This window comes from Rubellimicrobium arenae (genome assembly GCF_017916275.1).
Lineage (GTDB): Bacteria > Pseudomonadota > Alphaproteobacteria > Rhodobacterales > Rhodobacteraceae > Rubellimicrobium > Rubellimicrobium arenae.
The window spans coordinates 169174-224326 of record NZ_JAFMST010000007.1 but is presented as its reverse complement, the minus strand read 5'-3'; the positions used below and the strand labels follow the sequence as shown (position 1 = coordinate 224326).

Annotated in this window: 51 protein-coding genes (2 of these 51 running past the window's edge); 29 read left to right on the top strand and 22 right to left on the bottom strand. The window is 70.7% G+C overall.

The window, feature by feature from the left end:
- Together J3P31_RS12925 and J3P31_RS12920 are read right to left on the bottom strand one after the other, a co-directional pair.
- On the bottom strand, positions 1–561 hold the 5' portion of the coding sequence (locus J3P31_RS12925; protein ID WP_210528886.1) for an ABC transporter permease. 465 nt of this gene lie to the left of the window's left edge; only the first 561 of its 1026 coding nucleotides appear in the window; it begins with the start codon at positions 559–561; the stop codon falls past the left edge of the window.
- Positions 562–625: 64 nt separating this feature from the next.
- On the bottom strand, positions 626–1573 hold the full coding sequence (locus J3P31_RS12920; protein ID WP_210528885.1) for a substrate-binding domain-containing protein: 948 nt from the start codon (positions 1571–1573) through the stop codon (positions 626–628).
- A gap of 415 nt (positions 1574–1988) precedes the next feature.
- On the opposite strand from J3P31_RS12920, the gene J3P31_RS12915 reads away from it, so the two are divergent.
- Together J3P31_RS12915 and J3P31_RS12910 are read left to right on the top strand one after the other, a co-directional pair.
- A complete protein-coding gene (locus J3P31_RS12915; RefSeq protein WP_210528884.1) occupies positions 1989–2363 on the top strand; it encodes a rhodanese-like domain-containing protein in 375 nt (124 codons plus the stop codon).
- A 91-nt stretch (positions 2364–2454) separates the two neighbouring features.
- Positions 2455–2619 carry a hypothetical protein gene (locus tag J3P31_RS12910; protein ID WP_210528883.1) on the top strand — a complete coding sequence of 55 codons (165 nt, stop codon included), beginning with the start codon at positions 2455–2457 and terminating at the stop codon, positions 2617–2619.
- Here the strand turns inward: J3P31_RS12910 and J3P31_RS12905 are convergent.
- Entirely contained in the window at positions 2616–4043 is a 1428-nt protein-coding gene (locus J3P31_RS12905) for a helix-turn-helix domain-containing protein (RefSeq protein ID WP_210528882.1), read from the bottom strand. The genes J3P31_RS12910 and J3P31_RS12905 overlap by 4 nt on opposite strands.
- Positions 4044–4191: 148 nt before the next feature.
- Here J3P31_RS12905 and aceA point away from each other — a divergent pair, with 148 nt between their 5' ends.
- From aceA to J3P31_RS12890, 3 genes are all read left to right on the top strand, one after another.
- Positions 4192–5478, top strand: a complete 1287-nt coding sequence (gene aceA / locus J3P31_RS12900; protein ID WP_210528881.1) for an isocitrate lyase — start codon at positions 4192–4194, stop codon at positions 5476–5478.
- Between the two features lie 17 nt (positions 5479–5495).
- Positions 5496–5720 carry a hypothetical protein gene (locus tag J3P31_RS12895; RefSeq protein ID WP_210528880.1) on the top strand — a complete coding sequence of 75 codons (225 nt, stop codon included), beginning with the start codon at positions 5496–5498 and terminating at the stop codon, positions 5718–5720.
- Positions 5721–5798: 78 nt separating this feature from the next.
- On the top strand, positions 5799–6365 hold the full coding sequence (locus tag J3P31_RS12890; protein WP_210528879.1) for a DUF2585 family protein: 567 nt from the start codon (positions 5799–5801) through the stop codon (positions 6363–6365).
- On the opposite strand, the gene J3P31_RS12885 is transcribed toward J3P31_RS12890, so the two are convergent.
- The gene (locus J3P31_RS12885) at positions 6362–7117 is read right to left on the bottom strand and encodes an SDR family oxidoreductase (RefSeq protein ID WP_210528878.1); all 756 of its coding nucleotides are present in this window, start codon (positions 7115–7117) and stop codon (positions 6362–6364) included. The genes J3P31_RS12890 and J3P31_RS12885 overlap by 4 nt on opposite strands.
- A 101-nt stretch (positions 7118–7218) precedes the next feature.
- Between J3P31_RS12885 and J3P31_RS12880 the strand changes: the two genes are divergently transcribed.
- From J3P31_RS12880 to J3P31_RS12820, 13 genes are all read left to right on the top strand, one after another.
- A complete protein-coding gene (locus J3P31_RS12880; RefSeq protein WP_210528877.1) occupies positions 7219–8346 on the top strand; it encodes a mandelate racemase/muconate lactonizing enzyme family protein in 1128 nt (375 codons plus the stop codon).
- A 31-nt stretch (positions 8347–8377) separates the two neighbouring features.
- Positions 8378–9154: an acetoacetate decarboxylase family protein gene (locus tag J3P31_RS12875; protein ID WP_210528876.1), complete on the top strand. Its 777-nt coding sequence runs from the start codon at positions 8378–8380 to the stop codon at positions 9152–9154.
- Positions 9151–10104, top strand: a complete 954-nt coding sequence (locus tag J3P31_RS12870) for a C-terminal binding protein (RefSeq protein ID WP_210528875.1) — start codon at positions 9151–9153, stop codon at positions 10102–10104. The genes J3P31_RS12875 and J3P31_RS12870 overlap by 4 nt, the downstream gene beginning before the upstream one ends.
- A 77-nt stretch (positions 10105–10181) precedes the next feature.
- Entirely contained in the window at positions 10182–11219 is a 1038-nt protein-coding gene (locus tag J3P31_RS12865; protein ID WP_210528874.1) for a rhamnose ABC transporter substrate-binding protein, read from the top strand.
- A 55-nt stretch (positions 11220–11274) separates the two neighbouring features.
- Positions 11275–12777: a sugar ABC transporter ATP-binding protein gene (locus J3P31_RS12860; protein WP_210528873.1), complete on the top strand. Its 1503-nt coding sequence runs from the start codon at positions 11275–11277 to the stop codon at positions 12775–12777.
- The gene (locus J3P31_RS12855) at positions 12774–13805 is read left to right on the top strand and encodes an ABC transporter permease (protein ID WP_210528872.1); all 1032 of its coding nucleotides are present in this window, start codon (positions 12774–12776) and stop codon (positions 13803–13805) included. The genes J3P31_RS12860 and J3P31_RS12855 overlap by 4 nt, the downstream gene beginning before the upstream one ends.
- Positions 13802–14755: an ABC transporter permease gene (locus J3P31_RS12850; protein ID WP_210528871.1), complete on the top strand. Its 954-nt coding sequence runs from the start codon at positions 13802–13804 to the stop codon at positions 14753–14755. The genes J3P31_RS12855 and J3P31_RS12850 overlap by 4 nt, the downstream gene beginning before the upstream one ends.
- On the top strand, positions 14752–15465 hold the full coding sequence (locus J3P31_RS12845) for a FadR/GntR family transcriptional regulator (RefSeq protein ID WP_210528870.1): 714 nt from the start codon (positions 14752–14754) through the stop codon (positions 15463–15465). The genes J3P31_RS12850 and J3P31_RS12845 overlap by 4 nt, the downstream gene beginning before the upstream one ends.
- A complete protein-coding gene (locus J3P31_RS12840) occupies positions 15462–16508 on the top strand; it encodes a Gfo/Idh/MocA family protein (protein WP_210528869.1) in 1047 nt (348 codons plus the stop codon). The genes J3P31_RS12845 and J3P31_RS12840 overlap by 4 nt, the downstream gene beginning before the upstream one ends.
- On the top strand, positions 16508–17320 hold the full coding sequence (locus tag J3P31_RS12835; RefSeq protein ID WP_210528868.1) for a sugar phosphate isomerase/epimerase family protein: 813 nt from the start codon (positions 16508–16510) through the stop codon (positions 17318–17320). Before J3P31_RS12840 ends, J3P31_RS12835 begins: the two co-directional genes overlap by 1 nt.
- Positions 17320–17634 carry an L-rhamnose mutarotase gene (locus J3P31_RS12830; RefSeq protein ID WP_210528867.1) on the top strand — a complete coding sequence of 105 codons (315 nt, stop codon included), beginning with the start codon at positions 17320–17322 and terminating at the stop codon, positions 17632–17634. The genes J3P31_RS12835 and J3P31_RS12830 overlap by 1 nt, the downstream gene beginning before the upstream one ends.
- Positions 17635–18168: 534 nt before the next feature.
- Positions 18169–18969, top strand: a complete 801-nt coding sequence (locus J3P31_RS12825) for a glycoside hydrolase family 25 protein (protein WP_210528995.1) — start codon at positions 18169–18171, stop codon at positions 18967–18969.
- Between the two features lie 88 nt (positions 18970–19057).
- The gene (locus tag J3P31_RS12820; RefSeq protein ID WP_210528866.1) at positions 19058–19669 is read left to right on the top strand and encodes a phosphatase PAP2 family protein; all 612 of its coding nucleotides are present in this window, start codon (positions 19058–19060) and stop codon (positions 19667–19669) included.
- On the opposite strand, the gene J3P31_RS12815 is transcribed toward J3P31_RS12820, so the two are convergent.
- The 8 genes from J3P31_RS12815 to J3P31_RS12780 form a co-directional block, all read right to left on the bottom strand.
- Positions 19666–19857, bottom strand: a complete 192-nt coding sequence (locus tag J3P31_RS12815; protein WP_210528994.1) for a formate dehydrogenase subunit delta — start codon at positions 19855–19857, stop codon at positions 19666–19668. The two genes, J3P31_RS12820 and J3P31_RS12815, sit on opposite strands and share 4 nt — an antisense overlap.
- A gap of 19 nt (positions 19858–19876) precedes the next feature.
- Positions 19877–20716, bottom strand: a complete 840-nt coding sequence (gene fdhD, locus J3P31_RS12810) for a formate dehydrogenase accessory sulfurtransferase FdhD (protein WP_210528993.1) — start codon at positions 20714–20716, stop codon at positions 19877–19879.
- A gap of 19 nt (positions 20717–20735) precedes the next feature.
- Positions 20736–23657: a formate dehydrogenase subunit alpha gene (fdhF, locus tag J3P31_RS12805; protein ID WP_210528865.1), complete on the bottom strand. Its 2922-nt coding sequence runs from the start codon at positions 23655–23657 to the stop codon at positions 20736–20738.
- Positions 23654–23872 (bottom strand): DUF4287 domain-containing protein, encoded by a 219-nt coding sequence (locus J3P31_RS12800; protein ID WP_210528864.1) that lies wholly within the window; start codon positions 23870–23872, stop codon positions 23654–23656. Before J3P31_RS12800 ends, fdhF begins: the two co-directional genes overlap by 4 nt.
- Entirely contained in the window at positions 23869–25395 is a 1527-nt protein-coding gene (locus J3P31_RS12795) for a formate dehydrogenase beta subunit (protein ID WP_210528863.1), read from the bottom strand. Before J3P31_RS12795 ends, J3P31_RS12800 begins: the two co-directional genes overlap by 4 nt.
- The gene (locus J3P31_RS12790) at positions 25392–25850 is read right to left on the bottom strand and encodes an NAD(P)H-dependent oxidoreductase subunit E (RefSeq protein ID WP_210528862.1); all 459 of its coding nucleotides are present in this window, start codon (positions 25848–25850) and stop codon (positions 25392–25394) included. Before J3P31_RS12790 ends, J3P31_RS12795 begins: the two co-directional genes overlap by 4 nt.
- 87 nt (positions 25851–25937) lie before the next feature.
- On the bottom strand, positions 25938–26816 hold the full coding sequence (locus J3P31_RS12785; RefSeq protein ID WP_210528861.1) for a LysR family transcriptional regulator: 879 nt from the start codon (positions 26814–26816) through the stop codon (positions 25938–25940).
- Between the two features lie 31 nt (positions 26817–26847).
- The gene (locus tag J3P31_RS12780) at positions 26848–27414 is read right to left on the bottom strand and encodes a hemerythrin domain-containing protein (protein ID WP_210528860.1); all 567 of its coding nucleotides are present in this window, start codon (positions 27412–27414) and stop codon (positions 26848–26850) included.
- Positions 27415–27638: 224 nt separating this feature from the next.
- On the opposite strand from J3P31_RS12780, the gene J3P31_RS12775 reads away from it, so the two are divergent.
- From J3P31_RS12775 to J3P31_RS12755, 5 genes are all read left to right on the top strand, one after another.
- A complete protein-coding gene (locus J3P31_RS12775) occupies positions 27639–29267 on the top strand; it encodes a peptide ABC transporter substrate-binding protein (protein WP_210528859.1) in 1629 nt (542 codons plus the stop codon).
- A gap of 95 nt (positions 29268–29362) precedes the next feature.
- Positions 29363–30286 (top strand): oligopeptide ABC transporter permease OppB, encoded by a 924-nt coding sequence (gene oppB / locus J3P31_RS12770; RefSeq protein ID WP_210528858.1) that lies wholly within the window; start codon positions 29363–29365, stop codon positions 30284–30286.
- A 13-nt stretch (positions 30287–30299) separates the two neighbouring features.
- Positions 30300–31220: an ABC transporter permease subunit gene (locus tag J3P31_RS12765; RefSeq protein WP_210528857.1), complete on the top strand. Its 921-nt coding sequence runs from the start codon at positions 30300–30302 to the stop codon at positions 31218–31220.
- 1 nt (position 31221) lies between these two features.
- Positions 31222–32214: an oligopeptide/dipeptide ABC transporter ATP-binding protein gene (locus J3P31_RS12760; protein ID WP_210528856.1), complete on the top strand. Its 993-nt coding sequence runs from the start codon at positions 31222–31224 to the stop codon at positions 32212–32214.
- On the top strand, positions 32211–33221 hold the full coding sequence (locus J3P31_RS12755) for an ABC transporter ATP-binding protein (protein WP_210528855.1): 1011 nt from the start codon (positions 32211–32213) through the stop codon (positions 33219–33221). The genes J3P31_RS12760 and J3P31_RS12755 overlap by 4 nt, the downstream gene beginning before the upstream one ends.
- 33 nt (positions 33222–33254) lie before the next feature.
- Here J3P31_RS12755 and J3P31_RS12750 read toward each other — a convergent pair whose 3' ends face one another.
- The 3 genes from J3P31_RS12750 to truA all read right to left on the bottom strand — a co-directional run bounded on the left by J3P31_RS12750 (position 33255) and on the right by truA (position 40780).
- A complete protein-coding gene (locus tag J3P31_RS12750; RefSeq protein ID WP_210528854.1) occupies positions 33255–38084 on the bottom strand; it encodes a translocation/assembly module TamB domain-containing protein in 4830 nt (1609 codons plus the stop codon).
- Complete coding sequence (locus J3P31_RS12745) at positions 38081–39895, bottom strand: autotransporter assembly complex protein TamA (RefSeq protein ID WP_210528853.1); 1815 nt, start codon at positions 39893–39895, stop codon at positions 38081–38083. Before J3P31_RS12745 ends, J3P31_RS12750 begins: the two co-directional genes overlap by 4 nt.
- 99 nt (positions 39896–39994) lie before the next feature.
- Positions 39995–40780, bottom strand: coding sequence for a tRNA pseudouridine(38-40) synthase TruA (truA, locus tag J3P31_RS12740; protein ID WP_210528852.1), 786 nt, complete (start codon positions 40778–40780; stop codon positions 39995–39997).
- A 220-nt stretch (positions 40781–41000) separates the two neighbouring features.
- Here truA and J3P31_RS12735 point away from each other — a divergent pair, with 220 nt between their 5' ends.
- Positions 41001–41696, top strand: coding sequence for a CDP-alcohol phosphatidyltransferase family protein (locus J3P31_RS12735; protein WP_210528851.1), 696 nt, complete (start codon positions 41001–41003; stop codon positions 41694–41696).
- Here J3P31_RS12735 and J3P31_RS12730 read toward each other — a convergent pair.
- Positions 41693–42529 carry an EamA family transporter gene (locus J3P31_RS12730; protein ID WP_210528850.1) on the bottom strand — a complete coding sequence of 279 codons (837 nt, stop codon included), beginning with the start codon at positions 42527–42529 and terminating at the stop codon, positions 41693–41695. The genes J3P31_RS12735 and J3P31_RS12730 overlap by 4 nt on opposite strands.
- A gap of 7 nt (positions 42530–42536) precedes the next feature.
- Positions 42537–45497: an isoleucine--tRNA ligase gene (ileS, locus tag J3P31_RS12725; RefSeq protein WP_210528849.1), complete on the bottom strand. Its 2961-nt coding sequence runs from the start codon at positions 45495–45497 to the stop codon at positions 42537–42539.
- Between the two features lie 614 nt (positions 45498–46111).
- Here ileS and J3P31_RS12720 point away from each other — a divergent pair.
- Positions 46112–46714, top strand: coding sequence for a VPLPA-CTERM sorting domain-containing protein (locus tag J3P31_RS12720; RefSeq protein ID WP_210528848.1), 603 nt, complete (start codon positions 46112–46114; stop codon positions 46712–46714).
- 110 nt (positions 46715–46824) lie between these two features.
- Here J3P31_RS12720 and epmA read toward each other — a convergent pair whose 3' ends face one another.
- A complete protein-coding gene (gene epmA / locus J3P31_RS12715; protein ID WP_210528847.1) occupies positions 46825–47859 on the bottom strand; it encodes an EF-P lysine aminoacylase EpmA in 1035 nt (344 codons plus the stop codon).
- 140 nt (positions 47860–47999) lie between these two features.
- Here epmA and efp point away from each other — a divergent pair, with 140 nt between their 5' ends.
- The gene (gene efp / locus J3P31_RS12710) at positions 48000–48566 is read left to right on the top strand and encodes an elongation factor P (RefSeq protein WP_210528846.1); all 567 of its coding nucleotides are present in this window, start codon (positions 48000–48002) and stop codon (positions 48564–48566) included.
- 349 nt (positions 48567–48915) lie between these two features.
- On the opposite strand, the gene J3P31_RS12705 is transcribed toward efp, so the two are convergent.
- Complete coding sequence (locus J3P31_RS12705) at positions 48916–50436, bottom strand: KpsE/RkpR family capsule polysaccharide export protein (RefSeq protein ID WP_210528845.1); 1521 nt, start codon at positions 50434–50436, stop codon at positions 48916–48918.
- A 232-nt stretch (positions 50437–50668) separates the two neighbouring features.
- Here J3P31_RS12705 and J3P31_RS12700 point away from each other — a divergent pair, with 232 nt between their 5' ends.
- Both J3P31_RS12700 and denD read left to right on the top strand, forming a co-directional pair.
- On the top strand, positions 50669–51409 hold the full coding sequence (locus J3P31_RS12700) for an SDR family oxidoreductase (RefSeq protein ID WP_210528844.1): 741 nt from the start codon (positions 50669–50671) through the stop codon (positions 51407–51409).
- Positions 51410–51412: 3 nt separating this feature from the next.
- Positions 51413–52393, top strand: coding sequence for a D-erythronate dehydrogenase (denD, locus tag J3P31_RS12695; protein WP_210528843.1), 981 nt, complete (start codon positions 51413–51415; stop codon positions 52391–52393).
- Between the two features lie 12 nt (positions 52394–52405).
- Here denD and J3P31_RS12690 read toward each other — a convergent pair whose 3' ends face one another.
- From J3P31_RS12690 to mnmC2, 3 genes are read right to left on the bottom strand one after another with little or no spacing between them, the layout of a single operon-like run.
- A complete protein-coding gene (locus J3P31_RS12690) occupies positions 52406–53344 on the bottom strand; it encodes a 2-hydroxyacid dehydrogenase (protein WP_210528842.1) in 939 nt (312 codons plus the stop codon).
- Positions 53341–54249, bottom strand: coding sequence for a DMT family transporter (locus tag J3P31_RS12685; protein ID WP_210528841.1), 909 nt, complete (start codon positions 54247–54249; stop codon positions 53341–53343). Before J3P31_RS12685 ends, J3P31_RS12690 begins: the two co-directional genes overlap by 4 nt.
- Positions 54246–54914 carry a tRNA (5-methylaminomethyl-2-thiouridine)(34)-methyltransferase MnmC2 gene (mnmC2, locus tag J3P31_RS12680; protein WP_246849485.1) on the bottom strand — a complete coding sequence of 223 codons (669 nt, stop codon included), beginning with the start codon at positions 54912–54914 and terminating at the stop codon, positions 54246–54248. The genes J3P31_RS12685 and mnmC2 overlap by 4 nt, the downstream gene beginning before the upstream one ends.
- Positions 54915–54963: 49 nt before the next feature.
- Between mnmC2 and J3P31_RS12675 the strand changes: the two genes are divergently transcribed.
- A protein-coding gene (locus tag J3P31_RS12675; protein ID WP_210528839.1) for an NAD(P)/FAD-dependent oxidoreductase crosses the window boundary here: on the top strand, positions 54964–55153 show its 5' portion. Its footprint extends 806 nt past the window's final position; only the first 190 of its 996 coding nucleotides appear in the window; the start codon lies at positions 54964–54966; its stop codon lies beyond the right edge, outside the window.

Below are 55153 nucleotides of genomic sequence, written 5' to 3'. Positions count from 1 at the left end.
CATGTAGATCCGGAGGCCGCCGATGTAGAAGTCGCCGACGAGCACGGTGGCGAGCCACTGCTCGCCCGCGTTCCAGGTCCGCTGCGGAAAGCCGTCGGTCAGCCACAGCGCCGAGCCCCGCACGACAAGGAGCATCCCCAGGGTCACCAGGAAGCTCGGGATCCCGAGCCGCGTGACGAAGAGGCCGTTGGCGAGCCCGATGACCAGCGCCACGAGGAGCGCCGCCAGGAAGGCCAGCGGCAACGGCAGGATTTCGGTGTTGAACAGGGTCCACATGACCACCGGCGCGAAGCCGAAGACCGATCCCACGGACAGGTCGAACTCGCCCGCTGTCATCAGCATCGTCATCGCCAGCGCGATGAAGCCCAGTTCCACCGTGAAGGTCAGCGCGTTCCCGATGTTGGTGAGCGACAGGAACGCCGGGTTGATCGCCGTGAACACCACGAGCATGACCACGAGGAGCACGAGCGGGCCGAACTCGGGCTGGGCGATGAAGGCGCGGAGCAGGCCCGGCCCGCGGGCGGGGGCTCCCGGCGGGAGGGCGGTGGTTCGGTCGGACATGGAGGTCCCCTGGTGGGAAGGGTCGGGGCCGCCCGTTCGGCAGGGACGGGCGGCAGGGGGGAGGTCAGTTGCCGCCGCCCGACATGATGTCGTGGTACACCTGCGCGGTGTCCTTTTCGTAGAGCGCGCCAGTGATGATGTCGAAGCCGATCGGCACGCCGCCCGACTCCATCAGGAGGGAGGACAGGCAGAGATAGGAGGTCGCCTGCGGGTCCTGCCACATGGCGGCGTTGACGTAGCCGTCCAGCACCTCCTGCGTGGTGTCGAGGCTGTTGCCCCAGCCCACGACCGGGATCGAGCCGGGCGCGATCCCCGCCTGGTCGAAGACCCGCTTGATCGAGCCCGTGACCAGGTCGCCCAGCCCGATGATGGCCGTCACCTTGCCCTGGTTGGCGGTCATGTAGTCCGTCATCCGGGTGATGATCTCGGCCTGGTCGAGCGTCGCGTCCGTCACCTCCCAGGTGATGCCCAAGGGCTCGAAGACCTCGGCGATGGCCTTCTCCTCCTCGACGCCGTAGGAGGCGCCGGGCACCTCGACGGGCATCCAGACGAAATCGCCCTCCTTCACGAGCTGGTTGTCCACCAGGTACTGCGCCCACTGGCGGCCGACCTCGTGGAGATCGCCGCCCACATAGGCGTTCCAGTCGGGCGCGTCGTCCGAGGTGTTGAAGTTGATGATCGGGATGCCGGCCGCACGGGCCTCGGCCACCACGTCGACCATGCTGCCCGGGTCGGGGCTCGTGGAGCAGATCCCGTCGGCTCCGGCGGCGATCGCGGCGCGCACCGCCTCCTGCTGCGAGGGCACGTCCCCCGAATGGAACGAGGTGTTCACCGTCTGGCCGGTGTCGGCGGCCCATTGCTCGGCCCCTTGCAGGAAGTAGGTCCAGACGGGGTCGGCCGGCGACCCGTGGGACACCCAGTAGAAGGTCTTGGCCTCCTGCTCCTGCGCCAGGGCCAGGGTCGGCCCGATGGCCAGGGCGGCTGCCGTGGCCAGGAACGTGCGTCTCAGCATGGTCGTCGTCCTCCGGTTGGTCGCGCGGGGCTCTGGCGGCCCCTGCGCGGAAAACGGGCGCCTGGTCTCCGGGCGGCGTGGCCGCCTGGATCGTCGCCGGCGCGGGCTGGGCGCCCCGGGGGGCCCGCGCGGTCCGCAGCGCGACGCCGGTTGGGCGCCGCGGAGAAGGTCGGGGGCCGCGTCCGTCGGACGGCGAGGTCCCGGGAACCGGCCGGGCGGCGTGAGCCACGGATCCGGCCTCATTGGTGTCGAACGCGGCTGACGTTCTGTCAACCCGACGTGAGGGCCGCCAAGGCGGTTCCGTGCGCCCGGGCAGGGCCGGCTGTGCCGATTGACGCTTGGTGTCCGGCGCTAGCTCCTGTCATAACGGAGCGGACATCAATGGTCCGCCGCGATCAACAGGAGGAGCTGCGTCATGAAGACGGCCAAGGATTATCTCGACGAGGCCAACAATCAGGTGCCCCGCGTGCCGGTCGAGGACGCCATGAAGAAGCACGCCGAGGGCAACGCGCTGTTCATCGACGTGCGCGATTCGGGCGCCATCGCCAAGACCGGGACCATCGCCGGCGCCGCCCGCGTGCCCCGTGGCTTCATGGAGTTCGCCGCCGACGATTCATCGCAGTACCACAACCCGGTCCTGAAGAAGGATGCGGAGATCTACCTGGTCTGCGGCGCGGGCGGGCAGGCGGCTCTGGCGGGCAAGACCCTGAAGGAGATGGGATTCACCAACGTCAGCAACATCGGCGGCATCGGCGACTGGAAGAACGCCGGCGGCCCGATGGAGGAGTGACGGAAGGCCGCTGACGCCCGGGCCCATGGCCCCTTGGCGCAACGGCGCCGCGGGGCTAACAGGCGCCCGGACAGCGATCGGGAACGCGCGCATGGATCTTATGACCTACGACCCGGCCTTGCCCGAGCTGCCGCTCCTGCGCGGGCTGCGGCTCCCCGGCAACGGAACGCCGCCGCCGCGCTTCGACTGGGCGGACTATGTGATCCGCCTGGCCAAGGCCGTCGCCGAGCGGAGCGGGGGAACCCCGAACGGCTAGCGCCCGAAGGGCGACAGCCCCCGCGTGGCCTCGCTGAGGTCGAGCCCGCCCAGGAGCGGCGGCGCCGCCCGGCTGGGGCAGTTGGGGCGCTCGCAAAGGCGGCAGTTCACTCCGATCCCCGTCGCCGCCATCTCCCGCAGGCCTCGCGCATAGACCAGCTGCGGCGCGAACCGCTCCTCGCAGCCCAGGCCCACGGCGAAGGCGGGCTCGGGCTCGCCCCAGGGCACCGCCAGCCGGCGCACCATCCGCGCGACCGAGAACCAGCGCTTTCCATCCGGCATCTCGACCAGTTGCGTCAGCGTCCGCCCCGGATGGCGGAACACGTCGTGCAGGTTCCAGCGGGGGCAGGTCCCTCCGAAGCGCGAAAAGGGGAACGCGCCGGACGAGAACCGCTTGGACACGTTCCCGGCGTTGTCCACCCGCACCATGAAGAACGGCACGCCCCGCGCCGAGGGGCGGGACAGGGTCGTGAGCCGGTGCGCCACCTGTTCGAAGCTCGCGCCGAAGCGTGCCCCCAGCATGTCCACGTCGTAGCCCAGGTCCTGCGCCGCCGCGAGGAAGCGCCCGTAGGGCATCATGAGCGCCGCGGCGAAGTAGTTCGACAGGGTGATCCGCCCGAGCTTGCGCGCCTGGGCGTCGCGAAGGTCAGAGGACGCCAGGAGCGCGTCCACGACGTCGCCCGCCTCGAGCAGGCCGACCTGGTAGGCCGCCTGGAAGGCCCGCCCGGCGGGCTCCATGAGTTCGGAGATCATCAGCTTGCGCCGATGGCGGTCATAGTGGCGCAGGGTGACACCCATCTCCTTGTGGGACATGACCTGCACCCGGATGCCGTGCCGCGCCCGCAACCGGAGGGTGAGCGCATGGAGGAGGTCGCCGTCCACCTGGACCAGCTCCGCGCTGAGGCTCTCGGCCGCGTCCTCCAGGGCCGGAAAATGGTTGTTGCCCTGCTGCAGGAGGGCGCGGACCTGCTCGACCGCGTCGCTGCCCTGGGAGGCCGACGCTCCGCGCTCCGCCTCCGAGCGTTCGCCCGCGAGGCCCGATCCCAGCTCCGCCGCCCCGGCATAGGCGGCGTGGAGCCGCTTGAAGGCCGCAAGAAGGGTGGGGGCCTGCTCCAGGGCGGCCCGCACCTCGGCCCGCGGCACCTGGAGCGGCGCCAGCAGAGGGTCGGCCAGCACTTCCTCGATCTCGGAGGCCCCCTGCGAGTCCTCCGCCCCGGCAAAGTCGCGGGCGTCGATGGCATAGGTTTCCGAGAGCCGGATGAGGAGCTGCGCGGTCAGCGGCCTTTGGTTGCGCTCGACGAGGTTGAGATAGCTGACCGAGATGCCCAGTTCCGCCGCCATCGCGCTTTGCGACAGGCCCAGGGTGGCGCGCAGGCGACGCAGCTGCGCCCCGGCCATGATCTTGCGCCGTCCGCTCCCATCCATGCCGGACTCCTGTCAAATCAGATACAGATTTACAAATGACAAGCTGTACAGGTTTGACAAGTCATCCTTTCGGCTGAGCTGTCCGTCTTGTTCCGACGCTGCGCTGCCGCAAGATCAGGACCATACCGATCGCAAGGAATGACCCCCGATGACGCAACTCACCTTCCAGGACCTCGTCCCCCATGCGCCCGAGGGCCGCTTTGACGGGATCAACCGCCCCTACACGCCGGAAGACGTCGCCAAACTGCGCGGCTCGCTGACCATCCAGCACACGCTGGCCGAGCGGGGCGCGAACCGCCTGTGGAAGCAGCTCCACGAGGAGCCCTTCATCAACGCCCTCGGCGCCGTCACCGGCAACCAGGCGATGCAGCAGGTCCGCGCGGGGCTGAAGGCCATCTACCTGTCGGGCTGGCAGGTCGCGGCCGACGCCAACACGGCGGGCGCGATGTATCCGGACCAGTCGCTCTATCCGGCCAACGCCGCCCCCGAGCTCTGCCGCCGCATCAACCGCACCCTGCGCCGCGCCGACGAGATCGAGGCCTCCGAAGGCAACGTCACCCGCGACTGGTACGTCCCCATCGTCGCCGACGCCGAGGCGGGCTTCGGCGGGCCGCTCAACTCCTTCGAGATCATGAAGGCCTTCATCGAGGCCGGCGCGGCGGGCGTCCACTTCGAGGACCAGCTCGCGAGCGAGAAGAAGTGCGGCCACCTGGGCGGCAAGGTCCTGATCCCCACGGCGGCGCACGAGCGGAACCTCGTGGCGGCCCGTCTCGCCGCCGACGTGATGGGCGTGCCCACGATCACGGTCGCCCGGACGGACGCCGAATCCGCGCAGCTCATCACCTCGGACGTGGACGAGCGCGACCACCCCTTCATCGACCGCGAGAACCGCACGACCGAGGGCTTCTTCCGCCTCAAGCCCGGCACCGGCCTCGACCACTGCATCGCCCGTGGGCTGGCCTATGCCGAGATCGCGGACCTCCTGTGGTGGGAGACCTCGCACCCCGACCTCGACGACGCCCGCAAGTTCGCAGAAGCCGTGCACGCGAAGTATCCGGGCAAGCTCCTCGCCTACAACTGCTCGCCGAGCTTCAACTGGAAGGCCAAGCTCGACGACGAGACCATCAAGAAGTTCCAGCGCGAGCTGGGCGCCATGGGCTACAAGTTCCAGTTCGTGACGCTGGCGGGCTTCCACTCCTTGAACCTGTCGATGTTCGAGCTGGCCGACGGCTACCGCGACCGCGGCATGGACGCCTATTCGGAGCTGCAGCAGCGCGAGTTCGCCGCGACCAAGCAGGGCTTCACCGCCGTGCGGCACCAGCGCGAGGTCGGGACCGGCTACTTCGACCTCGTCTCGACCACCATCACCCAGGGCAAGTCGTCCACGACCGCCATGGGCGAATCCACCGAAACCGCCCAGTTCACCCACGCCTGACTTAAGGAGGGCACGAGATGTACGACATGACCCCCGAAGCGATGGAAGGCACGATGTCCCTGACCGAGCGCCAGATGGCCGGGATCGAGGCCGTGGCCGAGCAGCTGGGCCGCCTGAACGCGGCCATCCGCGAGGCGGTGGACGCCGGCCTTTCGGTCGAATTGCACCGCTCCGAGCGTTACCACTGCGGCGGCGGCTGCTGGGGCGACATGATGAAGCCCGTGATCGTGAAGTGCATCTGACACGCCCGGGGGGCACCGCCATCCCAGCCCCGAGCTGTCCGTTGCGCTGAGGCCCAGGGGTGTGCATCGCTGGTCGTCATGACCCGCGACGCACGCCCCTGGTTCGTTTCCCTTCTGATCGTGGCGGCCTCGGCTGCCTGGCTCCTGGCGGACGGGCGCGCGCCGATCGCGCCCTCGGGCCGGATCCTCCTGTGGTACGACGACCCTTGGGGACCGGAAGGGTCGCAGCACCTGTTCGACTGGTACTCGCCCAGCCACCTGATCCACGGGCTCATCTTCTACGCCGTGCTCGCCCTCGGGGCGCGGCGGCTTGGGGTCGGGTGGCGGTTCGCCCTCGCCACCCTGGTCGAATGCGCCTGGGAACTGGCCGAGAACTCCGACGCGGTGATCGAACGCTACCGGACGGCGACCGTGTCCAGGGACTATCTCGGGGACACGGTCCTCAACTCGGTCATGGACGTGGCCTGCATGGGATTCGGCTTCTGGCTCGCGCGGAGGCTTCCTGTCTGGGCGTCCGTCCTCCTCGCGTTGGGCCTCGAGGCCTTCACCGTCTGGATGATCCGCGACGGGCTCGCGCTCAATGTGCTGATGCTGCTCTGGCCCCTGGGGGCCGTGCGCGACTGGCAGGCGGCGGTCGCCGGCTAGGCGGCCCGCATCATGCCCTTGAACAGGTCGTCCCGCACGTCGAGCAGCACCTCCTCGCGCCCGCGGTTCCCGGCGGCGCACAGCCAGGCCAGGACCGAGGCGGGCACCTCGGGATGCACGAGGTCGGCCTGCGGGATCCTGGAGATGGGGTTCAGGCCCGCCTCCCGGATCTCGGCCTGCATGGCGGTGTCGGTGGGCGGGATGCCGACGAAACGGGCGTGGACGCCGCGCGGCGACAGCTCCAGGTCCTGCATCAGGGTCAGCATCCGCGCCGCGGCCTTGGAGGTGCAGTAGGCGGTCCAGCCCTCCATGGCCTTGGTCGCCGCGCCGGTCCCGGCGTTTAGGATGAGGCCCTTTGATTCTTCAAGGAAGGGCAGGCAGGCCATCGTCACGCGGTGGAGCCCGATGGCGTTGACCTCGAAGGCGGGGCGCAGCTCGTCCGCGGTGAGTTCCGACAGCGGCCGGATCGTCGAGATCAGGCCGGCGTTGTTCACCAGCACGTCGAGCCCGCCCAGCGCCTCGCGCACCCGGGCCGCCGCCTCCCCCACCGAGGCGTCGTCGGTCACGTCCAGGGGCACGGCCTGCGCCCCTTGGGGCAGCGGTTCGCTCCCGTCATGCACGCCGGCCACGACGCGGGCGCCGCGTTCCACCAGCACGCGGACCAGGGCGGCGCCGATGCCGCGCCCGGCGCCGGTCACGAACACGCGCCGTCCGGACAGGTCGGGAACGGGAATGGGATGCAGATCGAACATTTCTCTTGACCCCGGCTGGCTAGGGAACGCTAATTGGCCTGACCAATTCGATACGACGCGGGAGGAGCCCTGTCAAAGGGATCGCGTCAGGGGAGGATCATATGACCCGCATCGCGCGGATCGAGCCCATTCACATCGCCTATCCGGATCCGAACGACTTCAACACGACGCGGCGCACCGTGCTCGTCAGGGTCGAGACCTCGGACGGCGTGGTCGGCTGGGGCGAGTGCATCGCCATGTGGCCCGAGGCCTGCAACGCCGTCTGCACCGTCATCACCGAAGGATTCCTGCCGCTGCTGCGGGACCACGAGGCCGAGGACATCGACGGCGCCTGGACCATGATGCGGCGCCACGTCTTCTGGTATGGCGAAGGGGGCATCGCCTCGCTCGCCATCTCGGGCATCGACATGGCGCTCTGGGACATCCGCGGCAAGGTCGCGGGCAAGCCGCTCTACGAACTCTTCGGCGGCCTCCGGCAGGACCGGCTGCTCGCCAATGCGTCCGCCCACGTCAACAAGAAGGGCATGGACGCCTGCGTGGAGGAGGTGGCGGGCTTCTTCGCCGCCGGGTTCCGATCGACCAAGCTGGGCTTTGCCAAGAAGGGCGAATCCAACATCGGCGGCGATCCGGACACGGACGTGGAATTCGTGCGGCGCCTGCGCGAACGGCTCGGCCCAGACGCGGGCATCCTGATCGACATCGGCAACGGCGTGCGCTGGGACGCGGACACCGCCATCAGCGTGGCGAACCGCATGGCCGAATCCGGCATCGGCTGGTACGAGGAGCCGCTCTATCCGACGGACGACGCGGGCTACCGCAAGCTGCGCGCCTCGACCTCGCTCCGGCTCGCCTCCGGGGAGCGGGAGTTCACCGAGGCCGGCTACCGGCGTCAGATGGAGTTCATCCAGGCCATCGACGTCTATGGCGTGGACCCGGCGCGGGTGGAGGGGATCACCGGCTTCCGCAAGGTGGACGCGCTCTGCACGCAGTACGGCAAGACCATCAACGCCCATGCCTGGTCGACGGCCATCACGACGGCGGCGTCCCTGCACCTGTCGCTCGCCTCGCCCAACGCCGAGATCTTCGAGTTCAAGCCCTTCCCGGTCGTCGTGCAGGACGAGATCGTGACCGAGAAGATCTGGCACCGCGACGGCTGGGCCTATCCGCTGACCGGCCCCGGCCTCGGCATCGAGGTGCGCGAGGACGTGGTGAGGAGGATCGCGGCGTGAGGCCCGCCACCCCCATCGCGAGGAGAGCGGCGTGAGCACGCGCTGGGGCCTGACGCGGCCGACCGAGGCGGACATCCGCCAAGGCGGCTTCTCGACCCCTTGGGACGCGCCGACAATCCCGCCGTTCCCCTTCCGCTTCCGCAACGCCGAGATCCTGACGCTCTACTGGCGCACCGACCCCGAGGCGCTGGCCTTCCTGTTGCCGCCGCCCCTCGAGCCCATGGGCGACGTGGCCTGCGTCCACATCTACCGCATGACCGACACCGACTGGCTGGGCCCCTATGGCGAGGCCAACGTGATGTTCGGCGCCCGGCTCGGCGACCGCGAGGGGGCCTACTCGCCCTATCTCGCGCTCTCCTCTGAGGTGGGTGTCGCGCATGGGCGCGAGATCCATGGTCAGCCCAAGAAGCTGGCGAACCCGACGCTGGACATGCGCGGCGACCTCCTGGTCGGCCGGATCGAGCGGAACGGCATCGACGTGCTGACCGGGACGCTGCCCTACAAGCAGCGGGCCGTGGGGGCCGAGGCGCTGAAGCCCTTCTTCGATTTCGCCACGAACCTGAACCTCAAGGCGGTGGACCACATCGACGGACGGCCCGCCATCCGCCAGATCACCTCGCGCCGTCTGTCCGAGGTCACGGTCCATGAAGCCTGGACTGGCCCCTGCACCGTGGAGCTTCGGCCCAACGCGCAGCTGCCCGTGTTCCGCCTGCCGGTCGTGGAGCCGCTCCTGGGGTTCTTCTGGCGCGCGGACTTCACCCTCGTCCCGGGCGAGATCATCCACGATTATCTTGCGGAGGCCGCATGAAGGTCGTCGTCACCGACCGCACCTTTCCCACTCTCGACCAGGAGGAACGGGCCGCCCGCGAGGGCGGGGCGGAGTTCGCCGCCCATCAGGCCAAGACCGCCGAGGAGGTGGCGGAGGTCGTCGCGGGCGCGCACGTCGCGCTCGTCCAGTTCGCGCCCTTCACCGAGGCGGCGGCGCGGGCGATGGCCCCCGGCGGCACGGTCATTCGCTATGGCGTGGGCTACGACAACATCGACCTTGGGGCGACCAGGGCGGCGGGGCTGCGCGTGGGCTACGTCCCCGACTACTGCGCCGACGAGGTGGCCGAGCATACGACAGCCATGGCTCTGGCGATGCTGCGCAAGCTGCCGCAGCTCGATGCGTCGGTGCGCACCGGGGAATGGGCGGCGGTCAAGGTGTCCCGGCCGCTCAAGCCCTTTGCTGAGACGGTGTTCGGCTTCTTTGGCTTGGGCCAGATTGGGCGGGCGGTGCTGGGACGGCTGCGGGGCTTCGGCTTCCGCTTTGCCGCGTCGGACCCCGGCCTGTCGGCGGCGGACGCCGGATCGCTGGGCGTGGAGCTGATGAGCGCCGAGGACCTGCTGCGGCGGGCCGACGTCATCTCGCTCCATGCGCCCGCGACGGCGCAGACGCGCGGCTACTTCAACACGGAGCGGCTGCGGACCATGCAGCCGCATGCCATCCTCATCAACTCGGCCCGCGGGCAACTGATCGACGAGAACGACCTCGCCGCGGCGCTGCGGGACGGAACGGTCGGGGGCGCTGCGCTCGATGTCTTCGGGACCGAGCCGCTGCCCCCCGACTCCCCCCTGCGGAGCGCGCCGAACTGCCTGCTGACCCCGCACGCCGCCTGGTACTCGGACGCCGCGATCGGGCGGCTGCAGGGCCTCGTGGCCGAGGACGTCACCCGCGCGCTGAACGGAGAGGGGCCGCGCAAGCCGGTCCCCGGCTGAGTGGGTTTCCGGGCGCGGGGCAGGGAGGGAGACCCCGCCGCCCGGTTCAGATCAAGAACCCCTCCGGGAGGAATGACATGTTCAAGACGCTGGGCCTCGCGGCCCTCCTGGCAAGCTGCGCGACGCTGGCGCTGGCCCAGGCCAAGACCATCGAGCCCGGCCAGGACTCCGGCGGCATGGTGCTCCTGCCCAAGTTCCTGGGCATCCTGGTGTTCGAACAGGCGCACGAAGGCGCGCAGGAGGCCCATGACGAGCTTCAGGACAAGGGCGAGCTGCAGTTCCTGGGCCCGACGCCCGAGAATTCCGTCGCGGGCCAGATCGAGATCATGACCACCGCCGGCACGCAGGGGGTCGGCGCCGTGATGCTGTCCAACAACGCGGGCGACCAGATCGTCCCGGCCGCGCAGGCCGCCGCGCAGGCGGGCACCAAGGTCGTGACCTGGGACAGCCCGATCCCGAACGGCGAGGGCGAGAGCGTCTTCGTGGCCCAGGTGGACTTCGAGCAGACCGGCCGCGTCATGGCCGACATGGCCTACGACATCATGGGCGGCGAAGGGCAGTTCGCGATCCTGTCCGCCTCGCCGGACGCGGCCAACCAGAACGCCTGGATCGCCTCACTGGAGAAGGTGCTGGGCGAGGACGAGAAATACGCGAACCTAGAGATGGTCGAGACCGTCTACGGCAACGACCAGTCCGAGGAGAGCTACAACCGCGCCCTCGCCCTGGTGGACAGCCATCCCGACCTGAAGCTCATCATGGCGCCGACCACCGTCGGCATCCAGGCGGCGGCCAAGGCCATGCAGGACGAAGGGCTTTGCGAGCAGGTCAAGGTCTCGGGCCTGGGGCTGCCGGCCGAGATGGTCAGCTACACCCTGAACGGCTGCGCGCCGCAGTTCGCGCTCTGGGACTTCCGGGACCTTGGGTATCTGACGACCTACGTGGCCTACGGGCTCGCCACCGGGCAGCTGACCGGCGAGGTCGGCGAGCAGTTCACCGCCGGGCGCATGGGCGACTACACCATCGAGGCCGATCCGGGCCGCGAGGGGGCCAGGCGCGTCCTGATGGGACCATTCACCGTCTACAACAAGGACAACGTCGAGGCCGCCGCGAAGTGACGCGGCCCCGGGCGGCCCACCCCTGGGCCGTCCCTTTCCTTGCCGGAGCCATCCCATGGCCGTTCCCGTTCTCGCCTTGCGCGACGTGTCCAAGTCCTTCGGCGCGACCCAGGCCCTGTCCGGCATGACGCTGGAGCTGTTCCCGGGCGAGGTGCACGCCGTGGTGGGCGAGAACGGCGCGGGCAAGTCCACCATGATCAAGATCATGACCGGCGTGCACGAGCCCACCTCCGGCACCGTGGAGGTGGACGGCCAGCCCGTGACTCTCTCCGGCCCGCGCGGGGCGAGGACCCGGGGCATCAGCGCCATCTACCAGGAGCCGATGGTCTTTCCCGACCTCGACGTCGCCGAGAACATCTTCATCTCCGCGACCGACCTGGGCCTCGTGCAGCGCAAGGGGCTCCTGCGCGAAAAGGCGTCGCAGCTGATCGCCCGGATCGGCATGGGGCTCGACCCCGACCGGGTGGCAAGCGGCCTGACGCTGGCCGAGCAGCAGGCCGTGGAGATCGCCCGCGCGCTGAGCCAGGATGTCCGCGTCCTCATCATGGACGAGCCGACGGCCTCGCTGTCGGCGCACGAGGCGGGGGAGCTGCGCCGGATCGCGAAGGGCCTGGCCGCCGAAGGCGTGGCGGTCGTCTACATCTCGCACCGGCTGGAGGAGATCTTCGATATCGCGCACCGGGTGACGGTGATCCGCGACGGCCGGCACATCTCCACCCGGCCCATCGCCGAGGTCACGCCCGACGGCATGATCGCCGAGATGGTGGGCCGCGAGGTCGGCAATTACTTCCGCAAGGACGAAAGCCACGCCACGCCCGAGGTGCTGCTGTCGGTGCGCGGCCTGTCCCAGGAGGACGTCTACGAGGGCGTCTCCTTCGACATCCACCGGGGCGAGGTCCTGTGCATGGCGGGCCTGATCGGCGCGCGGCGCACCGACGTCGCGCTGTCGCTGTTCGGCATCCACCCGGCGACCGGCGGCACGATCCACTGGAAGGGGCAGGAGGTGCGGATCGCCTCCCCGCGCGAGGCGATGGCGCTGGGCCTCGCCTACGTGTCCGAGGACCGGCGCAAGCTCGGCCTCGCCATGCCGCTGTCGATCCGGTCGAACGTCACGCTCGCCACGCTGGGCAAGGTGCTGACGCGCTGGGGCCTCCTGCGCGAGGGGCGGGAACGGGCGGTGACACAGGGCTACCGCGAGCGGCTCAACATCCGCATGGCCGACGCCGACACGCCGGTAGGCAAGCTGTCGGGCGGCAACCAGCAGAAGGTCATGCTGGCCAAGTGGCTGGAAACGAACCCTGCGCTCCTCATCTTCGACGAGCCGACGCGCGGCATCGACGTGGGCGCCAAGGCCGAGGTCCACGACCTCATCCGTCAGTTCGTGCGGGCGGGGGGCGCGGCGCTCGTGATCTCATCGGACCTGCCCGAGGTGCTGGCGCTGGGCGACCGCATCCTTGTCATGCGCGAAGGGCGGCAGATGGGCATCGTCCCGCACGAGGACGCCTCGCAGGAGGCGATCATGCGCCTCGCCACCGGGCAGGAAAGGGCCGCCGCATGACCAGGCTCTCTCCCGGCGCGCTGCGCATCCTGGCGCTGCTTCTGGTGCTGGTGCTGGTGGCCGCGTTCTTCGCCACGCAGATCGACAACTACCTGAACGCACGGCTGTTCAACCGCATCTCCTCCTCGGTGGCCATCGTGGCGCTGATCGCGACGGGGCAGACGCTGGTGATCCTGACGCGGAACATCGACCTGTCGCTGGGCTCGGTCGTGGGCTTCGTGGCCTACGCGACCGGCGCCATCGTCAGCGCCGCGCCCGAGATCCATCCCGTCCTCCTCGCCCTGGCGGCGCTGGCGATCGGGGCCGGGTTCGGGCTGCTGAACGGGCTGCTCGTGGCCTATGCGGGCATCCCCTCGATCATCACGACGCTGGCGGCGATGGCGATCTATCGCAGCGCCCTCGTGGAGTTCTCGGGCGCGCAGAGCATCACGACCGAGGACCTGCCGCAGTGGCTCGTGGACTTCCCGAACACGCAGCTGTTCACGCTGGCCGGGGTGCAGTTCCGCGCGGCCTTCGTCGCGGCCGTGGTCATCGTGATCCTCGTCCACCTCGCTCTCCTGCGGCTGCGGCCCGCCCGCGCGCTCTATGCGGTGGGCTCCAACCCCGAGGCGGCCGAGATGGCGGGCATCGACGCGCGGCGCACGGTGCTGGCGGCCTTTGTGGCGGCGGGGGCGCTGGCGGGGCTGGCCGGGCTCTTCTTCCTCGCGCGGTTCGGCAACATCACCGTGGTCGCGGGCCTGGGCTTCGAACTGAAGTCCATCGCCGCCGCCGTGCTGGGCGGCGTCAGCATCAACGGCGGCTCGGGCTCCGTCATCGGGGCGCTGATCGGCGCGGTCCTCGTGGACCTGATCGAGAACTCGCTTGTCCGCTGGGAGCTGGTCTCCGAGTTCTGGCGCGAGGCCGTTCTGGGCTTCCTCATCCTGTCCGCCGTGTCCGCCGACGCGCTGCTGATGCGGCGGCTCACCCGGCTCCGCATCCGGCGGGAAAAGGCCGCGCCCGCCCCCACGCCCAAGGAGGCCACGTCATGACCCGCGCCCTGGGACCCTGGGAAACCTTCCTGCTGGCGGTCCTTGTCCTGGTCTATGCCGCGAACGCCTGGCTCAGCCCGGAATTCCTGACGCTGCAGAACCAGGTCAACCTGTTCCAGCTCTCCATCGAGAAGATCATCATCGCCCTCGTGATGGCCTTCGTCATCATCAACGCCGAGATCGACCTGAGCGTCGGCTCCATGATGGGCCTGTCCGCCTGCGCCTTTGCGGCGATGGTGGGCGAGGCCGGGCTGCCCGCGGCGCTGGCCTGCCTCCTGTGCCTGGGGATCGGGCTGGCCGGGGGGGTGCTCAACGGCTGGTTCGTGGCGCGGATGGGCCTGCCGTCGCTGGTGGTGACGCTGTCCACGCTGATCGGCTTCCGCGGCGTGGCCCGCATCCTTCTGGAGGACCGCAGCATCGGCCGGTTTCCCGACTGGTTCAACGCGCTGGGGCAGCGCGGCCTGATCGGGCCGGTTCCCCTGGGCCTCCTGTCCTTCGTCCTGCTGTTCGTGCTGCTCTATGTCGTGCTGGAGCGCGGGGGCTTCGGGCGCAAGACCTACGTCATCGGCGTGAGCCGCGAGGTGGCCGAGTTCGCGGGGCTGAACACCGCGCGGCACAAGATCCTGATCTTCATGGCCTCGGGGCTGGTCGCGGCCTATGCGGGCCTGCTGTTCGCCGCGCGGGTGGGGGCGGTGCGGGGCGACGTGGGGCAGGGGTTCGAGCTCGACATCATCACCATGGTGCTCCTGGGCGGGGTCAGCATCTTCGGCGGATCGGGCACGCTGACCGGCGTGGGGCTTGCCATCCTGATCGTGCTGTCCCTACGCAATGGCATGTCACTGATGAACGTCACCGGCCATATCCAGACCGGGGTGGTGGGCCTCCTGCTGATCGCCTCGGTCCTTGTCCCGCGCCTGGGCGCGCGCCTGGCGGGGCGGGTGCCGGCATGAGCCTCCCGTCGCTCGACACCCCCATCCAGCGCGAATCCGTGGCCGAGCAGGTCGCGCGGCGGATCCTCGACCTCGTGGTGGCCCGGCAGCTTCGCCCCGGCGACCAGCTTCCGCCCGAGCGCGACCTCGCCGAGTCGCTGGGGGTATCGCGTCCGTCGGTGCGCGAGGCGATCCGCGGCCTGTCGATCCTGGGGGTCGTGCGGTCGCGGCAGGGCGGCGGCTCCACCATCTCGGCGCTCGACGCGCAGGCGCTCCTGTCGCCCATCCAGTTCTTCCTGGCCCTGGAGGAAGGGAACATCCGGGCGCTTTATGACGCGCGGAGCCTGATCGAGAGCGACGTGGCGCGGCGCGCGGCGGTGACCATGGACGACGCGGCTCTGGACGCGCTGGAGGCGATCCTCCGTCGCCAGGAAGGGACGCTGACCGACGCGACCGCCTTCCGCGCCTCGGACTTCGCCTTCCACGAGGCGATCTGGCAGGGCTCGGGCAACCCGTTCCTCCGCCGCATCGGCGAGAGCCTGAACGTCCTGGGCCTGGAGTTCCGAAAGCGGGCCTCGGAGACGGCCGGGGTCCTCCAGCAAAGCTACCGCGACCATCGCCGCCTTCTGGACGCGCTGAGGGCGCGCGACCCCGAGGCCGCGGCGCGGGCGGCGGAGGCGCATATGCAGAACGTCTATCAGTCCACCATCGGGCAGGAGAGGCAGCAATGACCGCGCGGATCGGCGTCGTCGGGATCGGCTGGTGGGCCGTGACCACCCATATCCCCACGCTCCTGGAGGAAGGGGCGGAGGTCGCCGCGATCTGCGACCTCGACCAAGAGCGTTTGCGGGTCGCGGGCGACCGGTTCGGCATCCGGGGGCGCTATGCGGACCTGGACCGGATGCTCGCGGAGGAGCGGCTGACGGGGCTGGTCGTGGCCACGCCCCATGTCGCCCATGCCGGGCCGGCGGTGGCCGGGCTGGAGGCCGGCTGCCATGTGCTCGTGGAGAAGCCGATGGCGACCGCCACGCAGGACGCCCGGGCCATCGCCGCCGCCGCCGAGCGGGCAGGGCGCGAGGTCATGGTGCCCACGGGGCTGAACTTCACCCGCTTTTCCGCCAAGGCGGCCGAGTGGGTGCGCGGCGGGCGCATCGGCCAGTTGCGGCACGTCGTCTGCCAGATGGGCTCGCCGCTGGACGACCTGTTCGCGGGCAAGCCCATGGCCGAGACCGCCGACCACATCTTCCGCCCGCCGCCCTCCACCTGGGCCGACCCCAAGCGGGCAGGGGGCTATGGCTGGGGGCAGCTGTCCCATGCGCTGGCCTGGGTCGGCTATGTCACGGACCTGGGGCTCGAGTCCCTGGCCTGCCTGGACGTGAAGTCGCCCACGGGCGTGGACTACTATGACGCCGCCATGGGCCGGTTCGCGGGCGGGGCGACGCTGTCGCTGTCCGGCGCCTCCACGGTGCCCAAGCATGTGGGGATGCACACCGACGTGCGGATCTACGGGTCCGAGGGGATGGTGACCTTCTCGAACCTTCCCGCCCGGCTGGAGCTGCGCCGCCACGATGGCCACGACGAGGCGCTGCCGATGACGGACATCGAAGGCGTCTACGACGGGGCGCTGCCGGTCCGGGCCTTTGCGCGGCTCTGCGCGGGCGAGGCCGTGGTGAACGCCTCGGACGCGCGGAACGGGCTGCGGGTCACGGCGGCGCTCGACGCGCTCTATCGGTCGGCGGCCTCGGGCCGGATCGAGGCGACGGGGCTGGCCTGATGCACCTGTCGGTCGCCTCCTGGTCCTTTCCGGCGCTGACCCTGCCGGAGGTGGCGGGCGTGGCGCGGGCGCTGGGGGTGCCGGCGCTCGATGTCGGGCTGTTCTACCGCTCCGCCCTCGACAGGGGAGAGATCCTGGCCGACCCCCGCGCGGCGGCGGAGCGGCTGCGGGACCTGGGCGTCGGGATCGCCAACTACTACCACCTGTTCGGCGACGGGCTGGCCGACCGGAACCTGGCGCGGCCCGGGACCGTGGAGGCCAACGCGCGGGACCTGGAGCGGGTGCTGGAGTTTGCGGCGGCGGCGGGCATCCCGACGGTGTTCCTCCTGCCCGGCGTGGTCAATCCGGGCCAGTCGCGCGAGGCGGCGGCGCGCGTCGCGGCCGAAAGCCTGCGGGCGCTGCTGGAGGTCCCCGGCGCGCGGGAGCGGGTCTGCATCGAGCCCCATGTCCATTCCTGGGCCGAAAGCCCGGCCCTGGTGCGGGGGCTGATCGACGCGACCGGGGTGCGGCTCGCGCTCGATTACGCGCATTTCGCTTGCCTGGGCTACCGGCAGGAGGAGGTGGACCCGCTGGCTCCCCATGCCGCGCACGTGCATCTGCGGCAGGCCCGGCCCGGGGTGCTGCAGGCCAAGTTCGCGCAAGGGACGCTGAATTTTCCGGCGATGTTCGGGACCCTGCGGGCGGCGGGCTATGCGGGCGCGCTCGCTCTCGAGGTGGTGCACCAGGACTACATGGGCACGCTTCAGGACGACGTGCTGACCGAGACGGTCGCGCTGCGCGACTGCTTCAACGACTGGAAGGGAGGGGCGTGATGGCCAGCTATGCCTGGGTGCTCGAGGTCCGGCCGGGCTACGAGGAGGAGTACAAGAAGCGTCATGACGAGATCTGGCCCGAGATGACCGAGGCGCTGCGGACGGCGGGGTTCCGGAACTACAACATCTTCCGCCATGGGCTGACGCTGTTCGGCTATTTCGAATGCGACGACCTGCCCGCGCTGCAGAAGGCGATCGCGGCGGACCCGGTCAACGCCCGCTGGGGCGAATGGATGGCGCCGATCATGAAGGTCGAGACCGACCCGGCCACCTCCTTTCCCTATCTGCTGCCGCAGCAGTTCCACATGGATTGAAGCCTCCGGACACGAACGAGATCCCGCGAGGCCTCCGGGTTGCGCGGCCCGTTCGTGGCGGGGCCATGCCTGTCCGGACCGTCCCAACGGACGGGCTTGAGTCTATGGAGGGGCAGGGCCCCGGTATGTGGGCGGCTCAACGTGGCGCGCCGAAGGGCGTGGCCCGGGGGGCCGCGCGGTGCCTGCTCATGGTCCTCCTGGCCGGGGGTTCCGTGCCGGTTGCTGGATGTCTGGGCAGGATGGCCCAAGGTGGTTAACATTCCGTTTCGGCACCGTGCGCCGCCACCGGCGGCACGCAACGGCCAAGTGCATGACTTTGCGCGGATCATCCGGCGCGGGGGAACCGGCGACCGGATGTCCCCAGCGAAGCGAAAAACGATCCCGGCGGCGGGGAGCCGCCATTCCGAAGGTCGGGGCGGTCAGGTCGGCGGAATGTTGCCTTGCATGGACGGGGATCTTGGCTCAGAGTCGCGCAAATACGACAGCCGGGCGCAACCGGAGATTGTGGGGACAGGAGCATCCATGACGCCGATCATGTCGGGACTGATGAAGGCCGTGGGACTCGTGGCGCTGCTGGGGCTTGCGGCCTGCGGCGGAGGCTCGGTGGGCGTCCACAAGCAGGCCGGAAGCTCGGCCGCCCTGGCGCGGGCCCCGTCCTTCGGCGACGCGCATCCGGTCGCCTGGACCGGACAAGGCCCGGGGGCCTATCCCGTCCACGGCATCGACCTGTCGCGCTGGCAGGGCGCGGTGGACTGGCGGACCGCCCGCGCCAACGGCGTGAGCTTTGCCTTCATCAAGGCGACCGAGGGCGGCGACCGGGTGGACCCGGGCTTTGCCGGCCACTGGACCGGGGCCGCGGCTGCGGGCGTGCCGCGCGGGGCCTACCATTTCTACTACTGGTGCAGCCCGGCCTCGACCCAGGCCGCCTGGTTCATCGCCAACGTCCCGCGCGAACGCGGCGCGCTGCCGCCGGTGCTCGATCTCGAATGGAACTCGGCCTCGCCGACCTGCCGCACGCGCCCCGCGCCCGAGGTGGTCCGGGCCGAGGTGCAGACCTGGCTGAACATGGTCGGGCGGCATTTCGACCAGACGCCGATCATCTACACCACGCCCGACTTCTGGGAGCATAACGAGCTTTGGAAGCTGCGCGGCATGGAGAAGTGGCTCCGCGCGGTGACCCGGCATCCGTCCGAAGCCTATCCGGGCACGGACTGGTCGTTCTGGCAGTATTCGGGGACGGGACTCGTGCCCGGCGTGCAGGGTCCGGTGGACGTGAACGCCTTTGCCGGATCGCGCGAAGCCTGGGCGCGCTGGGTGGCGGACCGGGCACTCTGACGGGGGCGCTCTGACCGGGGGCGTCTTGCCCCGGGGGAACCCGGGCCGGGGCGCCGCAACTTTCGGATGGCCCGCGCGTTCGGGGGGCATGACACTCCCTGACCTCATCGAAACCGTCGAGAACGCCGATCGCGCCGTGGCCGAGGATGCGGCCCGGGTCCGGCAGCATCCTGTCACCCATGCCCTCGGGCAGTTGAGCGAGGTGGCCGACCAGCCCCCGATGTTTGCGCTGGGCGCCCTGACCCTGGCGGCGGGCCTTGTCGCCGGCGAGCGGCGGGTGGCCGAGGCCGGAGGGCGGCTCCTGGCCTCGGTGGCGCTGGCCACCGCGCTCAAGTCCACGGTGAAGAACATCGTGACGCGCACGCGGCCCTACGTCCTGGCCGAGGAAGGGCGCTATGAAAGCGGCCTCCAGGGGCCGGTGGGGAAGCACTACAACTCCTTCCCCTCGGGGCACACGGCGGATGCGGTCGCGGCGGCGCGCGCGGTCGCCCGGGTCTATCCCGAGGCGGCGATCCCGGCCTATGGCGCGGCCGCGGCGGTCGCGGCGATCCAGATCCCTCGCTGCACCCATTACCCGTCGGATGTCGGGGCCGGGGCCCTGGTGGGCGTCGCCGCCGAGGCGATCACCGACCTTGCCTGGCCGCAGGTCGCGCCCGTGCTGGACGCGGCGCTGGACGCGCTGCGACGGCAGAGGGCCTAGACCGGCTCCCGCAGGCGCCCGACCGCCTGGAGCACCAGCGGCGACAGGCCCGCGCCGCCCGCATCGACATGGGCGTAAAGGGCCTGGAGCATCCGCGGCTCCCAGAAGGACTTGAGGTGGGCCGCGACCTCGGCCGCCTGCGTGTCGCCGGGCTGGGTGTCGAAGAAGGTGGCGATCTGGTTCGCCATGCGAACGAGCTTCTGGACGTCAGCGGGCAAAGCGGGGCCCCTCCCTGCGGCGGCGTGTCATGATGCGGCGGTGGTGCGTGAAGACCTGCACCTCGCCGCGCGAGGTGGACGCGATGGTGAGGTTCGCGGCCTCGGCGATCCGCACCGCGCGGGCGGTGGGGGCCGACACGGCGAGAAGGATGGGGCAGCCGGCCATGACCGTCTTCTGGATCATCTCGACCGACAGGCGCGAGGTCAGGGCGATGGCGCCCATCGAGGGGTCGATGCCCGCCCGCGCCATGGCCCCGATCAGCTTGTCGAGCGCGTTGTGCCGTCCCACATCCTCGCGCGCCATGAGGATGCCGTTCCCCGGCTGCCAGAAGCCGGCCGCATGGACGGCCCGCGTCTCGTCGTGGAGGGGCTGCCAGTCGCGCAGCTCGCCCAGGGCGAACTTGGTGTCGACGGTGGTGAGGCCGGCATAGGCCTCGGGCAGGACGGGCAGGGGACGGAGCGCCTGGCCCAGCGAATCGATGCCGCACAGGCCGCAGCCCACCGGGCCGACCGACGCGCGGCGGCGGGCGCGAAGAGCCTGCTCGGCCTCGGGCGGGAGCCACATCCGCGCCTCGATCCCCGGGCCCGAGGGCGTGTCGTGGGCCATCACCTCGACCTCGGGGAGGGCGTGGCGGGGCGCGATCCCTTCGGACAGGGTGAAGCCCAGGGCGAAGTCCACGATATCCGCGGGCGTCGCCATCATGACCGCCTGCGTGCCCCCGTTGTACACGAAGGCGACGGGCGTTTCCTCGGGCAGGGAACGCGCGACCTGGACCCCCTCGGGCGAGACCGCGCGGACGCGGGCCGTGGGGGCCGAGGCCGGGATCATGCCGGAGATCACGTCCCCGTCACTCCGCCGCAGGAAGGATTCGGCGGGAAAGGTCCGCCTGCCGGCCATAGTCCACCTGCCAGTCCGAGGGTCCGTTCGTCAGAGCCACCTGCACCGCCGTCACTTTGTACTCCGGGCAATTGGTCGCCCAGTCCGAGAAGTCCGTGGTGATGACGTTAGCCTGCGTATCGGGATGGTGGAAGGTGGTATACACAACCCCAGGTGATACGCGGTCGGTGATGAGCGCGCGCAGCGAGGTTTCCCCGGCGCGGGAGGCGAGGCGAACCCAGTCGCCCTCCTTGATGCCCCGCACCTCGGCGTCGTGGGGGTGGATCTCCAGCCGATCCTCGGCGTGCCAGGCGACGTTGTCGGTGCGGCGGGTCTGCGCGCCGACGTTGTACTGCGACAGGATGCGCCCCGTCGTCAGCAGCAGCGGGAACCGGGGCCCGGTCCGTTCCTCGGTCGCGACGTATTCGGTGACGATGAAGCGACCCTTGCCGCGCACGAAGCCGTCCACGTGCATGATCGGCGTGCCTTCCGGGTGCAGCTCGTTGCAGGGCCACTGGACCGAGCCCTTCTCCTCGAGGAACTCGTAGGAGACGCCCGCGAAGGTCGGCGTGGTCGCCGCGATCTCGTCCATGACCTGGGATGGGTGCGTGTAGGTCCAGCCCGCGCCCATGGCGTTGGCCAGGAGCATGGTCACCTCCCAGTCGGCGTAGCCGTTCTTGGGCATCATCACCCGGCGGACGCGGTTGATCCGGCGTTCGGCGTTGGTGAAGGTCCCGTCCTTTTCCAGGAAGGTGGAGCCCGGCAGGAAGACGTGGGCGTAGTTCGCCGTCTCGTTCAGGAACAGGTCCTGCACGATCACGCACTCCATCGCCGCGAGGCCCGCCGAGACGTGCTTGGTGTCGGGGTCGGACTGGAGGATGTCCTCGCCCTGCACGTAGAGGCCCTTGAACGTCCCCTCGACGGCGGCGTCCAGCATGTTCGGGATGCGCAGGCCCGGCTCCTTGTCCAGCACCGCGCCCCAGAGCTTTTCGAAGATCTCGCGCGTGGTGTCCTGGGAGACGTGGCGGTAGCCCGGCAGTTCATGGGGGAAGGACCCCATGTCGCAGGAGCCCTGCACGTTGTTCTGGCCGCGCAGCGGGTTCACGCCCACGCCCGGACGCCCGATGTTCCCCGTCAGCATGGCGAGGTTGGCGATGCCCATGACGGTGGTGGAGCCCTGGCTGTGCTCGGTCACGCCCAGCCCGTAGTAGATCGCGCCGTTGCCGCCCCGGGCGAACAGGCGCGCGGCGGCGCGCAGCTCCTGCGGGTCCACGCCGGTGAGGAGGGCGATGGCCTCGGGCGAATGGCGGCCCTGCGACACGAACTCGGCGTAGTGCAGGAACTCGTCCCAGTCGCAGCGCTCGCGGATGAAGGCCTCATTGTAGAGGCCCTCGGTCACGATCACATGCGCCAGCGCGGTGACCACGGCGACGTTGGTGCCAGGGCGCAGCGGCAGGTGATGCGACGCCTCGATATGCGCCGACCGCACGAGGTCGATGCGGCGCGGGTCGATGACGATGAGCTTGGCGCCCTGGCGCAGCCGCTTCTTGAGGCGGCTCGCGAAGACCGGGTGCCCGTCGGTGGGGTTGGCCCCGATGACGATGACGACGTCCGTGTGCTCGACCGAGTCGAAGTCCTGCGTGCCCGCCGAGGTCCCGAAGGCGCGGCCCAGGCCGTAGCCGGTGGGCGAATGGCAGACCCGCGCGCAGGTGTCGGTGTTGTTGTTGCCGAAGACCGAGCGGATCATCTTCTGGACGAGGAAGGTTTCCTCGTTGGTGCAGCGCGACGAGGTGATGCCGCCGATGGCGCGGACGCCGTACTTGGCCTGGATGCCGCGCAGCTTGGTCGCGGCGAAGGTGATCGCCTCGTCCCAGGTCACGACCTCCCAGGGGTCGTTGATGGATTCGCGGATCATCGGGTCGAGGATGCGGTCCTTGTGGGTGGCGTAGCCCCAGGCGAAGCGGCCCTTGACGCAGGAGTGGCCGCGGTTGGCCTTGCCGTGCTTCCAGGGGGTCATGCGGACGACGGTGTCGCCCTTCATCTCGGCCTCGAAGGAGCAGCCGACGCCGCAATAGGCGCAGGTGGTGACCACCTTGCGGTCGGGGGTGCCCAGTTCGATGACCGACTTTTCCTGAAGCGTCGCGGTCGGGCAGGCCTGCACGCAGGCGCCGCAGGAGACGCAGTCCGAGGACAGGAAGGTGTCGCCCGCCATGCCCGCCGAGACGCGGGAGTCGAAGCCGCGCCCTTCGATGGTCAGCGCGAAGGTGCCCTGCACCTCCTCGCAGGCCCGTACGCAGCGCGAGCAGACGATGCACTTGGCCGGGTCATAGGTGAAGTACGGGTTGGAATCGTCCTTGGGCAGCCATTCCGGGTTCGGCGCGCCCGAGGCGTCCTTGCGCAGGAAGTGGTTCTGGAAGCCGCCATCGGCCGGCGCCTCGTAGCGGACGTCGCGCAGGCCCACGGCGCCCGCCATGTCCTGAAGCTCGCAGTCGCCATTGGCCGCGCAGGTCAGGCAGTCGAGCGGGTGGTCCGAGATGTAGAGCTCCATCACCCCCTTGCGGAGCTTCTGCAGCTTGGCCGTCTGGGTGTGGACCACCATGCCCGGCGTGACCGGCGTGGTGCAGGAGGCGGGCGTGCCGCGCCGCCCCTCGATCTCCACGGCGCAAAGGCGGCAGGAGCCCCAGGCCTCCATGTTGTCGGTGGCGCAAAGCTTGGGGATCGTGATGCCGAGCGTGTTCGACGCGCGCATGACCGACGTCCCCTCGGGCACCGACACCTCGAAGCCGTCGATGGTCAGCGTCACCATCTTCTGGGAATGGCGTTCGGGCGTGCCGTAGTCGCGGTCGGAGAAGGCGGGCGCGCCGTCCAGGCCGGGGATGATGAAGTCCTTCATGACGCGGATTCCTTACGGGCGGCGAGGGCGTGGGCGACAAGGGCGTTGGCATGGCCGTGGCCAAGCCCGTGCTCGGCCTTGAGCCAGGTCACGATCTGCATGTGGGGCTTGTCCGTCTGGCCGCCGATCAGGTCCAGCCAGTGGGCGACGGGATGGCCGTACTTCGCCTCGATGGAGGGGAAGTAGGAGGCGGGGCCTTTCACCGTGCCGGTCATTCGGCCGCCTCCTTCATGCGGGCGAAGTCGTCGGGGAAGTGCGTCAGCGCGGACATCACCGGATACGGGGTGAACCCGCCCAGGGCGCAAAGCGATCCATCCCGCATCGTGTCGCAGAGGTCGACCAGCAGCGGCATCGCTGCGGCGTCGCCCTGGGCGATGCGGTCGATGGTCTCCACGCCGCGCACCGCGCCGATGCGGCAGGGCGTGCACTTGCCGCAGGATTCGACGGCGCAGAACTCCATGGCGAAGCGGGCCTGCGCCAGCATGTCCACGGAGTCGTCGAAGATCACGATCCCGGCATGGCCGATCAGGCCGCCCTGGCCGTCGAACTCCTCGTAGCCGAAGGGCGTCGCGAACTTGGAGGCCGGGAAGTAGGCGCCCAAGGGGCCGCCGACCTGCACCGCCTTGACCGGGCGGCCCGAGGCGGTGCCGCCGCCGACTTCGTTGACGATCTCGCCCAGGGACATGCCGAAATCGGTCTCGAACAGCCCGCCGAAGCGGACGTTGCCGGCGATCTGCAGCGGGATGGTCCCCCGCGACCGGCCCAGGCCGAAGTCGCGGTAGAGCTGCGCCCCGTTGGCGAAGATCCACGGCACGGTGGCCAGCGAGATCACGTTGTTGACGACCGTGGGCTTGCCGAAGAGACCCTGGAGCGCGGGGAGCGGCGGTTTGGCGCGGACGGTGCCGCGCTTGCCCTCGAGCGAGTTGAGGAGCGACGTTTCCTCGCCGCAGACATAGGCGCCCGCGCCGACGCGGACCTCCATGTCGAAGGCGGGGCCGGTGCCCAGGAGCGACGGCCCGAGGAGGCCGTTGAGGCGGGCGATGCGGATCGCCTCGGTCATCTGGTGGATGGCGTCGGGGTATTCCGAGCGGATGTAGACATAGCCCCGGGTCGCGCCGGTGGTCAGGCCCGCGATGGCCATCCCCTCGATCAGGGTGAAGGGGTCGCCTTCCATCAGCATCCGGTCGGCGAAGGTGCCCGAGTCGCCCTCGTCGGCGTTGCAGACGATGTACTTCTGGTCCGCCTGGGCCAGCCGGACCGTGTCCCACTTGATCCCCGTGGGGAAGCCCGCGCCGCCGCGTCCGCGCAGGCCCGAGACCTTGACCTCGTCCATGCGTTCGTCGCTGGACATCTCCAGCGCGCGGCGCAGGCCGGCCAAGCCGCCGTTGGCCTTGTAGTCGCCCAGCGACAGCGGGTCGATCAGGCCGACGCGCGCAAAGGTCAGGCGCGTCTGCCGGGCGAACCACGGGATGAGCTGGACCGGACCCTGCGCCTTGGGATGCGTGTCGGGCGCATCGAACAGGGCGGGCACGTCGGCGGGCGTCATCGGGCCGAAGGAGGTGCGGCCCTGCGCCGTCTCGACCTCGACCAGCGGCTCCAGGAAGACCATGCCGCGCGATCCGTTGCGGACGAGCTCGATGGTCATGCCACGGCGGCTGGCCTCGACGAGGACGGCCTCGGCGACCTGGTCGGCGCCCAGGGCGCGGGCGGCGGCGTCGCGGGGGACGTAGATCTTCATTGCGCGGCGTCCTTGAGGCTTTGGGCCGTGGCGCGGCCGATCAGGCGGTCGCCGACCAGGGCGGCGGGGCCGCAGGCGCAAAGGCCCAGGCAATAGATCGGCTCGACCGTGACCTTGCCGTCGAGCGTGGTCCCGTAGTCGCGCAGGCCGAAGGCCCGCAGCGTCGCCTGCACGAGGTCGCGGCCGCCCTGGGCCTGGCAGGCTTCGGCGGCGCAGACCTTGATCACGGTCGTCCCGGCCGGGGTGGCGCGGAAGTCGTGGTAGAAGGTGACGACGCCATGCACCTCGGCCCGGCCGAGGTTCAGCGCCTGGGCGATCGCGGGGATCGCAGGCTCGGGGATGTGGCCCCATTCGGCCTGCACGTCGTGGAGGATCGGCAGGAGCGGCCCCTCCTGGAGCTGGTGAGCGGCAATGATCTCGCTCAGGCGCGAGGAGAAGTCGGCTGTGTCGAGCATGGGGGCTCCCGATTGGCTGGGAGCCATCTGGCCAAGTTTGCCCCTGGAATCAAGATCAAGCTTCCGTCGGTCGATAGGATATCCCTATCAAGCCATCCTCTTCGCCTCGGCGAGCAGCGCGGCTACCAGCGGCATCTGCGGCTCGCGCGCGGGGGCGATCAGGCCGACCCGGTGCCGGGTGTCGGGATCGGCGAGCGGCACGGCGCGGAGCGGCCCATGTTCGAGGAATATCTCGGCGGTGACGAGGGGCAGGATGGTGGCCCAGCCGCCCGCCAGGACATGGCCGATCAGCACGATGGTCGAATTCGTCTCGATCCGGGGGGCGACGGCGACCCCCGCCTCGGCCAGGAGGCCGGACACGATGCGCCGGTTCTGCATGTCGGGCGTGAGCAGGCAGAGCGCCAGCCCCTCGGTCTCGGCCCAGGCGGCCGACTCCCGCCCGGCCAGGACATGGTCGTCGCGCACCACCAGCGCGTAGCGTTCCTCGTAGAGCGGCACCGTGGCCTTGGTGCCCAGGGGCTCGTTGTCGAGGTAGCTGATCCCCGCGTCGATCCTGAGCCCGTCGAGATCCTCCAGGATGGCGATGGAGGTGGCGGAGAGAATGGTGATGCGGACCTCGGGATGCGCCTCGGCAAAGGCGGCGGTCAGGCGCGAGGCGGCGGCCAGCGCCGTGGGGATCACCGCGAGGCGCAGGCTGCCCGACAGGCCCGCGCGGCCGACCCGCAGCTCCTCGCGCATGGCGCGGGCGTCGGCCACGATCCTCTTGGCCCAGTCCAGCACCCGCTCCCCTTCGGGCGTGAGGCCGCCGAAGCGGGAGCCGCGGCGGACCAGCATGACGCCCAGCTGCTCCTCGAGCTGCCGGATGGCGGCGGACAGGGAGGGCTGGGCCACCCCCACGGACTCCGCCGCGCGGCCGAAGTGCCGCGCCTGGGCGAGCGCGATGAACATCTCGAGCTTGTCGATCATCGGGGCAGGCTAGCGCAGCGCCGCGTCCGCGTCAGCCGCCCACCGCATCGGGGCCGTCGCGCAGGATGACGGGGACGATCAGCTCCTCCTCGTCGGTCAGGTGCCGGTCGAGGAAACGCTCCAGCCGGATCAGGCCGGCGTGGAAGCGTCCCGCCCCGGTCGCGAAGCCCGGGGCGTCGAGGACCCGCAGCGCGCCGTTCGCCTCCTCCACGAAGGCGTTCAGGTGGCCGTCGAGCGCGTGGTGGTCGCGGTCGAGGATCGCGAAGCCCTGCTCCAGCCGGGGGTCGCGGGTCACGAGCAGGGGGAAGTAGTGGTCGTCCTCCACCCTGTGGTGCCCATGGAGGTCGCCGACGAAGTGGCCGCCCAGCCGGGAGGTGCGCCCGCCCCAGGCCCGGGGGTCCATGCGGCCGTCCAGCACGGATTCGGCGTCGGCCCGCATGGCCGCCATCAGCCGCCGGAACAGCAGGTGCCGGTCGAGCCACATCTCCACGAGGCCGGCGAAGTTGGGGTCGCGCGCCCAGCCGTCGCGGGGGTGGTCGGCCAGCAGGACGCGCAGCGCGTCGGGCAGGCCGGTCCGTGTTTCGAGCGGGTGGTCCATGGAGGGCGTTCTAGGCCCCCGGGGGGCGCGAGGCCAGCCGGGACGGACGGATCGTGTCGGAATTGTGTCGTGAGGTTACATGGGGCCGAAGGGGCTTTCCCCTTGCCAACGGACAGGCGCCCCCGAAAGGATTCGCGCAGTTTCGCCCCCGGGCAGGGGGGCAGACGCGTCCCAACCCGCGGAAGGAGCCCCAAGGCCCCCGCACAATGCCAGGGAGATACGACATGACAGTCCGTACCCTCATCGGCGCGACCTCGCTTCTGGCGATGGTCGCGACCGGCACCCTCGTCCACGCCGCCACGCCCCAGCCGGGCGAGACGCTGTCGGACAACCAGACCTTCACCTACCGGGTTCTCGACGAGTTCCCGTCGATCGACCCCGGCCTGATCGAGGACGTCGAAGGCTCGCACGTGGCGCGGCAGCTGTTCGAGGGGCTGCTGAGCCAGGACGCGCAGGGCAACGTCGTCCCCGGCGTCGCCACCGAATGGACCGCGAGCGAGGACGGCACCACCTGGACCTTCAAGCTCCGCCCCGAGGCCAAGTGGTCGAACGGCGACCCGGTCACCGCGAACGACTTCGTCTACGCCTGGCGCCGCGCCGCCGATCCGGCGCTGGCCTCGCCCTACGCCTGGTACATCGAGCTGATGAAGGTGGCGAACGCCGGGCCGGTCATCGCGGGCGAGATGCCCAGCGACCAGCTGGGCGTGCGCGCCGTCGACGACCACACGCTCGAGGTCAGGATCGACTCGCCCATCCCGTACTTCCCGCAGATGGTGACCCACACCACCACCTTCCCCGTGCCGCAGAAGGTGATCGAGGAGTTCGGCAACCAGTGGACCCAGCCCGGCAACATGGTCGGCAACGGGGCCTATGTCCTGAGCGAGCGCGTCCCGCAGGAGCGCATCGTGATGACCAAGAACCCGAACTACTGGGACGCGCAGAACGTCATCATCGACACGGTCACCGCTCTCATCATCAACGACGAGCAGCAGGCGCTGACCCGCTACCTCGCCGGGGAGATGGACCAGACCGACATCCCGATCGGGCAATACCCCCGCCTCAAGGAGGAGTACCCGACCGAGGCGATCGCGGTGCCGAACCTTTGCACCTACTTCTACCACGTCAACATGACCGACGCCGCGCCCGAGGCGCTCAAGGACCAGCGGGTCCGCGAGGCGCTGTCGCTGGCCATCGACCGGGACATCCTGGTGAACAACGTGCTGGCCGGCGGGCAGACCGCGGCCTACACGCTGACCCACGAGGCCACGGCCGGCTGGGAGGTGCCCGAGGTGCCCGCCGCCGCCATGACCCAGGAGGAGCGCAACGCCCGCGCCCAGGAGCTGATGGCCGAGGCCGGCTACGGCACGGACGGCGAGCCGCTCACGCTCGAGATCCTTTACAACACCGACCAGGCGCACCAGCAGGTCGCCGTCGCCGTGTCCCAGATGTGGAAGCAGACGCTGGGGATCGACACCACGCTGGCCAACCAGGAGTGGCAGACCTTCCTCGACGCCCGCAAGCAGGCGGACTACCAGCTTGCCCGCGCGGGATGGTGCGCCGACTACAACGAGGCGTCGAGCTTCCTCGACGTCTTCACGTCGAACTCGGATTCGAACGACTCCAAGTACTTCAGCGACGAGTACGACGCCCTGATGGAGCAGTCCCGCACCGCCGAGGACCCGCTCCCCATCTACCAAGAGGCCGAGGAGATGCTGGCGCGGGATGTGCCGCTCCTGCCCATCTACTTCTATTCCTCGGACTTCATCATGGACGACTCGATCAAGGGCTACGCCGTCGAGAACGCCCAGGAGAACTGGTACGCCAAGGACATGTACCGGGTCGCGCAGGAGTGATCGGCTCCTGATGGCCTTGGGGTCCGCCTTCCCTTAGGAGGGCGGACCCACAGGCATTTCGCGCGTGTTGCGTTCCGGGTGCCGAGGATTCCCCTATGCTCAGCTTCATCCTGCGCCGCCTCCTGGTGGCCGTTCCGACGATCCTCATCCTGATCGTCATCAGCTTCATCCTGATGTTCGCGGCGCCCGGCGGGCCCTTCAACAGCGAGAAGCCGCTGCCCGCCGCCGTCATGGCGAACATCGAGTCCCGCTACGGGCTCGACCAGCCCTACGTCGTCCAGATCTTCAACTACGTCTGGAACATCGTCGCCCATTTCGACTTCGGGCCGTCCTTCAAGTACCGCGACCAGACCGTGACGGGGCTGATCGCCCAGGGTTTCCCGGTCACGCTGACCTACGGCTTCTGGGCCTTCCTGGTGGCCGTGGTGGTGGGCGTGGCCCTGGGGGTGCTGGCGGCGATCCGGCACAACACCTGGCTCGACTACCTCGCCACCGGATCGGCCATCGGGGCCTCGGTGCTGCCGAACTTCGTGCTGGCGCCGATCCTGGTGCTCGTGTTCACGCTCTGGCTCGGCTGGCTGCCGGGCGGCGGCTGGAACGGCGGCCAGTGGCAGTACGTGGTGCTGCCGGTGATCGCCCTCGCCACGACCTACCTGGCCGCCATCGCGCGGATCACCCGGTCCTCGATGCTGGAGGTGATGAACTCGAACTTCATCCGCACCGCCCGCGCCAAGGGCCTGCCGATGTCGCGCATCATCCTGCGCCACGCGCTCAAGCCCGCGATGCTGCCGGTGCTGAGCTACCTTGGTCCCGCCTTCGTGGCGATGATCACCGGGTCGGTGGTGATCGACGTGTTCTTCTCCACGGGTGGGATCGGCCAGTACTTCGTGAACTCGGCGCTGAACCGCGACTACTCGGTCATCATGGGGGTCACGATCCTCGTGGGCGTGCTCACCATCCTGTTCAACCTCGTGGTCGACATCCTCTACGCGTGGATCGACCCCAAGATCCGTCTTTGAAGGGGGGCCCGACATGGCGTTCCACGACCCCACCGCCGACGCCCTCCAGGCTCCGGCCCGGCCCGACAAGGGCCGGTCGCTCTGGACCGACGCGCGCCGGCGCTTCTTCCGCAACAGGGCGGCGACGGTCGCCCTGGTCGCGCTGGTCCTGATCGCGGTCTTCGCCTTCCTGGGCGGGTTCATCGCCCAGTACGAGCGGGACTACGTCGACTTTTCCCTGATCGGCATCAACGCCACCAAGGGCGTGCCGTCGATCGCCACCGGCCATTACTTCGGCACCGACCAGGAGGGGCGGGACCTGTTCGCCCGCACCGTGCAGGGCACGCGGCTGTCGCTCCTCATCGGAGTCGTGGGCTCGATGGTGGCGGTGATCGTGGGCACGCTCTACGGCGCGATCTCGGGCTACTTCGGGGGCCGGGTGGACAGCGTCATGATGCGGGTCGTGGACATCCTCCTGTCCATCCCCTTCATGTTCGTGCTGATCCTGATGCTCGTGATGTTCGGGCGGTCGCTGCTGATGCTGTTCATCGGGATCGGCCTCATCTCCTGGCTGTCCATGGCCCGGATCGCCCGCGGGCAGACGCTGTCCATCAAGAACAAGGAGTTCGTGGAGGCCGCCATCGCCACCGGCGTCCGGCCCCTGACGATCATCCTGCGCCACGTCGTCCCCAACCTGCTGGGCGTGGTGATCGTCTATGCCACGCTGCTGATCCCCGAGATGATCATCTACGAATCCTTCATCAGCTTCCTGGGCCTGGGCGTCCAGGAGCCCAACACCTCGCTGGGCGCGCTCATCTCGCGCGGGGCGGGGCAGATCGGGAACGGGGTGCCCTGGCAGCTTGGGTTCCCGCTCTTCTTCTTCGTCGTGATGCTGTTCGCCTTCTTCTTCGTGGGCGACGGGCTGCGCGACGCCATCGACCCGAAGGACCGCTGACATGGCACCGCTTCTCGAGGTCGAGGACCTCCGCGTCACCTTCCGCACCGGCGACGGCGAGGTGAACGCCGTCAACGGCGTGTCCTTTGCCCTGAACCCCGGCGAGACCCTGGCCATCGTGGGCGAATCCGGGTCGGGCAAGTCGCAGACGGCCTATGCCGCCATGGGCCTGCTGGCCCGCAACGGCCGCGCCACGGGGACGGTGCGCTACCAGGGCCGCAACCTGCTGGAACTGCCCCAGCGCGAGCTGAACAAGGTCCGGTCCGAGGAGATCGCCATGATCTTCCAGGACCCGATGACGTCGCTGAACCCGTACCTGCGGATTTCGGACCAGATGGCCGAGGTGCTGATGCTCCACAAGGGCATGGGCAAGCGCCAGGCGGTGGACGAGGCGGCGCGGATGCTGGACGCGGTCCGCATCCCCGACGCCCGCGCCCGCATCACCATGTACCCGCACGAGTTCTCGGGCGGCATGCGCCAGCGGATCATGATCGCCATGGCGCTCCTGTGCCGGCCCAAGCTGCTGATCGCCGACGAGCCCACGACCGCGCTCGACGTCACCGTGCAGGCGCAGATCATGAAGCTCCTGGGGGACATCAAGCGCGACCTGGGCACCGCCATGATCCTCATCACCCACGACCTGGGCGTGGTGGCGGGGTCCAGCGACCGGACCCTGGTGATGTACGGGGGGCAGATCATGGAGGAGGGCACGACCGACGCCATCTTTGCCACGCCCACGCATCCCTACACGCTGGGGCTCCTGTCCGCCGTCCCCCGCATCGACCGCGAGGACGAGGAGCTCCTGACCATTGCCGGGGAGCCGCCGGACATGTCCCGCCTGCCGCCCGGCTGCCCCTTCTTCCCCCGCTGCGCCTTTGCCCGGCCCGAGAACGCGACGCTCCGCCCGCCTCTCGTGCGGCTGCCCGACGGCCGCCGCCGTGCCTGCCATGTCCCGGTCGAGGAGATCCTCGCCCAGAAGGAGGTCGCCCAATGAGCGCCCCGATCCTCCAGGTGAGCGACCTCCGCGTCACCTTCGACGTTCCCGTCCGGGGCGGCTGGCCCTGGACCCCGCCCCGCAAGCTGCAGGCCGTGGGGGGCATCTCCTTCGACCTGTCGCCCGGCGAGGTGCTGGGCGTGGTGGGCGAAAGCGGCTCGGGCAAGTCCACGCTGGCCCGGGCGATCGTGGGGACCGTTCCGTCCACGGGGCGCATCCTGTTCGACGGGCGCGACATCGGCGCCCTGTCGGCCGAGGAGCGGCGGGCGCACCGGCGCGACGTGCAGATGATCTTCCAGGACCCGCTCGCGGCGCTGAACCCGCGCATGACGGTCGGGGACATCATCGCCGAGCCGCTGACGACACACTTTCCCAAAACGCCGCGCGCCGAGGTCCGCCAGCGGGTGCGGGACCTGATGGAGCGGGTGGGCCTCCTCCCCAACCTCGTGAACCGCTACCCGCACGAGTTCTCGGGCGGGCAGTGCCAGCGCATCGGCATCGCGCGGGCGCTGATCCTGAACCCCAAGCTGCTGATCTGCGACGAGCCGGTCTCGGCGCTCGATGTGTCGGTGCAGGCGCAGGTGGTGAACCTCCTGCGCGAGCTGCGCCGCGAGATGGGCATCGCCATGGTCTTCATCGCCCACGACCTTTCCGTCGTGCGCCACATCTCGGACCGGATCATGGTCATGTACCTGGGCCGCCTGATGGAGACCGCGCCCGCCCGCCAGCTGGTCGAGCGGCCGCGCCACCCCTACACGCAGTTCCTGATCTCCTCGGTGCCGATCCCCGACCCGGCGCTCGAGAAGGCGCGGCCTCGCCCGGTGCTGGAGGGGGACCTGCCGTCGCCGCTGTCGCCCCCCTCGGGCTGCGTGTTCCGCACCCGCTGCCCCAAGGCCAAGCCGAAATGCGCCGAGGTGCCGCCGCCGCCCTACGACGTGGCCCCCGGCCAGCGGGCGACCTGCCACTACTGGAACGAGCCCACGCCCATGATGCAGGCGGCCGAGTAGGGCCCGACCGCCGGGAGGGCGCCTCCCGGCGGCTCAGTAATCCCGCTCGAAGTAGATGCCGACGCTGGTGTCGCCGCGGGTGTCCACGCCCGCCCGCACAGTCAGGTCCGAGGTGAGGTCGAGGTTGATCGTGGCCTCGGTGCCCTCGGGCGAGACGACGACGTCGGTGTAGACGTTCTCGCTGATGTACTGGCCAAGCCGGAGCGCGACGTTGCCGCTGGCCGTGGTGGTCACGTCGAAGTCCGCGAGCCCCGCCCCGGCGCGCAGGTCGTCCACGAGCCCGCCGCCCCCGCCCGACAGCTCGGCCACCGCCGAGGCGAGCTGGACGGCCTGGAACGGCGTGATCGAGGCGATGTCCACGCCGAACAGGAGCTGGGCCAGCACCTCGTCCTGCGGCAGCTCGGGCGAGGAGGTGAAGGTCACCTCGGGCGAGGCGAGGGGACCCTCGAGCACGATGCTGATCGCCGTGCCGGTCCGCGCCGTGGTCTGGGCCACGAGCCGCAGGTAGGGGTTGAAGTCGCCCTGGAGGGTGGCCTGCCCCTCGGTCAGGTCGAAGCGCTGCCCCAGGATGGCAAGCCGCCCGCGCAGCAGCGAGAACTGCCCGATGGGGATGAGCTGGCGCGTGCTCCCTGTCAGGCGGAGCTGGCCGCCCAGCTCGGCGTCGAGCCCCCGGCCGCGCACGAAGACCCGGGCCGGCGCATCGAGCAGGATGTCGAGCCCGTAGGCCACCCCGCCGCCGCTGCCGCCGCCGGCGGCCTGGGCGTCGCCGCCCGACACGGACAGGCGGGCGCGGTCCAGGGTGGTCTGCACGGGAACCGAAGGGTCGATGTGGAAGACGGGCAGCGGCTCGCCCAGGGCGCCCACGCCCGAGGCGGGGACGCGCAGCTCCACGGTGTCGAGCGTCACGGCCCCCGCGATCAGCGCCCCGCCCGCGAGGGGACCCGTCACCGAGATCCGCCCGTTGCCGCGCGCCTCGTAGAGCGAAGGGTCGCGGATCACGAGGCCGGTCCCGTCGATGGACAGGTTGGCGTTGAAGGGCGGCTGGAGGCCCACGGGTCCGTTGACCGTCAGGCGGCCTCCGGTCGCAAAGCCCCCGGTCAGCGCGATCGTGGCGGTCCCGCCCGCGATGTCGGCCCGCCCGCTGATGCCGCTGATCGCCTCGCCCAGGTTGGGGTCCGACAGGCGCGCGCCCTGGACCGAGACCGAGCCCGACAGCGCCTCGAGCGACAGGGCTCCGGCCAGGCGGAGGTCGAAGCTCGCCGGTCCTTCGAGCCGCCGGGGATCGAGGAAGGCGTTGGCGATCTCGAGCGGGGCCGTGCCGGTGGCGCGGAGGTCCGTCGTCGCTCCGCCGACGCTGCCCGACACGCGGGCGTTGATGCCGCCGGGGCCGGTCACCTCGGCGTCCACCGTGGTGGCGCCGCCCGCGCCGAGCCCCGCCGTCCCCCGCGCCGTCACCGGGCCCGGAAAGTTCGGCACGAACAGGCCCAGGTCGGCCAGACGCGCATCGAAGGTCAGGTTCGCGGCGCCGCCCTGGGTCGTGCCCTGGCCGGTGACGCTGAAGTTCGGGAACCGCGCGTCCAGACCCTCGACCCGGAGGGCGCCGTCCTGGGTCCGGGCGGCCCGGCCGGACAGCGTGCCCGTCCCGGCCAGGAGCTGCGCCAGCGCGGGCTGGCCCGGGTTCAGGTCGCGCGCCGTGGCGTCCACCGTGAGATCGAAGCTCGCGAAGCTGGGCAGGGCGCGGCCGGTCACGGTGGCCGTGATCCCGCCCCCCAGCGGACGCCCGGCCAGCCGGGACCAGGGGCCTAGGTCGGCGACCGCGACATCGGCCGTGCCCGCGATCTCGTAGCCCCGGGCCGGCGGGGCGACGGTGGCGTCGATGACCGCGCGGGTGCCGGGGGCGGTCGCGTCGGCCTGGACCGTGATGGTCCCGTCCGCCGCGCGCGAGGCCGTGCCCGTCGCCGTCGCCGGGCCCGAAAGCCCCGGCGCGACGAGGCCGACCTCGGCCACGCGGAGGTCGAACCGGCCGTTGCCCGAGGTCTCGGTGAAGGTGCCGGCGCCTTCGGCCCGCAGCTGCGGGGTGTCGGCGGTGAGGTCGAGCGCCAGGCCGTCCTCGGGGCTGCGCTCCACCCGGCCGGTCAGGGTGCCCGGACCGGCCAGGAGGGGATCGAGCTGCGGCAGGCCGGTGCGAAGGTCGCGGGTGGTCGCCTCGACGGACAGGTCCAGCACGGACAGGTCGGTTCGCGCCGTCCCGGCGACGTTGGCCCGCACCGCCCCGCCCAGGTCGCGCCCGACGAGCGGCCCCAGCGGCGCGATGTCCGAAAAGTAGGCGGCCACGGTGCCGTCGAAGGCATAGGCCCCCTCGGCTGCGTCGAGCGTCCCGTCCACGGTGGCCTGGCCCGTGGGCAGCCGCGCCTCCAGGTCGAGGTCGAGGGCGCCGTCCTGCGCCCGCACCGCCGTTCCGCTCAGCCGTCCGGGGCCGGACAGCCCGCCCAGCACCGGGGCCACGTCCGGCAGGGACAGGTCCACCTCGGCGCGGCCCGCGCCTTCGGTGAACTCGGCCGAGACGGTGCCGTCGATCCGGTCGGCGTCGATGCGGAGGTTCCCGACCCGGAAGCTGGCCGGTCCAGTCCGCTCGGCCCGCCCGCCCAGGGTGGCCGACCCCGCCAGGAGGGCGTCCAGCGGGTCGATGCCGAAGCCCAGGTCGCGCGCCTGCGCCGACAGGGTCACGTCGAAGGTCGATGCATCCTGCGCGGTGCGTCCCGACAGGCTGAGGTTGGCCGCGCCGCGGGGCTCGATCCCGAGATCGGGCGCGAAGGTCCGCAGGAGGCCCTGGTAGCGGGCCAGCTCCTCGATCGAGGCCTCGGCGGTGAAGGTCAGGGGGGCCGGGACCGCATCGCCGGCGTCGTCCGTGGCCGCCGGAGGCTGGGTGCCCCGAAGCGAGACCTGCGCGCCGGGCAGCGTGGCCGAGGCATCGACGCGGGACTGGCCGGCCGCGTCCCGTTCGAAGGTGCCGCGAAGCGTCCCGGGGCCGGACAGGTCCGGGAAGGAGGCCCCGAGGTCCGCCACGTCGAGGTCGAAGCGCGCCGCGCTCGCCCGGCTGGTGATGTCGGCCGTGGCCGAGATGGTCAGCGCCTCGGTCCCGACGTCGAGCCGGTCCACCCGCAGGCCCGCCTCGTCCCGGGCGGCGGCAATGGCGATCTGGCCTTCCCCGGCCAGCAGCGGATCGAGCTGGGCGATGCCCACGCGCAGGTCGCGCGTGGTGCCCGACACCGCCGCGTCGAAGATCCCGTCGAGCGGGCGGACCGCGCTCACGATGGTGACGTCGGCCGAGCCGCCGAGGTCGAGGCCCGACAGCTCGGCAAAGCGGCCGAGGTCGGCGGCCTGCAGCAGCACCGAGGTTTCGGTCAGGAAGCCCGAGGCCGAGCCCGCGACCGTGCCTTCGACCTGCGCCTCGACCCCGGGGCCGGTGACGGTGAGCTGGCGGATCCGCAGCGGGCCGCCGTCCTCGGGCTGGGCCAGGTCGATGCGGCCCGAGATGTCGGCCCCGAGCGCCTCGCCGATCCCTTCGTCCGCGAAGGACAGCCCGGTGGCGGCATAGGCGAGGTCTCCGGTGAAGCGGCCCGGCGCCTGGTCGGTCGCGGGGCGGATCGTGCCGCCGCCCTCGAGCGTGAGCGACGGGATGGCGAGCCCGGGGCGGGCCAGGTCCTCGACCGCGAAGTTGCCGGTCCAGGCTTCGCCCTGCGCCTGGTCGTAGGACACGTCCAGCGTGACGCCGGTGACGGTGGTCCCGGCCGCGCCGGGCAGCGGCACCGCGCCGCCGTCCTCGCGCCCGATGGAGCCGTCGAGGTCGATCCGCGCGGGCCAGCCCTGCGGCGTGATCTCGGCCCGGCCGTTCAGCGTCAGGGCCTCGGCCCGCAGCCCCAGCGAGGTGAGCACGAAGGAGCCGTCCGCGCGGCGGATGCCCTTGGTCCGCAGCACCACGTCGGGGCCGAAGAAGGCCCCCGCCTCGGGCGCAAGGAGCGGCGTCACGTCGCCCCGGACGTCGAGCCCGAAGGCGCGCGACGTGACCTGCCCGTTCTCGGTCGCCGTGGTCTTGAGGGCGAAGGTCCCCGCGATGCGCGGCTGGTCGTCGGTGGCGAGCGTGATGTCCGCCGCATAATCGTCGATGGGCGCGGTGCCCTGCACGGTCAGCGCGACCGAGGGCAGCCCCGGCAGCCCCAGGGCGCGCGCCACGAGGCCCTGCGCCTCCTCCTCGACGCTGAGGTCCACGGCGAGCACGCGCGTGTCGTTGGCGTAGGAGGCCGCGAGCGCGAGCTGCCCGGCGCTGCCCTGGATGATCTGGGCGGCGATCTGGGCCTGTCCTTCGCCGCCCTCGAGGTTCACCGATCCATCGAGGGACAGGGCCAGCTCCTCGCCCAGGAGCGGCTCGCCCAGGACGATCCGGTCGCTGCGGAGCTGGCCGATGCGCACCGCAACGGGCAGGTCGGGCAGGGCGAAGGGCGTCGCTTCGGGGGTGGGCGCCGTGGGGTCGGCGACCGGCGCGCGCAGGATCTCGATGCTGCCGGCGGTCAGCTCCTCGACGTCGATGCGGCCGCGCAGCAGCGCCGACCGGTTCCAGTCGAGCGCGAGGTCGGTGGCCCGCAGCCAGACCCCCTCCTGGTCCGAGATGGTCAGCGAGGCCGCCGTCGCCCGCGAGGACAGCGCCCCTTCGAACCCTTCGATGATCACGGTCCGGGCGGTCGTGGACAGGGAATCCTCGATCAGCCCGGTCAGGAAGCCGCGGTCGCGCTCCTGCTCCTCGGGCGTCTGCGCCAGGGCGGGGAGGGGAAGGGCGCAGAGCGCCAGGACGGGAAGGAGCCTCAAAACGCCTGACCTATGCCGATGTAGAGTTGCACCGTCTCGAAGGAGCTTTCGCCCGTCGCCGGGGTGGCCACGTCGAGCCGGATCGGCCCCACGAAGCTGTTGTAGCGAACCCCGAGGCCCACGCCGGCCTGGTAGGGGCTGTCGGCGTCGGGCAGGGAGTCCTCGTCCACCACGCCCGCATCCGCGAAGGCCACCGCGCCGAAGCTTTCGGTCAGGCCCAGCCGCGCCTCGAGCTGGGCGCCCACGAAGGAGGCCCCGCCCAGGGTGACGGTCTCGCCCGGATCGTCGGGGTCGGGAACCTCGACGCCAAGGCTCTGGAAGGGCTGCCCCCGCACGGTCCCGCCCCCGCCCGAGAAGAACAGGTAGTCCTGCGGCACCTCGCTCCGCTCTGCGCCCACCACGCTGCCCAGCTGGCCGCGCGCCCCCAGCGTCAGCCGGGAGCCGAAGCTGCGGTAGTAGCGGGCGTCGGCGTAAAGCCGCGCGCCGTTGCCCGTGTCGCCGGTCACCGACAGGAAGGGCGTGACCTCGCCGTCGATGTAGAAGCCGGCCCGGGCGTCGCGCGGATCGTCGCGGCGGTCCCAGACGGCCGACAGCGGCAGGGTGAGCAGCGTGTAGTCCCGCGTCTCGATCTCGGTCTCCTCGTGGGCGGCCAGGACGCCCACGGCCGCCGACAGGGTCAGGTCGTCGCCCACGTACTGGGTCACGCCCACGTCGAAGGTGAACTGCTGGAGGAAGTACTCCTCCTCGTCCTCCTGCGAGATCCGCGCGTTCACCGTCAGGTCGGTGTCCGGGCTGAAGGTGGCCGGGCGCGCGAAGCTCGCCCCCAGGGCGTAGTCGAGGCCGCCGCCGCGCGTGTCCACGGCGCTGCCCTCGATGCCCGAAACCTCGGCGTCGAAGCGCAGCCGCTCGGCCCCGCCCAGGAGGTTGCGGTGGAGCCAGAAGGCGTTGGCCGACACCCCGTCCAGAGACGAGATCTCGAGGCCGAAGCCGATGCGGCGGGGCAGGGACTCGACCACCTGCAGCTCGATGGGCAGCGTGTCGCCCGGCCCGATCGTGTCGGATTCGACCGCCGCCACGCTGTCGAAGGTGCCCGTCCGGCGCAGGCGGTTCGTGGCCCTCTCGAGGACCTCGGGCGAGAAGACCCGCCCCGAGGGGAGGCCTGCGATGCCCAGGATGCGCGCGGTCCGCACGTTCCTGTTGCCGGTCACGGTGACGGTGCCGAAGGTCAGCTCGGGCCCCGGGTCGATCCCGACCGCCACGTCCAGGCGGCGCGCCGGGTGGTTGGCGATGACCTCCTGCGAGGCCACGCTGGCCTTGGCGTTGCCTTCGTCCCGCCAGGCCGCGATGGCGGCGTCGACGGCGGCCCGGACGGTTTCGGAACGGGCGACCTCGCCGGGGGCGAAGCCCGGGGGCAGCTCGGTGGCGGGGGCGAGTGGGCCGACCGCCGTCTGGCCGAAGGTGAAGCGCGGGCCGGGCGTCACGGACAGGAGCACCTGCCCGATCCGTTCGGGCGCGTCGAGCGGCGCGATCGTCGAGGCCTCCTGCCCGTCGATGGTGATGGCGATGACCCCGCCGTAATAGCCCTCGGCGTAAAGCCCGGCGAGCAGCCGCCGGTAATCCGCCCGGGCGGCGGCGACGTAGTCCTGGGCCGCCGTCAGCCCTTCGGCGTCCAGCGACAGGGTGAGCGAGGCGTTCTGGAGAACGGTGCGGAGATCGTCGTCCGTGTCCGGCGGCAGGACGAGCGTGGCGTCCTGGGCCTGGGCGGCCAGCGGCAGGAGGGTGGCCAGGACAAAGGTAGGCAGGCGGACCATCGGACCTCGCAGGAACCAGCGCGGGGCAGTGCGCCTTCGGAGCTTAAGCGTAGGTGTCCGGGCGCGGAAAGCCAGATGGGCGGTCCGGCCACGCCGGGCTCATATTTCCGCCGGGCCGGAACCGAACGGGTCCGCCGCATAGACGACATGCGTGAAGTGGAGCCCGTCGGGCGGCGCCACGGGCCCGCAGGCGGCGCGATCGCGGGCGGCCAGGGCCTCGGCCATGCGGCGGGGCGGCCAGGCGCCCGCGCCGACGCGTTCGAGGCTGCCCACCATGGACCGGACCTGGTTGTGCAGGAAGCTCCGCGCCCGGGCCCTGACGTGGATCTCGACGCCCTCGGGACCCTCGAGTTGCGCCACGGACAGCTCGTCCAGGGTCCGGACCGGGTTGTCGGCCTGGCACATGGCCGACCGGAAGGTGGTGAAGTCGTGGCGCCCCAGGAGATGCGCCGCCCCCTCGGCCATGGCCCCCGGGTCGAGCGGTCGTGCGACCCGCCAGCCCCGCCCGGCCGAAAGGGCCAGCGGCGCGCGGCGCTGCACGATCCGGTAAAGGTAACCCCGCTCGCGGGCCGAGAACCGCGCGTGCCAGTCGTCCGCCACCCGGGCGCAGGCCGTCACCGCGACCGGGTGCGGCCGGAGGTGGTGGTTCAGCGCCTCGGACAGCCGGAACGGGTCCCAGTCGCGCCGCATGTCGCAATGGGCGACCTGTCCCCAGGCATGGACCCCGGCATCCGTCCGGCCCGCCGCCGCCACGTTGTGCGGCCCGGGATCGAGCCGGAGGAGCGCCGCCTCGAGCGCTCCCTGCACGGATGGATGCTGGGCCTGCCGCTGCCAGCCGGCGAAGGGCGTGCCGAGATATTCGATCCTGAGCGCATAACGGGCCATGACGGGGGCCTAGCCGTTAGCCCCAGCGTCGGCAACCGGATCAGCCGCCTGAGCCGGCCGTCGCCCGTCGAGCAGGCGCGCGCCGCCTCGGGGTGGCGCAGGAGATCCGCAGGGCCGTCCTCCATGGGCCCGCCTTCGCCCTGACGTGGCAGCAGGACGCAGCGTCCCTCCCGGTTCCGAGCCGGTTGCGCCCCGACCGAGTTTGGGCAACAAGCAGGGGATGACGCTCGCGCAGAAAGCCCTCGCCGTCCACCTCCTGACAGCCACTGGGGCCGTCTGGGCCATCCTCGCCATGCTCGAGGCGGTGCAGGAGGATTGGAACATGATGTTCCTCTGGCTCCTCGTGGCGCTGTTCGTGGACGGGATCGACGGGCCGCTGGCGCGCAGGTACGACGTGAAGCGGAACGCCCCGGTCTTCGACGGGGTGCTCATGGACCTCGTGATCGACTACCTGACCTATGTCTTCGTGCCGGCCTACGCACTGTTCCGGTCGGGGCTGATGGACGGCTGGACGGGCTGGTTCGGCATCATCGTCATCACCTTCACCTCGGCGCTGTACTTTTCCGACACGCGGATGAAGACCAAGGACAACAGCTTCTCGGGCTTTCCGGGCTGCTGGAACATGGTGGTCCTGGCCCTGTTCGCCTGGAAGCCCGATTTCTGGATTATCGTCGTCCTGGTGACGATCCTCGCCGTGGCGATGTTCCTGCCGGTCAAGTTCGTCCACCCCGTCCGGACCGAGCGGTGGCGGGCGGTGACCCTGCCCTTGGCGCTGCTGTGGGTGATCTTCGCGGGATGGGCGGCCTGGGTGGACTTCCACCCGGAAAGCTGGGCGCAGTGGGGCCTGACCATCACGTCCTTCTATCTCCTGGGCGCGGGCGCGATGCAGCAGCTGGTCTACGGCAAGGAAGGCTAAAGGCGCGTCAGCACCACGCCCGTCACGATCAGTCCGACCGCAAGCCCCTTGGCGCGGTCCATCCGCTCCCCGAACGCGAGCCAGCCGATCAGGACGGCGAACAGGATCGAGGTTTCGCGCAGCGCCGCGACGACCGCGATGGGGGCGATGGTCATGGCCCAGATGGACACCCCGTAGGCCCCGTAGGAGGCCACCGAGCCCGCCGTGCCCAGCGCCCAGTCGCGCGGGCGCCGCGGCACGACGCCGACCCCCTTCCAGATCAGCATGGCCGCCGAGAACAGCGCCCCGCCGCCCACGAAGATCCAGCCGACATAGCCCACCGGCTCGCCCGAGATGCGCGCGCCCATCCCGTCGATCAGGGTGTAGGTGGCCGTCGCCGCGGCCGAGCCCAGGGCGAAGGGCAGGAGCTTGCGATCCTCGCGCGAGGTGAAGACCCCGCGGGCCATGAGAAGGATGCCGAGGCCCAGCACGAAGATCCCGGCGTATTCGTGCGCCGTCACCGCGTCGGGCAGCGTCGCCGCGCCGACCAGCGCCACCGCCATCGGGGCCGCGCCCCGGGCAAGGGGATAAACGCGGCTGAGGTCGCCCCGTTCATAGGCGAAGGTCAGGAACGACTTGTAGAACAGATGCGTGCAGGAGGCCGCGATGACCCAGGGCCAGGCGCCCGGGTCGATCGCCGGGCGGACAAGCACGACGAGGAGGCCAAGGACGATCTCGGCCACGCTGACGATCAGCATGGCCCCGATCTTGGAGGTCCCCACCTTCACGACGGCGTTCCAGGACGCGTGAAGGAAGGCGGCGAACAGGACCGCCGCCATGAGGCCCGTGGTCATGGGCGCGTCAGGCCGGGAAGGCCAGCTCGGTCAGGGCCTCGTCGCAGCGGGCGCAGGTGCAGGCATGGGCATGGGTGCCCACGTCCGGCAGGATCTTCCAGCAGCGCTGGCACTTCTCGCCCTCGGCCAGGGCGAAGACCACGGCCACGTCCGCCACGTCCGGCAGGCGGAAGGCGTCGGCGGGCGCGGGGTCGGTCGTGACGCTGATGCCCGAGGTGATGGACAGGTCGTCGAAGGCCACATCCTGCAACGCCTGGGCCAGCGCCTCGGGCACGAAGACCGTCGGCGCCGCCTCGAGCGAGGCCCCGATGACCTTGGCGGTCCGCTGCTTTTCCAGCGCGCCGGTGACGACGCGGCGGGCGGCGCGGATGGACTGCCACTTGGCGGCCAGCGCGTCGTCGCGCCAGTCGGCCGGCGTCGCCGGGAAGTCCTGAAGGTGGACCGAGGAGTCCTCGCCCGGATGACGCTCCAGCCAGACCTCTTCCATGGTGAAGGCCAGGATGGGGGCGAGCCAGGTCGTCAGGCGGTCGAACAGGTGGACCAGCACCGTCCGCGCGGCCCGGCGCCGGGGCGTGTCGCCATCGCAGTAGAGCGTGTCCTTGCGGATGTCGAAGTAGAAGGCCGACAGGTCCACGGTGGCGAAGTTGAACAGCGCCTGGAACACGCCCTGGAAGTCGTAGGCGGCGTATCCGGTGCGGACGACCTCATCCAGCTCGGCGAGGCGATGGAGGACCCAGCGCTCCAGCTCGGGCATCTGCGCGGGCTCGACGTGGTCGGCGGCGGTGACGTCGCCCAAGGAGCCCAGCAGGAACCGCATGGTGTTGCGCAGGCGGCGGTAGCTGTCCGCCGTGCCCTTGAGGATCTCGGGCCCGATGCGCTGGTCCACGGTGAAGTCGGTCTGCGCGACCCAGAGGCGCAGGATGTCCGCACCGTAGTCCTTGACGATCTGCTGCGGCGCGACCGTGTTGCCCAGCGACTTGGACATCTTCATGCCCTTCTCGTCGAGCGTGAAGCCATGGGTCAGCACGCCCCGGTAGGGCGCGCGGCCGATGGTCCCGCAGGCCTGGAGCAGGGAGGAGTGGAACCAGCCGCGGTGCTGGTCGGTGCCTTCGAGGTAGAGGTCGGCGAGGCCGTCCTCGCTCCCGTCCGCGCGGTCGCGCAGCACGAAGGCGTGGGTGGAGCCGGAGTCGAACCACACGTCGAGGATGTCGAAGACCTGCTCGTAGGCCTCGGGGTCCACGAGGCCGGACAGGAACCGCTCCTTGGCGCCGTCCTTGTACCAGGCGTCGGCGCCCTCGGAGTCAAAGGCGGCGACGATGCGGGCGTTCACCTCCTCGTGGCGGAGGAGGAAGTCCGGGTCGGTCGGCTTGGCGCCGCGCTTGACGAAGCAGGTGAGCGGCACGCCCCAGGCGCGCTGCCGCGACAGCACCCAGTCGGGGCGGGCCTCCATCATGGAATGGAGGCGGTTGCGGCCCGAGATGGGGGTGAAGGTCACCAGCTCCTCGATGGAGGTCAGCGCCCGCTGGCGGATCGTGTCGCCGTACTGGCCCTTGCCGTCGTCCAGCGGCTTGTCGATCGCCGCGAACCACTGGGGCGTGTTGCGATAGATCAGCGGCGCCTTGGAACGCCAGGAATGCGGGTAGCTGTGCTTGAGCTTGCCCTTGGCGAAAAGGCTGCCTGAGGCCGCGAGCGCCTTGATGACGCTGACATTGGCGGGGCCTTCCTTGCCCTCAGGCGTGATGATGTGCTGCCCGCCAAAGAGCGGCAGGTCGGGGCGGTAGGACCCATCCTCCAGCACGTTGTAGGTCATGGGCAGGCCGAACCGGAGGCCCAACTGGTAGTCGTCGTCGCCGTGGGACGGCGCGGTGTGGACGAAGCCGGTGCCCGCGTCCTCGGTGACGTGATCGCCGGGGAGCATGGGGACGTCGTAGTCCCATTCGCCGTTCGCGCCGTCGAGGCCCCGGAAGGGGTGCGCGAGGGTCAGGGCCTGAAGCTCCTCGGCCGAGACGTCGCGGAGACGCTGGACGTCGCCTTCGGCCAGCTTGGCCTGCGCGAAAACGGAGGCGGCGAGGGCGTCGGCCAGGATCACCGTCTCGGTGGAAGCGGGCTTCTCGTCGGTCGCGGGGCGGGTGACCTGATACAGACCGTAGGCGATGGACGGCCCGAAGGCCACCGCGCGGTTCTGCGGGATGGTCCAGGGGGTCGTCGTCCAGATCACCACCGAGGCCGCCAGGAGCGTCGCGTCGAGGCAGACGCCGCCGGCCAGCTCACGGGCCGAGGCGACGGGGAACCGCACCCAGATCTGGTGGCTGGTCGTGTCGTGGTATTCCACCTCGGCCTCGGCCAGGGCGGTCTTTTCGACGGGGCTCCACATGACGGGCTTGGAGCCTTGGTAGAGGCTGCCGTTCATCAGGAACGTCTGGAACTCGCCGGCGATCACCGCCTCGGCGTGGAAATCCATCGTGAGGTAGGGGTCGGCCCAGTTGCCGGTGATGCCGAGGCGCTTGAACTCCTCGCGCTGGACGTCCACCCAATGCTCCGCGAACTTCCGGCATTCCTGACGGAAGGCGACCACGTCCACGTCGTCCTTGTTCAGGCCCTTGGCGCGGTACTGCTCCTCGATCTTCCACTCGATGGGGAGGCCGTGGCAGTCCCAGCCGGGGATGTAGCGCGAGTCGCGGCCCATCATCTGCTGGGACCGGACCACCATGTCCTTGAGGACCTTGTTCAGCCCGTGGCCGATATGGAGGTTGCCGTTGGCATAAGGAGGCCCGTCATGGAGGATGAACGGGGTCCGGTTCGCCGCCGTGCTCCGCAGCCGCTCGTAGATGCCGATCCGGGCCCAGCGGGCGAGCCATTGCGGCTCGCGCTCGGGCAGCCCGGCGCGCATGGGGAACGCGGTCTCGGGCAGGTTCAGCGTGGACTTGTAGTCCGGGGCGGGCGTGTCGGTCACGGTATCGGGGGACATCGGGTCTTCTCCCTGGGATCGCAGGGTCTTTAGGGGAAGAGGGCCCTGGGGTCCAGCGGCGCACGCACCGCGCGGGGCCCGCAGGCAGCCTATCGTGCGCGCCCGGGGCCTTTGGCGGTGGTCGTGAGGTGGAACCTGTCCGGGGCACCGGGACCGAGGGGGAGGCGGCGATCAGCGCGGCGAACGGCCCCGTGTCTCGCGATCAGCCCGAGGAGGCGGCCTCGGATCGCCGGTCGCGTCCCTGACGGGGCTTCATTGTCCTGGCTCACCCGAGAGGGTCGAAGCAGGGTCGGGACACGGCAAGCCACTGGCCAGAGGCGTCGGTCGAATCGGCCCAACAAAGCGGCAGTCGGGCGAGATCGGCAGGTCCCTGAAGGGGGCGCATGGGGCTAATCGGGGGGACCTGTACAAAGGGACAGGTCAGGTAAGCTGCCGGGATGTATCAGAATTTCCGGTGTGCTGGAACCGTGCAAGCAGATCGTCGGATTTGACAACAATGCGCCATAAATTCGCCGTGAACATCCCGCAGCGAGGAACTTAGCCAGCCCTCCCGTCCGGCTTGGTTGGGTTTGGGCTGGAGCAAGACCAACAATTCATTCCGGGAAGGGAAGCCCATGTTTACGAATATACTTCGCGCCGCGGGGCTTGCCGCCGCGCTCGCTCTGACGCCGCTGGCGGCCAGCGCATTGGTGATAAATCCATACAACACCATCGGCTACGGCGACGTCGCAGGTGACAACGTCGCCGACGTTGCGGGCCCGTACGACAGCTGGGATTTCGGCGCCATGTTCAACCCCGCCGACAGCGGCGGATCCTTTCAATGGGTGTTCACCAACACCGGCAATGTGGCGCGCAGCGTCGGGATCGGCTTTACGGTCAAGGAAGTCTCTGCCTTCTTCCAAGGAGGCCTGCAGGTCTTCGTTGGCAATTTGAAGATCCTTGACACCAAGGCACGCGACAAAACCACGGCGGAAGCAGGCGTCAGTTTCAACCTTGAATCTGGCCAAGAAACGCTCGTCAGGGTTGTTTACGGCGCAACCACCGGCACCGGTACGCGTCCGCGGACCGAGTTCACTTTCGGTGCGACCACTCCCGCCCCTGAGGATTACAAAGTGATCGATCCCGTGGCCGCCGTGCCGGTGCCAGCGAGCGCCGGGCTTCTGGTGACCGGGCTTGTCGGCCTCGCCGGGCTGCGCCGCCGTCGCAAGGCCGCCTGAGCGGAACGACAAGGGTCGTGGCCTCGTGCCGCGGCCCGGTTCCGGGCCGGGTGACCGGTCCGCCCTCAGCCCCGCGCGAGCGGGGCTTTTTCATGCCTGCGCCCCTCCGGTCAGGGCACGGGCGCCCAGATCACCTCGTCGATGCGGGGCGCGCCGGTCGCGAGCATGACCAGCCGGTCGAAACCCAGCGCGATGCCGGAGGCGGGCGGCATATGGGCGAGCGCGGCGAGGAAGTCCTCGTCGAGCGGGTAGGTCTCGCCATAGACGCGGGCCTTTTCGGCCATCTCGGCCTCGAAGCGGCGGCGCTGCTCGGCCGGGTCCGTGAGCTCCCCGAACCCGTTCGCCAGCTCCACCCCGCAGGCGTAAAGCTCGAACCGCTCGGCCACGCGGGGGTCGTCGGGGGCCTTGCGGGCCAGCGCGGCCTCGGCCGAGGGATAGCGGTCGAGGATCGTGGGACGGCCATGGCCCAGATGGGGCTCCACGCGGGTCGTCAGCACCTTGGACAGGATGTCGGACCAGGTGTCGTCCGGCGAGGTGGGCTGCCCGGCGGCGTGGGCCTGCGCGCGCAGGGCCCCGGCGTCGGTCGAGCCGTCGAGACGGATCGTGGCAAGGAGGTCGAGGCCCGCGTGACGCCCGAAGGCTTCGGCGACGGACAGGCGCTCGGGCTCGGCGAAGGGATCGCAGGCGCGGTCGCGGAACCTCAGGACGGAAGCGCCCGCCGCCTCGGCGGCCATGCCGAGGATCGCGGCGCAGTCCCTCATCAGCACCTCGTAGGGCTCCCCCACCCGATACCATTCGAGCATGGTGAACTCGGGGTGGTGCAGGGGCCCGCGCTCCCGGTTGCGCCAGACATGGGCAAAGCCGAAGAGCCGCCGTTCGCCCGCCGCGAGCAGCTTCTTGAGCGCGAACTCGGGGCTCGTGTGCAGGTACAGGGTGCGGGGCTGTCCGTCGTTGCCGATGGCCTGGGTGGCGAAGGCATGGAGATGCGCCTCGTTCCCGGGGCTCGCCTGGAGCGCGGACGGGTCGGTCTCGAGGAAGTCCTGGTCGAGGAACCAGCCGCGGAGCCGCGCCTGGAGCCGGTTCCGGGCGAGGAGGAGGGGGCGGCGCGTGTCGTGCCGCGATGGGGTCCACCAGGGGTCGGTCATGCGGGCATCCTCTGGCGGATTCGGGCGGGATGCGCTAGGGGGCCACGCGATGCGTCCCGGATGCTGGGGTTCCGACGATTCTCTTGCGGGAATCCTGGCTCCCGCGCGGGGCCGACCCATCGATACCCAAGGATCACACCGTGAAAGTCATCGCTTCCTCGCTCCGCAAGGGCAACGTTCTCGAGATCGACGGCAAGCTTTATGCCGTGATGACGGTCTCGAACTTCCACCCCGGCAAGGGCACGCCGACCACCTCCGCCGACCTCCGCCGTCTGTCGGACGGCGTGAAGGTGTCCGAGCGCTGGCGCACGGTCGAGCAGGTCGAGCGCGTGAACGTCGACGAGCGGGAGTACGACTTCCTTTACGAGGATGGCGAGGGCTTCCACTTCATGCAGCCCGAATCCTACGAGCAGGTGACCGTGGGCGCCGACCTGATCGGCGACGACAAGGTCTATCTGCAGGAAGGGATGCGCGTGTTCCTCAAGACCTACGAGGGCGCGGCCGTGGGGATCGAGTATCCCCAGAAGATCACCGTCGAGATCACCGAGACCGAGCCCGTGGTGAAGGGCCAGACGGCCTCCTCGTCCTACAAGCCGGCGATGACCGGGAACGGGATCCGCGTGATGGTGCCGCCGCATATCGGCGTGGGCACGCGGATCATCATCAACACCGAGGACAACTCCTACGTGAGCCGCGCCCAGGACTGAGGTCCCGCGCGCCCCGGACGGACAGGAAAGGCGCCCTTCGGGGCGCCTTTTGCATGTCGGGCCACTAAACGGGGCCGGGGCGCGGCTCGTGGTCCGTCGACGGGGGTGGGAAAAGCGCGGCCGGAGGCTGGACAGGGTGGGGCTTGGCCGTCCATCTCCGGCCGCGACGACGAGGCGCGCGGGGACGTCGTGGTGCGCGACCCCCACCAACCATGGCATCATGACAGTCCCGTGACGGACCGGCGCGACCCATCCGGGTGGGGGGCATCATGGGCGGGCAGCCGCCGGTCGGGGCGGGCAAGGATCGACGGCTGGAAGCGCCCGGGGACCGATCCCCGGGCCGCAGGGGTCAGCGGCGGTCGCGGAAGGCGTAGACGGCCAGCGTGAGGACCATCCAGCTCAGCCCGGCGAACAGCGCCGTCAGGGCGGTCGTGGCCCAGTGCTGGGGATACTCGGCCCGTTCGGCCAGCGTGGGCTCGATATGGGCGGCAAGGTAGCGGCTTTGCTGGCGACCCTTGGCCAGGGCCGCGTCATAGGAGGCCAGCGCGGCCAGGTAGGCCCGCTGCGCGAACTCCTGGTCCACGGCAAGGCCTTCGTACTGGGCCACGAGGTCGGCATAGTCGCCGGAATTGCCCGGCGCCGTGCCGAGCACGCTGTCCGGGCCGTCGCGCGTGTCGGCGGCGCCATCCTGGGAGCCCAGGCCGAACTTGGCCCGCTCCTGCTCGATCCGCGCCTGAATGACGTCCACGCGGGCCAGGGTCTGCTCGACGCGCGGGTCGCTGTCGGGCGCGCTCTCGCGGAGGAGGTCGAGCTCGATGAGCTGCTGGGCGAGCTGCGCCTGGAGCGAGGACAGGAGGCCCATCTGGCTTTGGATGTCGGCGGTCGGGTCGACGATCTGGTTGGTGCTGCGGAAGCGGGTCATCGCCTCGCGCGCCGACTTGAGCCGCGCCACGGCTTCGTCCAGCTCCTGGCGGGCGAGGTGGGTGGTGTCGGTGAGGGCGATGTCGCTCAGCTTGTTGATGAGGGTCTGCGACTCCTCGTAGATGGCCTGGGACACGCGTTGGGCGTCCTCGGGCGTGAAGGCCTGGACCTGCACGTCCAGGAGGCCCGTGGTGGTGTCGTTGTACACGGACACCATGCGGTTCCAGTACGCCTCGAGATCCTCGATGGTGCCCGGGGGATGGTAGGCGAAGATCGGGTCGCGGTCCGGGTCGCCCTTGGCCCAGAGCGCGCGGAGGTCCAGCCGGGCGTCGAGCGCCAAAACGATCTCGCGCGACTGGATGTAGCGGTAAAGGATGTCGGTGTCCTTGGACGAGGAGCCCCCACCCGCGAGGTTGGCGAGCCCGCCCAGGACATCGATCGCGGAGCCCATCTCCTCGGTCCGGACGGAGAAGCCGACCTCGGAGGTGTAGCGGGGGGAGGCGCGTTCCCACAGGTACCAGGCCACCACCGCAGTGGGGACCACGACCAGGAGGACGAAGCTCAGGAGCACGGCCCAGTGGCGTCCGCGCGGCTGCGCGACCTCGGCGGGGCGCGGCACGGGCTGGGGCGGCGGCGGGGCGGCCAGGACGGGTCCGCGCACCGGAGCGGCGGGCGCAGGCTCGGCACGCACCACCTTGGGCGCCCCGTTGGGCTTGGCCTTCCCCTCCGGTCCGCCGCGGGCGGCCTTGAGCGCGCGCTGATGGGCGCGGCGGGCCTCGAGGGCCTCGGCCGACAGGACGGCGGCCTTCCGTGGCGGCGCGGATTCGGCCGGGGCCTCCGCCGCTGGGGGCGGAAGGGCGTCCGGCGCAGCGGCAGGCGGGGTGACCTCGGACTCGTCTGCGGAGATATCGCGGATCGAGGGCGAGTCGGCGGGTCCTGGCGGGGTCATGATCACCTGGGCTGCTGTGTGGGATCGAGGGACCTTGAGGGTCGAGCCGACGGCACAGCGGCACCGCCGGATCGGGGTAAACTCCGATGTGCGACTTTATAGGGCCGTTGCAAGGATGACCAGAGATGACGGTGGAGCCGTGGCGGGGCCGTCACATCGTGTCGCGAATGGGGCTGTGACGTCCAGCCCCGCAGGCTAGGCTCGCTCGAAACGGCCAAAGGGAGGAGCCATCGTGGGGTCTGGGGTCGCCATCGTCACCGGGGCAGGGACGGGCGTGGGGCGGGCGGTGGCCCGCTCGCTGGTGCAGGCGGGCTGGCGCGTGGCCTTCGTGGGCCGGCGGGAGGAGCTGCTGCGCGCGGCGGTGGAGGAGGCGGGCGGCGGCCTTGCGCTGGCCTGCGACGTGACCGACCCCGCGCAGGTCGAGGCCATGGTGGGCCGTGTCGTGGCCGAGTGGGGGCGGCTGGACCTCCTCTTCAACAACGCCGGACGCGGCTTCAAGGCCGCCACCATCGACGAGACGCCGGTGGAGGAATGGCTCGATGTCGTGGCGGTGAACCTGACGGGGAGCTTCCTGTGCGCCCGCGCCGCCTTTGCCCAGATGCGCCGGCAGGAGCCCCGGGGCGGGCGGATCGTCAACAACGGCTCGGTCAGCGCGCAGGCGCCCCGGCCCGGCTCGGTGGCCTACACCGCGACCAAGCACGCGATCACCGGGCTGACCAAGAGCCTGTCGCTGGACGGGCGTCCCTTTGACATCGCCTGCGGGCAGATCGACATCGGCAACGCCCTGACCGAGATGGCGCAGCAGATGACCATCGGCGTGCCGCAGGCCGACGGCAGCATCCGCGCCGAGCCGACCATCGACCCGCAGGTGGTGGCGGACGCGGTGCTTTACATGGCGGGGCTGCCCTTGTCGGCCAACGTCCAGTTCATGACGGTGATGGCGACCAAGATGCCGCTGGTGGGGAGGGGCTGAGCGATGCGGATCCTTGTGACCGGCGCGGCCGGGATGATCGGGCAAAAGCTGGTGCAGCGGCTTCTGGCGGACGATGGCCTGGGCGTGCACCCGATCGAAGGGCTGGTGCTGCACGATGTGGTGCGTCCGCAGGCCGATTCGCCGCTGGTGACCGCGCTGGAGGGGGACCTGTCGGCCGAGGGTGCCGCCGAGGCGCTGATCGCGCACCGGCCGGACCTGATCGTCCACCTCGCGGGCGTGGTGTCCGGGGAGGCCGAGCGGAACTTCGACCTCGGGTACAAGGTGAACCTCGACGGCACGCGCGAGCTGCTGGAGGCGGCCCGCAGGGCGGGGCTCGCGCCGCGGGTCGTCTATGCCTCGACCGAGGCGGTGTTCGGCGGGCCCTTTCCGGACGTGATCCCGGACGACTTCGCGCCGCAGCCGCTCACCTCCTATGGGACGCAGAAGCTGATCGGCGAGGCGCTGGTCAACGACTACTCGCGCCGGGGGGTTGTCGACGGGGTGTCGATCCGCTTTCCGACGATCTGCGTCCGGCCCGGCAAGCCCAACGCGGCGGCGAGCGGGTTCTTTTCCGGCATCATCCGGGAGCCGCTGGTGGGCCTGCCCGCCGTGCTGCCGGTGCCGCGCGACGTCGTGCACACCATGGCGAGCCCGCGGGCGGCGGTGAACTTCATCCTGCGCGCCGCGACCATGGACACCGCGCCTCTGGGCGGGCGGCGCGCGGTGACGCCGCCGGGGGTGGCCGTCTCGGTGGCCGAGGAGATCGAGGCGCTGCGCAAGGTCGCGGGCGAGAAGGCCGTGGCGCTGATCGAGGAGCGGCCCGATCCCGCCGTCTGGGCCATCGTGCAGACCTGGGCCAAGGCCTTCGAGGCCCGGCGCGGCCGCGAGCTGGGCTTCGAGGCCGAGTCGAGCTTCGAGGAGATCCTGCGCGTCCACGTGGAGGACGAGCTGGGCGGGCGCATCCCGGTGGCCGAGGGCGCCTGATCCGCCCGCCGGTCAGACCGGGCTGAGGAGCGGCGTTCCGGCGAAGTGCGCGGCGATGTTGTCGAGGACCATCTTCGACATCGCGTCGCGCGTGTCCCGGGTGGCCGAGCCGATGTGCGGCGTCAGCACCACGTTCGGGAGCCGCGTCAGCCGGGGATCGGGCTGCGGCTCGTTCCACATGACATCGAGGCCGGCGCCGCCGAGCCGGCCCGCCTCGAGCGCCTCGATCAGGGCGGGCTCGTCCACGACGCTGCCGCGGGCGACGTTGACGAGGACGCCCTCGGGACCCAGCGCCGCCAGCACGGCGGTCGAGACCATGTTCTTCGTCTCGGCCCCGCCGGGGACGACGACCATCAGGATGTCGGAGCGTTCCGCCAGTCGGACGAGGTCGGGCTCGTGTGGGTAGGGGACGTCTTTGGGGTGGCGGGTGGTGTAGGCGATTTCGAGGCCGAACGCCTCGGCCCGCCGGGCGATGGCGGTGCCGATGGTGCCCAGGCCCAGGATGCCCAGCGTCCTGCCGCGCAGCGCCCGGCCCAGGGGAAACTCCCCGTCGGCCCAATCGCCCGACCGGACGTGACGTTCGAGCGCCGGCAGGTTCTTCCAGGCGGCGAGGAGCAGCATCATCGCGACGTCCGCGACCTCGTCCGCCAGGGCCGGGGCCGGGTTGGTGAGCGGGATGCCCCGGGCGCGCAGGGCCGCGCGGTCGATCCCCTCGAGCCCCGCCGAAGAGGAGGCGACGAGGCGGAGCGCCGGAAGCCCGTCGATCTGGGCGGCGGTCAGGCCCTTGTGGCCGTCGGTCACCACCGCGGCGATCCGGGGCGCGACCTCGCGCAGCAGCGCGTCCGGGTCGGGCGCGGTGTCGAGGCGGTGAACCTCGTAGGTCGCCTCCAGCTCGGACTGGCGGGCGTCGACGAGAAGGGGGCGGAGGACCAGGATCGCGGGCTTGCTCATGCGGGCACCTTGCGGCGGCGCGCGCGTTCGCGCCAGAGGGTGAAGAGGCCCGCCCCGACGACGATGGCGGCGCCGATCACGGTGGTGGCGTGCAGCGTTTCGCCGAAGACGGTGACGCCGATCGCCGAAGCGAAGACCAGCTGGAGATAGGCGAAAGGCTGGACCGTCGAGGCCTCGGCCACCTCGTAGACCTTGATGAGCAGCCAATGGCCGGCGACGCCGGACAGGCACAGGAGCGCCATCATCGCCCAGTCGCCGGCGGCCATCGGCTGCCAATGGAACATCCCCACGGCCGTCATCGCCACGGCCCCCCCGACGCCGGTCCAGAAGAAGCTGGTGGCGGAGCTGTCCCTGCGCCCGGCCAGACGGGTGAGAAGGCCATAGAGCGCGAACATGAACGCCCCGGCGAGGGCGACCAGCGCCCCCGAATCGAAGACCGCGACTCCGGGCCTCAGGATCACCAGGATGCCGAGGAAGCCCACGCCGATGGCGGTCCAGCGGCGCCAGCCGACCGTTTCGCCCAGGACCGGTCCCGACAGAGCCGCGATGATGAGCGGGCAGGCCGCGAAGATGGCGTGGCTCTGCGCCAGCCCGAGGAGGGTGAAGGCATAGATCGTCACGCAGATCTCGGCCACGAGGAGGACGGCGCGGACGATCTGCAGGAACGGCTGCGACGTCGCGGCCGCCGCCCGGACCGACCCCTGCTGCGCCCGGCCGAGCAGGATCACGAAGGCCGCGAAGAACCAGAAGCGGACCATCACGACCATGTAGACGTTCGTGGCTTCGGCCAAGTGGCGCGACAGGCCGTCCTGCATCGAGAAGATGAAGGAGGTCAGCGCCATGAGCGCGATGCCCAGGCGGGCGTCGTTGCGCTGGAGGGGCGGGGCGGTGGTGACGGCGGTCATGACGGGGCCCTCGCGGTGGTCATGTGGCGCTTGGTGCCGAAGCCGGGGCGGCGCTCGACGGTGAGGCCCGCCTCGGCGAGCGCGCGGCGGACATGGCCCGCGGCGGTGTAGGTGGCCAGCCTGCCCCCGGGGGCGAGCTTGGCCGCGACGGCATGGAGCAGCGCGGGCTCCCACATCTCGGGGTTCTTGGCGGGCGAGAAGCCGTCGAGATAGGCCGCGTCCGCCGGTCCCGGCCAAGCGGGCAGGGTCGCGCGGGCGTCGCCCTCGACGATGGTGAGCGTGAGGGGGCCGAAGGTCCAGGGCCCCGGGCCCCGGAGGGCCTGGGCGAGCTCGGCCGCCTCGGATGCGATCCCGGGGAAGGCGGCGAGGGCCCGGGCGCGGTCCTCGGGCGACATGGGGAAGGCTTCGAAGCTGGTGTAGTGGACCGGTCCCGCCACCTGCGCCGCGCGGGCGGCCCGGAGCGTCACCAGGAAGTTGAGGCCGGTGCCGAAGCCCAGTTCGAGGATCCGGAAGCCGGGGCGGAAGCGGGCGGGCAGGTCGTTCCCCGCGAGGAAGACATGGCGCGTTTCCTCGAGCCCCCCTTGCAGCGAGAAGTAGGGGTCGTCGAAGCGGCGCGAGACAGGGATGTCCTCGCGCCAGTCGATGGGGGCGGTCTGGTCCGGCATGGGGGAACCGTGCTTGAAGGCCCGGGCGGTATGGGCGTGGGGGGCGGGAATGGCAAGGATCGACGTGACCATCCGGGGGGCCGGGGTGCTGGGCCTTGCCGTGGCCTGGGCCTGCGCGGACCGGGGCGCCCGGGTCCGGGTGATCGACCCGGGCGGCGTCGGAGCGGGGGCGAGCGGCGGCTTGGTCGGCGCCTTGTCGCCCCATGTGCCCGAGGGGTGGGACGAGGCGAAGGCCGCGC

Excerpts from the sequence above, each read along its gene's own strand:
- J3P31_RS12920 (WP_210528885.1), bottom strand. The coding sequence starts at position 1,573 with ATGCTGAGACGCACGTTCCTGGCCACGGCAGCCGCCCTGGCCATCGGG.
- J3P31_RS12915 (WP_210528884.1), top strand. The coding sequence starts at position 1,989 with ATGAAGACGGCCAAGGATTATCTCGACGAGGCCAACAATCAGGTGCCC.
- J3P31_RS12910 (WP_210528883.1), top strand. The coding sequence starts at position 2,455 with ATGGATCTTATGACCTACGACCCGGCCTTGCCCGAGCTGCCGCTCCTG.
- J3P31_RS12905 (WP_210528882.1), bottom strand. The coding sequence starts at position 4,043 with ATGGATGGGAGCGGACGGCGCAAGATCATGGCCGGGGCGCAGCTGCGT.
- aceA (WP_210528881.1), top strand. The coding sequence starts at position 4,192 with ATGACGCAACTCACCTTCCAGGACCTCGTCCCCCATGCGCCCGAGGGC.
- J3P31_RS12895 (WP_210528880.1), top strand. The coding sequence starts at position 5,496 with ATGTACGACATGACCCCCGAAGCGATGGAAGGCACGATGTCCCTGACC.
- J3P31_RS12890 (WP_210528879.1), top strand. The coding sequence starts at position 5,799 with ATGACCCGCGACGCACGCCCCTGGTTCGTTTCCCTTCTGATCGTGGCG.
- J3P31_RS12885 (WP_210528878.1), bottom strand. The coding sequence starts at position 7,117 with ATGTTCGATCTGCATCCCATTCCCGTTCCCGACCTGTCCGGACGGCGC.
- J3P31_RS12880 (WP_210528877.1), top strand. The coding sequence starts at position 7,219 with ATGACCCGCATCGCGCGGATCGAGCCCATTCACATCGCCTATCCGGAT.
- J3P31_RS12870 (WP_210528875.1), top strand. The coding sequence starts at position 9,151 with ATGAAGGTCGTCGTCACCGACCGCACCTTTCCCACTCTCGACCAGGAG.
- J3P31_RS12865 (WP_210528874.1), top strand. The coding sequence starts at position 10,182 with ATGTTCAAGACGCTGGGCCTCGCGGCCCTCCTGGCAAGCTGCGCGACG.
- J3P31_RS12860 (WP_210528873.1), top strand. The coding sequence starts at position 11,275 with ATGGCCGTTCCCGTTCTCGCCTTGCGCGACGTGTCCAAGTCCTTCGGC.
- J3P31_RS12855 (WP_210528872.1), top strand. The coding sequence starts at position 12,774 with ATGACCAGGCTCTCTCCCGGCGCGCTGCGCATCCTGGCGCTGCTTCTG.
- J3P31_RS12850 (WP_210528871.1), top strand. The coding sequence starts at position 13,802 with ATGACCCGCGCCCTGGGACCCTGGGAAACCTTCCTGCTGGCGGTCCTT.
- J3P31_RS12845 (WP_210528870.1), top strand. The coding sequence starts at position 14,752 with ATGAGCCTCCCGTCGCTCGACACCCCCATCCAGCGCGAATCCGTGGCC.
- J3P31_RS12840 (WP_210528869.1), top strand. The coding sequence starts at position 15,462 with ATGACCGCGCGGATCGGCGTCGTCGGGATCGGCTGGTGGGCCGTGACC.
- J3P31_RS12835 (WP_210528868.1), top strand. The coding sequence starts at position 16,508 with ATGCACCTGTCGGTCGCCTCCTGGTCCTTTCCGGCGCTGACCCTGCCG.
- J3P31_RS12830 (WP_210528867.1), top strand. The coding sequence starts at position 17,320 with ATGGCCAGCTATGCCTGGGTGCTCGAGGTCCGGCCGGGCTACGAGGAG.
- J3P31_RS12825 (WP_210528995.1), top strand. The coding sequence starts at position 18,169 with ATGTCGGGACTGATGAAGGCCGTGGGACTCGTGGCGCTGCTGGGGCTT.
- J3P31_RS12820 (WP_210528866.1), top strand. The coding sequence starts at position 19,058 with ATGACACTCCCTGACCTCATCGAAACCGTCGAGAACGCCGATCGCGCC.
- J3P31_RS12815 (WP_210528994.1), bottom strand. The coding sequence starts at position 19,857 with ATGGCGAACCAGATCGCCACCTTCTTCGACACCCAGCCCGGCGACACG.
- fdhD (WP_210528993.1), bottom strand. The coding sequence starts at position 20,716 with ATGATCCCGGCCTCGGCCCCCACGGCCCGCGTCCGCGCGGTCTCGCCC.
- fdhF (WP_210528865.1), bottom strand. The coding sequence starts at position 23,657 with ATGAAGGACTTCATCATCCCCGGCCTGGACGGCGCGCCCGCCTTCTCC.
- J3P31_RS12800 (WP_210528864.1), bottom strand. The coding sequence starts at position 23,872 with ATGACCGGCACGGTGAAAGGCCCCGCCTCCTACTTCCCCTCCATCGAG.
- J3P31_RS12795 (WP_210528863.1), bottom strand. The coding sequence starts at position 25,395 with ATGAAGATCTACGTCCCCCGCGACGCCGCCGCCCGCGCCCTGGGCGCC.
- J3P31_RS12790 (WP_210528862.1), bottom strand. The coding sequence starts at position 25,850 with ATGCTCGACACAGCCGACTTCTCCTCGCGCCTGAGCGAGATCATTGCC.
- J3P31_RS12785 (WP_210528861.1), bottom strand. The coding sequence starts at position 26,816 with ATGATCGACAAGCTCGAGATGTTCATCGCGCTCGCCCAGGCGCGGCAC.
- J3P31_RS12780 (WP_210528860.1), bottom strand. The coding sequence starts at position 27,414 with ATGGACCACCCGCTCGAAACACGGACCGGCCTGCCCGACGCGCTGCGC.
- J3P31_RS12775 (WP_210528859.1), top strand. The coding sequence starts at position 27,639 with ATGACAGTCCGTACCCTCATCGGCGCGACCTCGCTTCTGGCGATGGTC.
- oppB (WP_210528858.1), top strand. The coding sequence starts at position 29,363 with ATGCTCAGCTTCATCCTGCGCCGCCTCCTGGTGGCCGTTCCGACGATC.
- J3P31_RS12765 (WP_210528857.1), top strand. The coding sequence starts at position 30,300 with ATGGCGTTCCACGACCCCACCGCCGACGCCCTCCAGGCTCCGGCCCGG.
- J3P31_RS12760 (WP_210528856.1), top strand. The coding sequence starts at position 31,222 with ATGGCACCGCTTCTCGAGGTCGAGGACCTCCGCGTCACCTTCCGCACC.
- J3P31_RS12755 (WP_210528855.1), top strand. The coding sequence starts at position 32,211 with ATGAGCGCCCCGATCCTCCAGGTGAGCGACCTCCGCGTCACCTTCGAC.
- J3P31_RS12745 (WP_210528853.1), bottom strand. The coding sequence starts at position 39,895 with ATGGTCCGCCTGCCTACCTTTGTCCTGGCCACCCTCCTGCCGCTGGCC.
- truA (WP_210528852.1), bottom strand. The coding sequence starts at position 40,780 with ATGGCCCGTTATGCGCTCAGGATCGAATATCTCGGCACGCCCTTCGCC.
- J3P31_RS12735 (WP_210528851.1), top strand. The coding sequence starts at position 41,001 with ATGACGCTCGCGCAGAAAGCCCTCGCCGTCCACCTCCTGACAGCCACT.
- J3P31_RS12730 (WP_210528850.1), bottom strand. The coding sequence starts at position 42,529 with ATGACCACGGGCCTCATGGCGGCGGTCCTGTTCGCCGCCTTCCTTCAC.
- ileS (WP_210528849.1), bottom strand. The coding sequence starts at position 45,497 with ATGTCCCCCGATACCGTGACCGACACGCCCGCCCCGGACTACAAGTCC.
- J3P31_RS12720 (WP_210528848.1), top strand. The coding sequence starts at position 46,112 with ATGTTTACGAATATACTTCGCGCCGCGGGGCTTGCCGCCGCGCTCGCT.
- epmA (WP_210528847.1), bottom strand. The coding sequence starts at position 47,859 with ATGACCGACCCCTGGTGGACCCCATCGCGGCACGACACGCGCCGCCCC.
- J3P31_RS12705 (WP_210528845.1), bottom strand. The coding sequence starts at position 50,436 with ATGACCCCGCCAGGACCCGCCGACTCGCCCTCGATCCGCGATATCTCC.
- denD (WP_210528843.1), top strand. The coding sequence starts at position 51,413 with ATGCGGATCCTTGTGACCGGCGCGGCCGGGATGATCGGGCAAAAGCTG.
- J3P31_RS12690 (WP_210528842.1), bottom strand. The coding sequence starts at position 53,344 with ATGAGCAAGCCCGCGATCCTGGTCCTCCGCCCCCTTCTCGTCGACGCC.
- J3P31_RS12685 (WP_210528841.1), bottom strand. The coding sequence starts at position 54,249 with ATGACCGCCGTCACCACCGCCCCGCCCCTCCAGCGCAACGACGCCCGC.
- mnmC2 (WP_246849485.1), bottom strand. The coding sequence starts at position 54,914 with ATGCCGGACCAGACCGCCCCCATCGACTGGCGCGAGGACATCCCTGTC.